The organism is Candidatus Skiveiella danica (genome assembly GCF_022705245.1).
Taxonomy (GTDB): domain Bacteria; phylum Pseudomonadota; class Gammaproteobacteria; order Burkholderiales; family Burkholderiaceae_C; genus Skiveiella; species Skiveiella danica.
In genome coordinates this window covers 1-51,991 of the sequence record NZ_JAKJEW010000028.1, presented here as the reverse complement: position 1 = coordinate 51,991, position 51,991 = coordinate 1, and the positions used below count along the sequence as shown (strand labels likewise).

General features: G+C 66.0%; 45 protein-coding genes. 25 read left to right on the top strand and 20 right to left on the bottom strand.

The features are described from left to right. The 3 genes from ACMUOY_RS15395 to queC form a co-directional block, all read left to right on the top strand. On the top strand, positions 1–211 hold a 211-nt coding region (locus ACMUOY_RS15395), incomplete at its 5' end, for an NnrS family protein (protein WP_413893619.1). Then, complete coding sequence (locus tag ACMUOY_RS15390; protein ID WP_413893618.1) at positions 165–821, top strand: nitroreductase; 657 nt, start codon at positions 165–167, stop codon at positions 819–821. The genes ACMUOY_RS15395 and ACMUOY_RS15390, both read left to right, overlap by 47 nt. A 57-nt stretch (positions 822–878) precedes the next feature. After that, positions 879–1,625 (top strand): 7-cyano-7-deazaguanine synthase QueC, encoded by a 747-nt coding sequence (gene queC, locus ACMUOY_RS15385; RefSeq protein ID WP_413893617.1) that lies wholly within the window; start codon positions 879–881, stop codon positions 1,623–1,625. A 145-nt stretch (positions 1,626–1,770) separates the two neighbouring features. Here the strand turns inward: queC and ccoG are convergent, their stop codons facing one another. The 14 genes from ccoG to gspG all read right to left on the bottom strand — a co-directional run bounded on the left by ccoG (position 1,771) and on the right by gspG (position 16,841). Further along, on the bottom strand, positions 1,771–3,237 hold the full coding sequence (gene ccoG, locus ACMUOY_RS15380; RefSeq protein WP_413893616.1) for a cytochrome c oxidase accessory protein CcoG: 1,467 nt from the start codon (positions 3,235–3,237) through the stop codon (positions 1,771–1,773). Between the two features lie 279 nt (positions 3,238–3,516). Beyond that, positions 3,517–5,322: an ABC transporter ATP-binding protein/permease gene (locus ACMUOY_RS15375; protein ID WP_413893615.1), complete on the bottom strand. Its 1,806-nt coding sequence runs from the start codon at positions 5,320–5,322 to the stop codon at positions 3,517–3,519. Between the two features lie 66 nt (positions 5,323–5,388). Continuing rightward, a complete protein-coding gene (locus tag ACMUOY_RS15370; protein ID WP_413893614.1) occupies positions 5,389–6,285 on the bottom strand; it encodes a 5'-nucleotidase in 897 nt (298 codons plus the stop codon). Between the two features lie 97 nt (positions 6,286–6,382). Continuing rightward, positions 6,383–7,612 carry a type II secretion system inner membrane protein GspF gene (gspF, locus tag ACMUOY_RS15365; RefSeq protein ID WP_413893613.1) on the bottom strand — a complete coding sequence of 410 codons (1,230 nt, stop codon included), beginning with the start codon at positions 7,610–7,612 and terminating at the stop codon, positions 6,383–6,385. A 16-nt stretch (positions 7,613–7,628) separates the two neighbouring features. Continuing rightward, entirely contained in the window at positions 7,629–9,029 is a 1,401-nt protein-coding gene (locus tag ACMUOY_RS15360; protein WP_413893612.1) for a GspE/PulE family protein, read from the bottom strand. A gap of 12 nt (positions 9,030–9,041) precedes the next feature. After that, on the bottom strand, positions 9,042–11,180 hold the full coding sequence (gspD, locus tag ACMUOY_RS15355) for a type II secretion system secretin GspD (RefSeq protein WP_413893611.1): 2,139 nt from the start codon (positions 11,178–11,180) through the stop codon (positions 9,042–9,044). A gap of 52 nt (positions 11,181–11,232) precedes the next feature. Beyond that, a complete protein-coding gene (gene gspN / locus ACMUOY_RS15350; RefSeq protein WP_413893610.1) occupies positions 11,233–11,967 on the bottom strand; it encodes a type II secretion system protein N in 735 nt (244 codons plus the stop codon). Positions 11,968–12,093: 126 nt separating this feature from the next. Next, positions 12,094–12,603, bottom strand: a complete 510-nt coding sequence (gene gspM, locus ACMUOY_RS15345) for a type II secretion system protein GspM (RefSeq protein WP_413893609.1) — start codon at positions 12,601–12,603, stop codon at positions 12,094–12,096. After that, the gene (gspL, locus tag ACMUOY_RS15340) at positions 12,600–13,829 is read right to left on the bottom strand and encodes a type II secretion system protein GspL (protein WP_413893608.1); all 1,230 of its coding nucleotides are present in this window, start codon (positions 13,827–13,829) and stop codon (positions 12,600–12,602) included. The genes gspM and gspL overlap by 4 nt, the downstream gene beginning before the upstream one ends. Before the next feature lie 68 nt (positions 13,830–13,897). After that, a complete protein-coding gene (gspK, locus tag ACMUOY_RS15335) occupies positions 13,898–14,845 on the bottom strand; it encodes a type II secretion system minor pseudopilin GspK (RefSeq protein WP_413893607.1) in 948 nt (315 codons plus the stop codon). Next, a complete protein-coding gene (locus tag ACMUOY_RS15330; protein WP_413893606.1) occupies positions 14,842–15,519 on the bottom strand; it encodes a type II secretion system protein J in 678 nt (225 codons plus the stop codon). The genes gspK and ACMUOY_RS15330 overlap by 4 nt, the downstream gene beginning before the upstream one ends. Positions 15,520–15,530: 11 nt before the next feature. Continuing rightward, the gene (gene gspI / locus ACMUOY_RS15325) at positions 15,531–15,896 is read right to left on the bottom strand and encodes a type II secretion system minor pseudopilin GspI (RefSeq protein WP_413893605.1); all 366 of its coding nucleotides are present in this window, start codon (positions 15,894–15,896) and stop codon (positions 15,531–15,533) included. Then, positions 15,893–16,411, bottom strand: coding sequence for a prepilin-type N-terminal cleavage/methylation domain-containing protein (locus ACMUOY_RS15320; RefSeq protein WP_413893604.1), 519 nt, complete (start codon positions 16,409–16,411; stop codon positions 15,893–15,895). Before ACMUOY_RS15320 ends, gspI begins: the two co-directional genes overlap by 4 nt. Next, on the bottom strand, positions 16,386–16,841 hold the full coding sequence (gene gspG / locus ACMUOY_RS15315; RefSeq protein ID WP_413893603.1) for a type II secretion system protein GspG: 456 nt from the start codon (positions 16,839–16,841) through the stop codon (positions 16,386–16,388). Before gspG ends, ACMUOY_RS15320 begins: the two co-directional genes overlap by 26 nt. 45 nt (positions 16,842–16,886) lie before the next feature. Between gspG and ACMUOY_RS15310 the strand changes: the two genes are divergently transcribed. Beyond that, a complete protein-coding gene (locus ACMUOY_RS15310; protein ID WP_413893602.1) occupies positions 16,887–17,336 on the top strand; it encodes a type II secretion system protein N in 450 nt (149 codons plus the stop codon). Between the two features lie 24 nt (positions 17,337–17,360). Here ACMUOY_RS15310 and ACMUOY_RS15305 read toward each other — a convergent pair whose 3' ends face one another. Together ACMUOY_RS15305 and ilvA are read right to left on the bottom strand one after the other, a co-directional pair. Next, entirely contained in the window at positions 17,361–18,152 is a 792-nt protein-coding gene (locus ACMUOY_RS15305) for a hypothetical protein (RefSeq protein ID WP_413893601.1), read from the bottom strand. A gap of 55 nt (positions 18,153–18,207) precedes the next feature. Further along, positions 18,208–19,794 (bottom strand): threonine ammonia-lyase, biosynthetic, encoded by a 1,587-nt coding sequence (ilvA, locus tag ACMUOY_RS15300; RefSeq protein WP_413893600.1) that lies wholly within the window; start codon positions 19,792–19,794, stop codon positions 18,208–18,210. Positions 19,795–20,057: 263 nt separating this feature from the next. Between ilvA and ACMUOY_RS15295 the strand changes: the two genes are divergently transcribed. Next, positions 20,058–20,507: an OsmC family protein gene (locus tag ACMUOY_RS15295; protein ID WP_413893599.1), complete on the top strand. Its 450-nt coding sequence runs from the start codon at positions 20,058–20,060 to the stop codon at positions 20,505–20,507. A 141-nt stretch (positions 20,508–20,648) separates the two neighbouring features. Here ACMUOY_RS15295 and coq7 read toward each other — a convergent pair whose 3' ends face one another. Continuing rightward, the gene (gene coq7 / locus ACMUOY_RS15290) at positions 20,649–21,269 is read right to left on the bottom strand and encodes a 2-polyprenyl-3-methyl-6-methoxy-1,4-benzoquinone monooxygenase (RefSeq protein WP_413893598.1); all 621 of its coding nucleotides are present in this window, start codon (positions 21,267–21,269) and stop codon (positions 20,649–20,651) included. A 309-nt stretch (positions 21,270–21,578) separates the two neighbouring features. Between coq7 and ACMUOY_RS15285 the strand changes: the two genes are divergently transcribed. The 12 genes from ACMUOY_RS15285 to pgi all read left to right on the top strand — a co-directional run bounded on the left by ACMUOY_RS15285 (position 21,579) and on the right by pgi (position 37,700). Next, positions 21,579–22,697, top strand: a complete 1,119-nt coding sequence (locus ACMUOY_RS15285; protein WP_413893597.1) for a porin — start codon at positions 21,579–21,581, stop codon at positions 22,695–22,697. A gap of 234 nt (positions 22,698–22,931) precedes the next feature. Then, positions 22,932–24,515, top strand: a complete 1,584-nt coding sequence (locus ACMUOY_RS15280; protein WP_413893596.1) for an ABC transporter substrate-binding protein — start codon at positions 22,932–22,934, stop codon at positions 24,513–24,515. Between the two features lie 150 nt (positions 24,516–24,665). Beyond that, entirely contained in the window at positions 24,666–25,640 is a 975-nt protein-coding gene (locus ACMUOY_RS15275) for an ABC transporter permease (protein ID WP_413893595.1), read from the top strand. Beyond that, positions 25,640–26,881: a M20 aminoacylase family protein gene (locus tag ACMUOY_RS15270; protein ID WP_413893594.1), complete on the top strand. Its 1,242-nt coding sequence runs from the start codon at positions 25,640–25,642 to the stop codon at positions 26,879–26,881. The genes ACMUOY_RS15275 and ACMUOY_RS15270 overlap by 1 nt, the downstream gene beginning before the upstream one ends. 29 nt (positions 26,882–26,910) lie before the next feature. Then, positions 26,911–28,494 (top strand): ABC transporter substrate-binding protein, encoded by a 1,584-nt coding sequence (locus ACMUOY_RS15265; protein ID WP_413893593.1) that lies wholly within the window; start codon positions 26,911–26,913, stop codon positions 28,492–28,494. A 9-nt stretch (positions 28,495–28,503) separates the two neighbouring features. Next, positions 28,504–29,439, top strand: coding sequence for an ABC transporter permease (locus ACMUOY_RS15260; RefSeq protein ID WP_413893592.1), 936 nt, complete (start codon positions 28,504–28,506; stop codon positions 29,437–29,439). A gap of 16 nt (positions 29,440–29,455) precedes the next feature. Continuing rightward, positions 29,456–30,436, top strand: coding sequence for an ABC transporter ATP-binding protein (locus tag ACMUOY_RS15255; protein ID WP_413893591.1), 981 nt, complete (start codon positions 29,456–29,458; stop codon positions 30,434–30,436). Beyond that, a complete protein-coding gene (locus ACMUOY_RS15250) occupies positions 30,433–31,443 on the top strand; it encodes an ABC transporter ATP-binding protein (RefSeq protein WP_413893590.1) in 1,011 nt (336 codons plus the stop codon). The genes ACMUOY_RS15255 and ACMUOY_RS15250 overlap by 4 nt, the downstream gene beginning before the upstream one ends. Positions 31,444–31,721: 278 nt before the next feature. Beyond that, positions 31,722–32,735, top strand: coding sequence for an ABC transporter substrate-binding protein (locus ACMUOY_RS15245; protein ID WP_413893589.1), 1,014 nt, complete (start codon positions 31,722–31,724; stop codon positions 32,733–32,735). Between the two features lie 56 nt (positions 32,736–32,791). Continuing rightward, the gene (locus ACMUOY_RS15240; RefSeq protein ID WP_413893588.1) at positions 32,792–35,002 is read left to right on the top strand and encodes an ABC transporter permease; all 2,211 of its coding nucleotides are present in this window, start codon (positions 32,792–32,794) and stop codon (positions 35,000–35,002) included. 21 nt (positions 35,003–35,023) lie between these two features. Beyond that, complete coding sequence (locus tag ACMUOY_RS15235; RefSeq protein WP_413893587.1) at positions 35,024–36,085, top strand: ABC transporter ATP-binding protein; 1,062 nt, start codon at positions 35,024–35,026, stop codon at positions 36,083–36,085. A gap of 34 nt (positions 36,086–36,119) precedes the next feature. After that, a complete protein-coding gene (gene pgi, locus ACMUOY_RS15230) occupies positions 36,120–37,700 on the top strand; it encodes a glucose-6-phosphate isomerase (protein ID WP_413893620.1) in 1,581 nt (526 codons plus the stop codon). A 55-nt stretch (positions 37,701–37,755) separates the two neighbouring features. On the opposite strand, the gene ACMUOY_RS15225 is transcribed toward pgi, so the two are convergent. Continuing rightward, on the bottom strand, positions 37,756–38,748 hold the full coding sequence (locus ACMUOY_RS15225; RefSeq protein WP_413893586.1) for an alpha/beta hydrolase: 993 nt from the start codon (positions 38,746–38,748) through the stop codon (positions 37,756–37,758). Between the two features lie 49 nt (positions 38,749–38,797). Here ACMUOY_RS15225 and ACMUOY_RS15220 point away from each other — a divergent pair, with 49 nt between their 5' ends. Next, on the top strand, positions 38,798–39,301 hold the full coding sequence (locus ACMUOY_RS15220) for an ABC transporter ATP-binding protein (protein WP_413893585.1): 504 nt from the start codon (positions 38,798–38,800) through the stop codon (positions 39,299–39,301). 200 nt (positions 39,302–39,501) lie between these two features. On the opposite strand, the gene groL is transcribed toward ACMUOY_RS15220, so the two are convergent. Then, complete coding sequence (gene groL, locus ACMUOY_RS15215) at positions 39,502–41,160, bottom strand: chaperonin GroEL (RefSeq protein ID WP_413893584.1); 1,659 nt, start codon at positions 41,158–41,160, stop codon at positions 39,502–39,504. Positions 41,161–41,209: 49 nt separating this feature from the next. Then, positions 41,210–41,500: a co-chaperone GroES gene (gene groES / locus ACMUOY_RS15210; protein WP_413893583.1), complete on the bottom strand. Its 291-nt coding sequence runs from the start codon at positions 41,498–41,500 to the stop codon at positions 41,210–41,212. Positions 41,501–41,814: 314 nt separating this feature from the next. Here groES and ACMUOY_RS15205 point away from each other — a divergent pair, with 314 nt between their 5' ends. The 7 genes from ACMUOY_RS15205 to ACMUOY_RS15175 all read left to right on the top strand — a co-directional run bounded on the left by ACMUOY_RS15205 (position 41,815) and on the right by ACMUOY_RS15175 (position 51,750). Then, a complete protein-coding gene (locus ACMUOY_RS15205) occupies positions 41,815–42,228 on the top strand; it encodes an MAPEG family protein (RefSeq protein WP_413893582.1) in 414 nt (137 codons plus the stop codon). Between the two features lie 76 nt (positions 42,229–42,304). Then, on the top strand, positions 42,305–44,470 hold the full coding sequence (gene dinG, locus ACMUOY_RS15200) for an ATP-dependent DNA helicase DinG (protein WP_413893581.1): 2,166 nt from the start codon (positions 42,305–42,307) through the stop codon (positions 44,468–44,470). A gap of 186 nt (positions 44,471–44,656) precedes the next feature. Further along, positions 44,657–45,412: a methyltransferase family protein gene (locus ACMUOY_RS15195; RefSeq protein WP_413893580.1), complete on the top strand. Its 756-nt coding sequence runs from the start codon at positions 44,657–44,659 to the stop codon at positions 45,410–45,412. A 273-nt stretch (positions 45,413–45,685) separates the two neighbouring features. Then, positions 45,686–46,582, top strand: coding sequence for a translesion DNA synthesis-associated protein ImuA (gene imuA, locus ACMUOY_RS15190; protein WP_413893579.1), 897 nt, complete (start codon positions 45,686–45,688; stop codon positions 46,580–46,582). After that, complete coding sequence (locus tag ACMUOY_RS15185) at positions 46,545–48,068, top strand: Y-family DNA polymerase (protein ID WP_413893578.1); 1,524 nt, start codon at positions 46,545–46,547, stop codon at positions 48,066–48,068. The genes imuA and ACMUOY_RS15185 overlap by 38 nt, the downstream gene beginning before the upstream one ends. Positions 48,069–48,087: 19 nt before the next feature. Continuing rightward, positions 48,088–51,435, top strand: a complete 3,348-nt coding sequence (locus ACMUOY_RS15180; RefSeq protein WP_413893577.1) for an error-prone DNA polymerase — start codon at positions 48,088–48,090, stop codon at positions 51,433–51,435. 36 nt (positions 51,436–51,471) lie between these two features. Then, positions 51,472–51,750, top strand: coding sequence for a BrnA antitoxin family protein (locus ACMUOY_RS15175; protein WP_413893576.1), 279 nt, complete (start codon positions 51,472–51,474; stop codon positions 51,748–51,750). Positions 51,751–51,991: the final 241 nt, after the last annotated feature.

Sequence of the window (51,991 nt, the reverse complement as noted above, 5' to 3'; positions counted from 1 at the left end):
TGGTCGTGCCTTGGTGGCCGACAACACCGTCTGGGGGCTGTTCTGGACCCTGCAACTGGCGACGGTGCTGCGCATAACGGGCGCCGTGCCGGGCGCGCCGGGCGGGTTGATTCTGGTGGCGGCTTTGGTATGGGCGATGGTGATGGCGGTGTGGGGAGTGCGCTATGGTTCCTGGTTCGGACGCCTGCGTGTCGATGGCAAGCCCGGCTGAAGTCCGGATGGCGGGGGCCACGCCCGGTGATGCCGCCGATTTGCTCGCCGCGGTCATTCATTCACGCCAGACCGTGCTGCCCAAGCGGCTGGACCATCCCGCGCCCGATGCCTCGCAGCTCGCGCTGATCCTCGGCTCGGCCGCTGCGGCCCCAGATCACGGGCAGCTCACCCCTTGGCGCTTCGTGATCGTGCCCGAGGACGCACGCAGCCTGCTGGCTGAGGCTTTCGCGGCTTCGCTGGTCGAGCGGGACTCCCAGGCGACGCCCGAACAGGTGGAGCAGGCGCGGGAAAAGGCCTATCGCGCGCCGCTGCTGATGCTGGCCATCGGTCAGCTGGAAAGCGGCGACCCGGACATCGACGCCAGCGAGCGGCTGATTTCAGCAGGCTGCGCCATCCAGAACATCCTGCTCACGGCCCATGCGATCGGCTTTGGCGCGGCGCTGACCAGCGGGAAAGCCTTGAAGTCACAGGCCTTGCGAACGCTGTTTGATCTCGCCCCGGGCGAAGATGCCTTGTGCTTCATCAACATAGGCACCCCGCACAAGCGCAAACCCGCGCGGCAGCGGCCCGCCGTCGACAGCTATGTGAGCGTGCTGGCGAACGGGTGATGCCGGTTTGCCGCAGCGGCGTTCGGGGCCCTCCATTTTCTTGATTACCATGGGCGGATGCACACCACCGCCCTCGTCCTCTTCTCCGGCGGCCAGGATTCCACCACCTGCCTGGCACAGGCGCTGTCGAAGTACCAGCGCGTCGAAACCATTGCCTTTGACTACCGGCAGCGCCACAGCGTCGAGTTGCAGGCTCGCCTGAAGGTGCTATCGGAGATTCGCACCCAGTTCCCGCCATGGGCCGGGCGCCTCGGTGACGACCATCTGCTGGATCTGGCCGTGCTCGGCCAAGTCAGCGAGACCTCGCTCACCCGCGACACGGCCTTCAAGATGGAGGCCAGCGGCCTGCCCAATACCTTCGTACCAGGGCGCAACCTGCTGTTTCTTACCTTGGCGGCCGCACTGGCCTACCGGCGCGACCTGCAGGTCATCGTTACCGGCGTGTGCGAGACCGACTTCTCGGGTTACCCGGACTGTCGCGACGACACCATGAAGGCCATGCAGCTGGCCTTGTCGTTGGGCATGGACCGGCGCTTTTTTATCGACACCCCGCTGATGTGGATCGACAAGGCCGCGACCTGGCAGAGGGCGCACGACATCGGTGAACGCTCCGATGTTGCGCAAGGAGGCGACGCGCTGGTGAACCTGATCATCGAGCACACCCACACCTGTTACCTGGGCGACCGGGTGCACCGCCATGCCTGGGGCTGGGGCTGCGGCGGCTGCCCAGCGTGCGATTTGCGGGCCCAGGGCTACCGGCGATGGATCGAGCACCGTATGGGCATGGCAGGCGTGCCGCGATGATATGAAATCGATAGCTGACAACTACCGTTTGATGCTGGGAAACGTTTGATTTGGTTGTTGAAAGGCAAAGACCAGCACTGAGGGATGGTGCCCCACAAGACGAGCGGGGGCGTTTCACGATCCTTGCGCAATGGGCGCTCCCGGCTTAACGCGGTATCACAAAGGTGGACTTTTCTTCGATCGCAACTTCGCGATCGATGTCCGCGCGCTGGACTTTGAACGTGATCGGTATGGCCTGGCCGCGGTACGCCTGTGCAGCCTGGGCCCCCAACGCCAAACGAACCGTCAGCGAGCCGATTCCTGTGGCGGGTACGTCAAGTGCCGCAGGGGTCACCAGCGTCATTCCGGGCAGGCCCTGAACGCTCACGCGGTAGGTGCGGGCGTGTTCGGCGGCATTCATGACTTTCAGAAGGTAGATGTTCTCGATGTCGCCATTGCCCTGCTCGCGCGCCAGTGCGCCGCGGTCCTTGATGACGTCCACGGCAACGCCTTTGCGGGCGGACAGACCGACAATCAGGAGCGAAGCCACGAGCAGCATCAGTGCGCCGTACATCCACACGCGGGGCCGCCAGACCTGCCTGATCATCTGCCGCGCGCTGAGCCTTTCCTGCATACCCGTTGCTGAGGAATAGCGGATCAGTCCCCTGGGGTAGTTCATCTTGACCATGACCTGGTCGCACGCGTCGATGCAGGCCGCGCAGGCGATGCACTCATTTTGCAACCCGTCACGGATGTCGATGCCCGTCGGGCACACCTGCACGCACAGAGTGCAGTCAATGCAGTCTCCGAGGCCCAGCGCCGTCGGGTCGACGCTGCGCGCCCGCGACCCCCTGGTCTCGCCGCGCTGTGTGTCATAGGCGATGACCATCGTGTTCATGTCGGTCAAGGCACTTTGAATGCGTGCGTACGGGCACATCTGCATGCAGATCTGCTCGCGCAGGTAGCCGGCGTTGCCATAGGTCGCAAGGCCGTAGAACAGCACCCAGAACCCCTCCCACGGGGACAACGACAGCGCCAGCAGTCCCGCGGCCAGGTCTCGAATCGGGGTGAAATAGCCAACGAACGTGAAACCGGTGAACAGGCTGGCGCTGATCCACAATAACTGCTTGGCGCCTTTGCGGGCGACTTTCTCCGTGCTCCAGCGCGCAGCGTCCAGGCGCATGCGGGCCAGCCGGTTGCCTTCGGTGATGCGCTCCAGCCACAGGAAGATCGCGGTGTACACCGTTTGGGGACAGGCGTAGCCACACCACAATCGGCCCGCCACCGCCGTAAAAAAGAAAAGGGCCAGGGCCGCCAGCACCAGCAAGAGGGCCAGAAAAATAAGATCCTGTGGATGCAGCACCAGGCCGAAGATGAAGAACCGGATATTCGCGAGGTCGAACAATACGGCCTGCCGGTCGTTCCACTGCAACCAGGGGATGCCGTAGAAGACCAGTTGTGTCACCCAGACCATGACCCAGCGCAAGCGCGCAAAAAGGCCCCCAACCGCGCGCGAATAGATCTTGTCCTGTTTCGGATGCAGCGAAAACGCGTCGTCCGCGGGCGTAGCTGTTCCTGTCTGCATCGCCACCGGCTGGATCGGAATGATTCTGGAGCGCGACGACTTCTTCATGAACGGTGCAGCGGGTCTTTGTAGTCGAGCCTAGAGTGACTTTCAGTTTACCCATATAACAGGCATATTGAATGCATCTTTTGATTTGCCCCGCCTGTGCGGCCGGTCATTTGCGCCGAAAGTTCCGTCAGTCACACGTCCTTGGCGCCGTTCCGGGAGTGCTTAAAGCTATTGAAAATATAGCTAATAAAGACCTTCCTACGCCGGGATGGTGCCAATTCGATGCCTTAATCTTCGTCGGGGTCCGGTCGGGATCCGGTTCGGCGTGCGCAGCGGCTTTCAGGCGGGCTTGTCGCCTGTGGCGGCCACCTGCACGCGGTAGCGCGCGGGCGAACCGGCCGGTTCCGGCACCAGCGTCCAGCTGTGCCCGTGAAAGCCCGCCACGGATGGGCGGTGGGCGATCGAGACCAGGCCGCCGCCGGTACGCTTCACCAGTTCAATGAGGCGCTGATACAGCGTTGCTTCGGCCAGAGGGTCCAGCGCGCTCGACGCCTCGTCCGCAAACACCCATTGCGGCTGCTTGAGCAGCACCCGCGCGATGGCCAGGCGCTGCTGCTCGCCGCCGCTGAGCTTCTGGCTCCAGGCATCGGCCTCGTCCAGGCGATTGACCAGGTCGGGCAGCAGGGCCTCGTGCAGGGCCTGATGCAGGGCCTCGTCGGTGTAGCGGCTGGCGGGTTCGGGGTAGGCCAGCGCGTCGCGCAGCGGGCCGTTGGGGAAATACGGCCGCTGGGGGATGAACATGCTGCTGGCCGGCAGGCGCACGCGGCCCTGCGCGAACGGCCAGATGCCGGCCAGGCTGCGAAACAAGGTGGACTTGCCGCTGCCGGAGGGGCCTTGCAGCAGGATCTGCTCGCCGGGGGCCACCGCCAGCGTCTGGCCGGCCAGCATGACCTCTCCGCCCGGCAGGCGCACGGTCAGGTCGGCGATGCTGGGTGCTCCTGATTCAGTAGCGTCTTGTGACCATTCCACGCTGGGATCATGGGCAATTTGTGCCGAAATGGCCTGCTCGAAGCTGGTCAGGCGGTCGGTCGTGGCCCGCCAGCTGGCCAGCCGGTCGTAGTTGTCGACGAACCAGGACAGCGAGTCCTGCACGCGCCCGAAGGCCGAGGCGATCTGCATCAGCTCGCCGAGCTGGATCGCCCCGCTGAAGAAGCGCGGCGCTGCCACGATGAACGGGAACACCACCGCGGCCTGGCCAAAGCCGTTGGTGAACCAGGTCAGGCGCTTCTGTGCGGTGAGCAGGCGCAGGTAGTTGCCGATCACTTGGCCGAAGCGCCCGTCGAGCTGGCTGCGCTCCACCGTTTCGCCCTTGTCCAGGGCGATGGACTCGCTGTACTCGCGCACCCGTACCATGTGGTGGCGAAAGTCCGCTTCCACGCGCTGCTGCTGGAAGTTCAGCGGAATCAGCGGGCGGCCGATGTAGTGGGTGAGCACGCTGCCGACCACGCAGTACAGCACCGCCATCCAGACCATGAAACCCGGGATCTCGTAACTGGCGCCGTTGAAGGTGAAGTCGAACGCGCCGCTCAGCCCCCACAGGATGCCGACGAAACTGGCCAGCGTCACCAGTGCGTTCAAAAGGCCCATGCTCAGCGACACCGAATACGAGGTGAACAGGTTCAGGTCTTCCTGGATGCGCTGGTCGGGGTTGTCGGGCGAGTGGCCCTTGCCGGTGGCCCCCTCGGGCTGGGTGAACCGGGCCAGCTCCATCCGGTAGAAGGCATGGTTGGCCAGCCAGCGCGTGGTGTAGTGGCCGGTCAGCCAGGCTCGCCATCGCAGTTCCAGCAATTGGGTCAGGTAGAACTTGTAGACGGCGATGATGATGTAGGCGAAGGCGATCCAGGTGAAGCGCCCGAGCTGCGTCCAGAAGACGTCCTGCTGCTTGTTCTGCAAGGCGTCGTAGAACAGGCGGTTCCAGTCGTTGATCAGCACCAGCATGTACACGGCGGCCAGGTTGAGCACGACGATGGCTGCGAGCAGGGCGCGGGCTTTCCACTTCTCCTCGGATCGGAAATACGGCATGGACAGCGCGCCGGCCTGACGGACGAAGGCCCTGAAGGTGGCGAACTTGTGGATGAGGCTCATGGGAGGGGCTCCAGGTCGGAATCTGAATCGTAGCGGGGGATTCGCCGCGCGAGCGGCCGTCCACGCTCAGTCGTTGCGCACGCCGCTGGCCACGTGGCCAGCCGGCACGTGGCGCGCGGCAGACTCGATGTGGCCGGTCTGGTCGTCGAAGAAGAAGTCGGGCTCGAACTCGCGCAGGAACTCGCCTTTGGGCAGGCCACCGAGGAACATGGCCTCGTCCACCTCGATGTTCCAGTCCATCAGGGTGCGGATGGCGCGCTCATGGGCCGGCGCGCTGCGGGCCGTGACCAGCGCCGTGCGCAGACGCATGGCGGGCGTGCCATCGCGTTGCAGCCGCTGCAGAGCGGCCAGCAGCGGCTTGAAGGGCCCGGCCGACAGCGGCAGGGCGGCCTTTTCCTTTTCGTGCTGCTGGAAGGCGCTCAGGCCTTCGGCCTGGAACACCCGCTCGGCCTCGTCGCTGAAGAGCACGGCGTCGCCGTCAAAGGCGATGCGCACCTCATTCGGGTGGGCCTCGCTGGCGCGCGCGGACAGCGGGTAGACCTGCGCCGCCGGTACGCCCGCATCCAGCGCCGCGCGCACGTCGCTCAGGTGGGCCGACAGGAACAGGTTGGCGTTGAGCGGCTTGAGGTAGCGCCAGGGCGGCGCGCCGCGTGTGAAGCTGCCGCGCTGAATGGGCAGCCCGTAGTGCTGGGCCGAGCGGAACACCCGCATGCCCGAAACCGGGTCGTTGCGTGACAGGATGACCACCTCGACGCGCTGGGCGCCAGCGTCGTTGAAGGCCAGCAGCTTGCGCACCAGCGAAAACGCCACGCCGGGACTGGCCGGCTGCTCCAGACGTTCGAGCTGCAGCTTCATGTAGGCCCGGTCGTCGCCCTGCTCGAACAGCTCGTTTTCCGCCTCGAAGTCGAACAGCGCCCGCGACGAAATCGCGACGACGAGCTGGCCTTCCAGCGTCACGCCCACATCAGTCCCCTGAACCGGCCGCCGCGCCGGGCCGCCCCAAGCAAGGCCAGCCCCCTCGGGGGGCAGCGCAGCACACGCAGTGGCAAGCGTGGGGGCCTCATTTCACCCATTGGTTGAGCTGAATGATCGGCAGCAACACGGCCAGCACGATCAGCATTACCATGCCGCCCATGGCCACGATCAGCAGCGGCTCCAGCAGCGTCGCCAGGGCCATTGCACGACGCTGCACCTCGGTGGAGAGCTGGGCCGCGGCGCGTTGCAGCATCAGCGGCAGCTGTCCGGTCTGCTCGCCCAGACGCGCGAACATGGCCAGCAGGCCGGGAAAGCGCTTCTTCTGCGCCAGTGCCGAAGCCAGTGGCGCGCCTTCGCGCACCAGCACCAGGGCGTCCAGCGCATCCGAGCGCATGGCCTGGTTGGACAGGGTCTGGGCGGCGGCCTGCAGCGCCTTCAGGATCGGCACTCCGGCGCCCGCCAGCATGGCCAGCGTACTGGCAAAGCGCGCCGCGTTGTAGCCGCGGGACAGGCGGCCCACCAGGGGCAGGTTCAGCCAGGCGGCGTCGAACTTCTCCCGAATTCCGGCATTTCCCAGCGCCATTCGGCCACCAGCCGCTATCAATACAAGACCAAGCAAGATCGCCCAACCGTACTGGCGAACCACCGCGCTCAAGGCCAGCATGGCCACGGTCAGGAAGGGCAGGGCGCGTTTGGTGCCCGCGAACACGCTGGCGACCTGGGGCACCACATAGCTCACCAGGAAAATCACGATGGCAATGGCAATGACGGTCACGATGGCCGGGTACAACGCGGCCCCGATGAGCTTGGCTTTCAGTGCCTGGCTTTCTTCCAGATCGTCGGCGAGGCGTTCCAGCACGCCACCAAGATGGCCACTTTGTTCGCCCGCACCGATCACCGCGATGTAGATCTCAGAGAACTCGCGGGGGTGCTGGCCCAGCGCCCGGGCAAAGCTGGAGCCACCGTTGACCTCGGCGCGCAGGGCGGCAATCAGGTTGCGCTGTTTCTCGTCTTCAGCCTCGTCGGTGAGCGCCGTCAGCGCGCGTTCCAGTGGCAAGCCCGATGAAATCAGTCCGGCAATCTGGCGGGTCCAGATGGCCAGTTTCGTGGCATTGAACACCCGTGGTGCAAAAAAACCACCCTTGGCGTTGGCGCCTGCACCATCGGCGGCTCCGGCAAGCACCGGCTCGACTTTCAGGGGAACCAGGGTTTGTGCACGCAACTGGCTGCGCGCCGCCTTGACGGTCTCGGCCTCCATGACGCCCTTGCGGGTCTGTCCCTGGGCGTCAAGCGCTTCAAACGTGTAGGCCGGCATGGAAGGTTCGACGTGTTCAGTCGCGCGTCACCCGAACCAGCTCTTCGCGGCTGGTGATGCCGGTCTGGACCAGCCGCTCGCCATCGTTTCGCATCAGGGTCATGCCGGCGGCCAGCGCGGTGGACCGTATCTCGGCTTCGGACGCGCGGTTGTGGATCTGCGCGCGGATGGCATCGTCGGTGACCAACAGCTCGAACACCCCGGTGCGCCCCGCATAGCCGGTGTGTGCGCATTCTGCGCAACCAGCACCCTTGCAATGGACGCAGAGTTTGCGCACCAGCCGCTGCGCCAGCACACCGAGCAGGGAAGAGCTCAGCAGGAAGGGCTCCACACCCATGTCGATCAGGCGGTTCACCGCGCTGGCCGCGTCGTTGGTGTGCAGCGTGGCCAGCACCAGGTGACCGGTCAGCGAGGCCTGGATGGCGATCTGTGCCGTCTCGAAATCGCGGATTTCGCCGATCATGATCACGTCCGGGTCCTGGCGCAGGATGGCGCGCAAGGCCTTGGCAAAGGTCAGATCGATCTTGGCATTGACCTGCGTCTGTCCGATACCGGGCAATTCGTACTCGATCGGGTCTTCCACGGTCATGATGTTGTTGCTGCCGGCGTCCAGCCGTTGCAGCCCCGCATACAAGGTGGTGGTCTTGCCGGAGCCGGTCGGGCCTGTCACCAGAATGATGCCGTGCGGCTGGGCGATCAGGTGCTCGAAGCGCCTGAGCACTTCGCCCTGCATGCCCACGGACTCCAGGCTCAGCTGGCTTTCGGACTTGTCCAGCAGGCGCAGTACCGCCCGCTCGCCGTGGGCGCTCGGCAGCGTCGAGACCCGCACATCCACCGCCCGGGTGCCGATGCGCAGCGAGATGCGGCCGTCCTGCGGCAGGCGTTTTTCGGCGATGTCCAGGTCGGCCATGATCTTCAGGCGCGAGATCAGCGCCGCGTGCAGGGCGCGGTTGGGCTGCACCACCTCGCGTAGCGTGCCGTCGACGCGGAAGCGCACGCTGGACGTGCGCTCGTAAGGCTCGATGTGGATGTCGCTGGCGCCGTCGCGCGCGGCCTGAGTCAGCAGCGCGTTGAGCATGCGGATGATGGGCGCGTCGTCGTTGTTCTCCAGCAGGTCTTCGACGGCAGGCAACTCCTGCATCATGCGCGTGAGATCCGCGTCGCTCTCCACTTCGCTGACCACGGCGGCGGCGCTCGACTCGCCCTTGGCATAGGCGCTGCTGATGCGTTGGGCCAGCGCGGCGGCATCCAGACGCTCAAGCGTCAGCGCAGGCTCGCTCAGGGCATATTTGCGCATCACCTCGCCGAGGGCACTGAGGTCCGGCTGGCCGTGGTGCCAAAGGGTCAAGGCGTGGCCGTCGTCCTCCAGCAGCAACTGGCTGGCGCGGGCAAAGGCATAAGGCAGCGGATGGCGCATCGTGGGGCGGGATCAGCGTTCCGCCGGGGCTGCAGTGCCCCAGCCGCTGGCGGCAGCGGGAGCGGCCGGTGCATTGGCGCGCATCGGTGGCAGAACCGGGGCCTGGTTGACGGGCACCGCCACCCGTTCCTCCGGTTGGGCCCCCTGCTGGACGCTGCGCATCAGTTCGTAGCGGTCCATGGCCAGGCTGTCGGTGGCCACCGCGTCGCGCAGCACCACAGGTCTCAGAAAGACCATCAGGTTGGTTTTCTTGCGGGTTCGGTTCTCGCTCTTGAACAGCGAGCCCAGCCCCGGCACATCGCCCAGGCCCGGGATCTTGTCGACGTTGCCCGAGTAGGTGTCTTCCAGCAGGCCCCCGAGCACGACGATGCCGCCGTCCTCCACCAACACGCTGGTTTCGATGGCGCGTTTGTTGGTGATAAGGCCTTCCTTGGACAACACCGATTCCGGTGCGATGCTGCTCACCTCCTGGTAGATCACCATCTTGATGGTGCCGTTCTCGCTGATCTGCGGCTTGACCCGCAGGGTCAGGCCGATGTCCTTGCGCTCAACGGTCTGGAACGGATTGACCGCGCCGCCGGCGCCACCGGTGTTGGAGTAGGAGCCGGTCAGGAAGGGCACGTTCTTGCCGATGATGATCTTGGCTTCCTCGTTGTCCAGTGTCAGCAGGTTGGGGGTGGACAGGATGTTCCCGTCTCCGTTGGTCTGCAGGAAGTTGGCCAGGAAGCCGAGCACGTAGACCCCGCCAAACTTCCGGGCGGCCGCGATATTCATGCCCTGGTTGGGGTTGGCGCCGGTGCCCGAGGCAATGGACTGGGCCGCATTGATGATGTTCTTGCCGCTTGCGCTGGAGAAGAAGTTGGTGCCGAGAAAACCGATGACCGAACTGCTGGCTGAGCCGATCGGACCCTGCCACTGCACGCTCAACTCCGCCGTTTTATCCGCGCTGACCTCGGCGATCAGGCTCTCGATGAACACCTGCGCCCGCCGGGCGTCAAGCTTGTCGATCACCGCGCGCAGCTGTCGGTACTGGGGCTCGGGTGCCGTAATGATGAGCGAATTGGTCGCCGCGTCGGCCTGGATCTGCCCACCGGTGGAAGACTGGCTGGCGCTCGTACTGGAGCTGGTGGCGCCAGGCGCTGCACCGGCGCCGGTCGGTGCAGCAGCGGACATTGGCGCGGAACGGGCCTCGCCGCTGAGAGCCGCGCGCAAGGTCGCCGCGAGCTTGACCGCGTCGGCGTTCTTCAGGTAGACGACGTGAATGTTGCCGCTGGCCGAGGCCGGGCCACCGGCGCCGCCGTCGGGCTGGTCGAGGCGCTCGATCAGCGATTTCACCAGGGCCATGCGTGCCGGGTTGGCCGCGCGCAGGATCAGCGCATTGCTGCGTGGCTCCGCCACCAGCGTGGTCTTGAAAGAGGTGTCGGCCTGTCCCTGGCCAGCGGCCGGCGCGGTGCTGCCCGATTCGATCAGTCGCAGCACCAGCGGCGCCAGGTCGGTGGCGATGGCATGCTTGAGCCGGATGATTTCCACGTCCGTGGCGTTGGCCACGTCCATCACGGCGATGATGCGCGCGATGCGCTGCAGGTTGTCTGCGTAGTCCGTGATCACCAGCGAGTTGTTGCCGGGGTTCACATTGATGGTGTTGTTCGGGCTGATCAAGGGGCGCAGCACGGGCACCAGGTTGTTGGCCGTTTCGTAGTTCAGCCGGAAGATCTGTGTGACGATCTGCCCACCCGCCACGCCGGGCGTGCTGGTGGACACCGAATCGGATTGCAGCTTGGCATCGGCTTCGGGAACCACTTTGTACAGACCGGCCGACTCGACCACGGTAAATCCCTGCAGCCGCAAGGTGGCCAGGAACTGGCTCCATGCGGCTGCGGGGGTGACCGGACGCTCGGTCACCAGGGTCATCGTCCCTTTGACACGTGGGTCCACCACGACATTGCGCCCCGACAGCGTGGCCAGGGTGCGCGCCACTGCTTCGATCTCGGCGCCGGTGAAGTTGAGCGTGACCGGTTCACCCGGCTTCACGGCACTGTTTTGTGCCTGGATTTGCGTGCTTCCCAGCGCCAGAAGGACGCACAGCGCTATGTTTGTTATAGCCATACCAAGGTGGGCCGGGTGCATGGCGGGCGAGATCGTGTGGGTCATGGAGCGGCCAGTTTGAGGTCGGTGCATATCGTGTGTGGGAAGGGCCTGCCAGTCAGCCCACGTTGATGAGGGAACGCGGGCCGCTGCGCCGCCCGATGATGTTCAGAAGATTGGCCAGGGCGGCTTCATGTTCCGGGGTCGCACTGGCCATGCCTTCGAAGCGCAGGCGCGAGCCAACCCAGCGGCCGGAGCCCGCCAGCTGCAGGCTGCCTTCGATCGTGCTGACTTCGAGTGTGGCCGTGTTGCCTCCGACAAGGGTGATGCGATAGCTGCCCATGGGCTTGATCGTGGACAGGCGCGACGACACGTCGGTGGCCAGCAATTCGGCGCGCCCCGCCACCGATACACGTCCCGCGTTCCATTCTACTGAAAGCCCCTGCATCAGCAGGCTCAGCTGTCCCTCGATCTGCAAGGTGTTCCAGGGGGTGCCCAGGCCCGCCAGCATGGCCGCCGGCCAGACCGATCGCTGCGGCGCCGCAGCGGCAGGGTCTTGCACCGCCAGTGCAACCCGGCCCCAGCCCGGAACGACCTTCAGGTCCAGTGGTTGCGGGGTGCAGCAATCGGCCCCGACGCGGATGCCCATGCCGCTAATCGCTGGGCGAATCGACCAGTTGATGCGATCCGGCAGGATGGACCGGTCGCTGCTGCCGGCCCCGCCGGAGAACTGAAGGCGGGCCGAGCCCGTCCATACCGTACCCCGGGCTTCCAAAAGGGTGACCTTGCCGGAACTGGCCTCGCCAATGGCTGCGGCAAGCCATGCCGCCGGTGCCTGCAGCACTAGGGTCATGACCAATCCGGCCAAGGCACCTGCGCCGGCCCAAGCCCAGGGCGAGCCTTGGGTCCGCGACGAGGCGGCTTGGAAAGGGCGGCGTGCCATGGAAGGGATCGCGACGGGCTCGGGGGAAGGTGGGCGTCAGCGCGGCGGGAGGATCACCACCAAGGTGCCGTCCCACAGCGTGCCGGTGGTCGGCGTGGTCGCGGCGCTTCGCACGAGGCGGGCCTCGGTGGGCACGGCCCTGGCGTTGACGCGCGCCTGCGCCAGCCAGCCACTGAGCGCACCGGCGGGCACATTTTTCAGCGTGATGGTTGCGCGTTCGCCCGAGACCACAAGCTGGGCGCCCCCACCCAAGCCCTGCTTGACCGACGCCTCCAGTGCACGCAAGGAGTCATCAAAGCGCGCCTTGGGCCGTGACTGCAGCGCCTGGGCCTCCGCGGCCAGCACCTGCATCTGCTGGAACTGGGCGTCCAGGCTGCGTTGTCGTGCCTCCGCCTGCGCCAGGGTCTTCAACGCCGGTGCCAGACCGATCCACCAGATAGCGGCCAGGGTCAGCACGAGCACCGCACCCGCAATCAGGGAACGTTCGCGGGGGTTCAGGGTGTTCCAGCGCCCTCGTAGCTGGGCAGAGAGTCCGGATGGCGTCATCGGTTGCCCTCCATGCGGATCTGCAGGCTGTCACCGTCCATCCGGCCGCCGTAGCCCATGGGGCGGAGTTTTGCTGTGATGGCAGCCAGTTCGTCGGGGCCGAGGTTGAGCCCCTTCAGCCGGACCTCTCCACCGGAATATTCGATGCCCGAGGGCGCCTTTCCCTGCGGCAACACGGCACCGGCGGCAGACAGGATCACCTCCAGGTCGCTTCCTGAAGGCGCTCCCGTGGCCTGGCGCAATGTGGCCACCTCCCGGGCCATCTGCACCGGCGCGTCCACCACGACTTTGACGGCCGGGAAGGTTCGGGTCAGCGTGCTGTCGATCGCGCTGCGCCGGCTTTTCCAGCTGGCCTGTTCCTTCCAGGCCCAGGCATTGAGCCCGATCAGGTTGGCCACCAGCAACAGGAGGGCGCCCCAGCGGGCCGCGCGCCACTGCGGTGCGCGCAACAGGGCCTGTCCAGCGCCAAGCAATCGCTTGAGAGTGCGCGTGCGGCTGGTGTTGGCCAAGTCGAACTGCGCCAGATCCCAGGGCGTCTGGGTGGCGATCAGCAGACGCTGCGTGCGTTGCTGAATCTCCACCGGACGCTGAAGGCGCTCCTCGGCCAGCGCAGCGACGGCGGGCTCGGCGAGAAGTTCCGATCGTTCAGGCAGGCCGTCAGGGCCCGCGATGGCCGCCAGCGTGCTGGTATTCAGAGGCAGGCGCACGACGCCACCCGCCACATCGCTTCCCGAAAGCAGCATCTGCGCCCGGTCGGCCTCGCCGAGGATCTGTAGCCGTAATGCGCCGCTGTGTGGGGCGAACTCCGGGACGATGCGTGTGACCGGCCGGCGGGCGGCCTCCAACCGCTGCAGGTGCTGGCTCAGCCAGGCTTTGTCGCAGGCGGCGATCCATATCGGTCGGTCGGCGGCTGGAGAAGGTTCGCAGGCCAGGTGCAGATCCTGGGGATCGTCGAGCAGGCGATCCTCCAGCAGACTCTGCAAGACCGGGCGCAGCCGCGGTGAACCGGCGCCGACGCCCTTGGGCAGCTCGACACGGTGCCAGGAAAGGGCTTCGGCCGGAACCACGGCGACCGTCTCGTCGGCGCCGCGGCTGGCGTCTGGCAACAGGTTGGCCGTGCTCGTGGCGTGCACGGCAATCGACTGACCCTCGGGCGTGAGCACATGCTCGTAGCGGGTGGTGGTGTCCCCGCTGGACAGGGGGAGGGCGATGATCAGCGTGCTCATGGGCGATTAGGCGTGCATTGTAGAGAGGTGCCCGCTGAGTTGGCGCTTCCGTCACAGGCCCGGTGGACTTACCCTGCCGGGGTGGGGGCGGGCGACGGCCCCCGCTCGCGTGAAAGCGTTCGCACATTGATGCCGTCGCGCTGCACGACGGACACCTCTTCCACCACCGCCTGATCCAGCCGCACCCGCCCGCGTATTTCGAAAAAACGCGAATTCACCGCCAGCTGGCCGGCGACCCCGGCGTCGCCCAGAGCGGGAACCAGGCGCGCGGCATCGGCCAGCGTGCTGAAGTGTGCCCGTTCACGCGCGTTGACGAGACGGGTGGCATCGGCCATTTCCAGTCCAGGCACAGAGGCCTGGATCACTTCAGCGCTGGCGGTGTTGATGTTCAGGGGTGTGCGCTCGGGCAGGAGCGTCACGTAGGGCCGCAATGCCGCGACCGTCTGCGGGCTCAGGCCCAGCCAGGCCAGCTGTTCGACGGTCTGGGGCAGCAGTGGTGTCTGGGGGGCGGCTTGCTCGCCTGGCTTCAAGACCTTGCGTGCGGCCACCAGTTGCTGGGTCAGCGGGTTCAGTTCCGAGGCGGGCAGACCCAGCTGATCGAAAAGGCGGGCGAGGGCTTGCGACGCGGGGACGGACAATTTGCCGTCCTCAACAAGGTTGGTCAGGTTCATCCGTCCCTGCAGATCCGTGATCTGTCCGGACAGGAAGGCATCACGATCGGCGTCCGCCGAACTGCTGTCCATCGACAGAAAGGTGGACAGGCGAGCCTCCTGCAGTGGAACGGCCCACGGCTCGGCCAGATGGTCGGCGCCGCCAGCGCTGGCGTCCTGGCGCAGGATCAGCCGAGCCCAGTCGAGCGCTCCGGTCAACAACCAGGTCGATTGCACCCGCGCGCGTTCCGCTGCCTCGACCTCGACGCTGCGCCACTGCTGCCACAGCGCGGTTGCGGCCAGCGTGGCCACCAGCGTCACTGTCAGCATGGCCGCCAGCAGGGCAGCGCCGCGATGGTTTCTCATGATTTGCCGCCTCCCACCGTGGGACGTGCCCAGTCCAGCGTCAAGCGACCGGTGATGGCCTGCCCCGGCGGGAGTGTCAACACCGCGCGAACCCCGTCGGGAAGCGCCGACTGGGTTTCCTTGGCGGGCCCGTCGCTGGACAGCGGATTGCTCCAGGCTCCACCTCGGAAGTAGAAGATTTGCCAGTCTTGCAGTGGAACGATGGAAACTTCCCGCTTCTTGTCCTCGTCGCCGGCGTTCTGTGCCCAGTTTTGCGCTTGTGCCCAATAGGTCTGCCAGTCGTCCAGGCTGTTCAAGGGTGGCGACTGCCAGCGCAGCCAGTTTCCCCCTGCGTCGTTGCGACGGGTCCAGGCGGCGACGCGCATGCCGTCGCTTGGGCCTGCGCTGCCGCGGCGGGTGATCCGCAGCACCCGGCCGTCCCAGTCCAAGCCAATGACCTGCGCGCTTGCCGTCATCGCATCGAGATCGGATTTCCACTGCGCCAGGCCGGCTTGCAACACCAGAACCTCATCGGACCGAGCCAGCGTCTGAGTCTGGGCACGACTCATGCCGTCCAGACCGCGCCAGCTCAGAATGGCCATAAGCGCCATCACGGCGATGGCTACCAGCAGTTCGACCAGGGTGAAACCCCGGTGTGATCGGCGAAATGCTGTCGTGGTGCGCGGCGCTGGCATCGGGAGGCGGGTCAGTAGCGACCGATGACGGTGGATAGCGTCAGGAGGGGTGTGCCGCCGTCACTCACCTTCGCGTCCATCCGGCGAAAAGAGGGGTTCTGTGTCGGGCGAACGGTCACGGTCACGTCGAAGCGGCGGTTGCCTTGTTCGCAACCCAGTTCGCTGTCGCCGACGCCAGGCATCTGTTGCGACAAGCGTGCCTTGACCAGTTCATTCTCGGCGCACAGGTGGGCCAGCAGGATGTCGGACTGCCGCATGGCGTTGTTCGTCAGTGCGGTGGTGGCCCGCAGACCGGCCGTGAGCGCGATGGCCACGATACCCAGCGCAACCAGGACTTCGATCAGGGTGAAACCACCCGCTGGACGGGCGCCTGTCATGGCCTGCTACCCGGCTGCACGGAGAAGGGGCGCAGCCCGTCCGTGGCGACGCGCAGCCGGCGTTCGGGCTGGCTTGTACTGACAAGCAGCACACCTTGCGGTTCGATCAGCGGTTCCGGGCCGAGTTGCAGAGTGGCCGTACCTTGGACGGCGGTGTCCGTCCCCAGCCAGTTCGTGGGCAACGCGTCGCCGTCCAATCCGGAAAATTCGAAGCCCTGCTCTTTGGCCCGCCAGACCACAACCCGGCCCGACGCCCGCGACTGCGCGCGTCCGGACTCCAGCAGTGCCGCCAGGCGTTGTGCCTCACGCTCAAGCGAACTTGCGCTGGCGTCGCGCAGCGCAAGGCTGACGCCGGCCGTTCCGATGGCAATGATGGCCACCACCACCAGCAACTCCAGCAGGGTGAATCCTGCGCTTCGCCTTTGGCACGCTCGAGGAGCCTCTGCGACGGACACTGCTGCACACGATGTCGCCAGCGTGGGGACTGGCCTACTGCCAGCTGCCAATATCCGCATCCTTGCCTTCGCCCCCGGGTTGACCGTCGGCTCCGAAAGACATCACATCGATCTCGGCCTTGACGCCCGGGTTGAGATACTGGTAGGCGCGGCCCCAGGGATCGTTAGGGAGTTTTTCGAGATAGGGCTTCCAGTTGGGTGGCACCGGATTGGCCGTCGGCTTGGTGACCAGCGCCTGCAGACCCTGCTCGGCCGTCGGGAAGCGCTGATTGTCGAGCTTGTAGAGCTTCAGTGCTTGCATCAGGTTGGCCACATCGGTTCGCGCAGCGGTCGAGCGCGCATCGTCCGCCCGGTCGAGCACGTTGGGGACGATCAGCGCGGCCAGCACGCCGATGATCACCAGCACCACCATGAGTTCGATGAGCGTGAAGCCACGGGCGATCAGCCGTAGGCCCGGCGAGCGTGAAAGGGTTCGGTTGCTGAGGTTCATGGCGTGATCTTGTTGGCTGCAGTTCGCTTCAATCATAATCATTCCATGGTGATCAATTCGCAAAGCAGGTGGGCCACCCGTCTCGTGACGCTGGTTCTGTGGGCCCTGGCGGCTGCCAGCCTGGCGTGGTGGGGGTTGCGCTTGTGGGGCGGTGCATCCAGCACTTCGGTGGGGACAACGCCCTCCGTCGCGGCGCCAGCGGCTGCGGCTGATCCGGCGGCTGTGGCGCGTCTGCTCGGCGCTGCTGCACCCACTGCAACCGCGGCGCCGGTTGCAGCCAGCCGGTTTGTCCTGCTCGGTGTGATGGCTAGCCCGTCCAGTCGCGGCGCGGCGCTGATTGCGGTCGACGGCAAGCCGGGTCGCGCCTTCCGGGTGGGCAGCAGGGTCGATGAAGGGCTTGTTCTGGAGGCCGTCGAGCCCCGCAAAGCCCGGCTGGCCCAGGCGACGGGCGCGGGTGAAACGATGGTTCTGGAAATGCCAGCGTCCCGCAAGTGACGATTCGCTCGCGCCGAGCCGCGTTCAGCGCAGTTCGCCGTATTGGGTGGGGCTCAGCGCCGGATAGGGCGGGTCGTCGTCGAGCATTTCGGTTTCGGCGATCTCGGTGTCCGGCAAGCGGGATTCAATGATCTCCGTGTTCTCGAAACCGGTGAGCTTGGGGGCATGAGGATCGCCCACCGGAGCCTGCGCACCAGCGGCCGCGGGCAATGCGCCGGCCGCCAGCGCCTGCTTGAGCGCATTGATCTCGGCAGCCAGGACCGGCTCGAACGCAGGACGATTGGCGGGCGGGGGCGTCGGGGACGCGCTTTCGGTCACTGCCGCTGACGCGGCAGGCAGGGTGGCCCGGTATTTCGGTCCGGCGAACGCATCGCCGGGCTGGCTTGCGGCGGTCACGTCCTCGGCGCGCCAGTAAACCGCCGACACCACGATGTTGTAGCGGGCCTTGGCTGCCTGGCAGATCAGGTTCTCGATCTCGGCCAGTTGCGAGATTTCGCTGCCGAAATCCCGCGACAGATCCATCATCACGATGAATTTGCGTCCGCGCGGATCGGTCGCCAGCACCTTGAACTTGAAGCTGCTCGACAGCACGCCTACGCGAACCATCGATTCCCGCACCACCTTGTACAGCAACTCGCGCAAGCGCGATCGCTCATTTTTCCGTCGTTCGGCGGTGTTGGTAGCGGCCTCTTTGGCTCGGACCGCCGCGTCTTTGGTTTCCGCCGGTGCGCGCACGCCAGTGGCGGCTTCACGGGGGAATGCCGCCTGCCCCCGCGCGGGCTGTGGTGTGCTCTTGAACCAGCCGAAAAATGACATGCGAAATATTCTAGTGGATGGGTCGGGTGATGGACCCGGGATGTGTAACCAGCCGTCAGCTCTGCAGGAACATGCGGTACACCGGATTTTGCGTCTCTTCCACACAGGGGTAACCCAGTGTCTCCAGGAAGCGCGCAAAGATCCTGTCGTCACTGCGCGGAACCTGTAGCCCGACCAGGATGCGGCCGTAGTCGGCACCCTGGTTGCGGTAGTGGAACAGGCTGATGTTCCATCCGGGAGGCATCAGGCTCAAGAACTTCAGAAGGGCGCCCGGGCGCTCGGGAAACACGAAACGCAGCAGGCGTTCGTCTTTCGCCAGCGAAGAGTGGCCGCCCACCATGTGCCGGATATGTTCCTGCGCGAGATCGTCGTGGGTCAGGTCCAGGGCCTCGAAGCCATGGCGCGTGAAATTCGCGGCGATCTTCGTGCTTTCGCCTTTGCCCTGCGTGGTCAGACCCACGAACACGTGGGCCTTGGCCGCATCGCTGATCCGGTAGTTGAACTCGGTGACGTTGCGGGGGCCGCCGGGCAGGGTGCCGATCAATTCGCAGAAGCGCCGGAAGCTGCCGCGCTCCTCGGGAATCGTCACGGCAAGCAAGGCCTCGCGCTCTTCGCCGACCTCGGCGCGCTCGGCGACGAAGCGCAAACGGTCGAAGTTCATGTTGGCGCCGCACAGGATGGCGGCGTAGGTTTCGCCTTTGGTCTTGTGCGTGGCCACGTACTGCTTGATCGCCGCCACCGCCAGCGCACCGGCCGGCTCGACGATGCTGCGCGTGTCGACGAAGATGTCCTTGATGGCCGCGCATACAGCGTCGGTGTCCACGGTCATGAATTCGTCCACCAGCCCGCGGGCCACGCGGAAGGTCTCTTCGCCCACCAGCTTGACGGCCGTACCGTCGGAGAACAGACCCACATCGGCGAGCGTCACGCGTTTCCTGGCCGCCACCGAGCGGATCATGGCGTCCGAATCGTTCATCTGCACGCCGATGACGCGGATGCGGGGATCCACCGCCTTGATGTAGTTGGCCACGCCTGACACCAACCCGCCGCCGCCAATCGCGACAAACACGGCGTCGAGCCGCGCGCCGGACTGCCCGCCCAGGGTCTGCACCTGGCGCAGCATCTCCATGGCCACGGTACCCTGGCCGGCGATCACGTCAGGGTCGTCGAAGGGGTGGACGAAGGTCAGTCCCTCTTTCTTTTCCAGCTCCAGCGAATGGGCGTAGGCGTCAGAGTAGCTGTCGCCGAACAGCACCACTTCGCCTCCGAGCGCGCGCACCGCGTCGACCTTGAGGTGCGGCGTGGTGGTTGGCATGACGATCACCGCCCTGCAGCCCAGCTTGTGGGCGCCCAGCGCCACGCCTTGGGCGTGGTTGCCGGCCGAAGCGCAGATCACGCCCTTTTTCAGCTGCTCGGGCGGCAGGTGCGCCATCTTGTTGTAGGCGCCGCGCAGCTTGAAGCTGAAAACCGGTTGCTGGTCCTCGCGCTTCAGGAGAATCCGGTTGTGCAGTCGCCGGCTCAAGTTTTTGGCCGGCTCCAGCGCCGACTCGACCGCCACGTCATAGACGCGGGCGGTCAGGATCTTCTTCAGGTAGTCCGCCGGCTTGAGAGGCCGCGCGGCTCGGGTCGATGCAGGCTTCATGGTTTTCCCTCGGCCGCCATCATAGAGGGCAGGCCGCGCGGCCCAGAAAAAAGCCCCGAACCTTTCGGTCCGGGGCCAATCCACCTTTTTCAGAGGGGTGGAGGAGACAAGCAGCGCATGAACCCTCATGCATGGGCTCCAGTGTAGCGATAATTTGTTGCGTCGCAGCAGCGGCGCCTGTCTCAAACTGCGACAAAGTGGGCGTCCCTGACGGAAGTCTTCGGGGTCGGGCCGGGTCGATCAACCTTGTGGGAATTCAAACGATGGAATGCACAGTCAGCTGGACGGGCCCAAGCGGCACGCGCACCGGGATGGGCTTCGTGGCCGAGACCGGCAGCGGCCATACCTTGACGATGGACGGCGCGCCCGATGCCGCCAAGCCTGGCAACGGGGGGCAGAATCTGGCGCCGCGCCCCATGGAAACCGTGCTGGCGGGCACCGGCGGATGCACGGCCTACGACGTCGTGCTGATCCTGAAGCGGGGGCGTCATGACGTGCGCGGCTGCACGGTCACCCTGACCAGCGAGCGTGCGGAATCGGATCCGAAGGTGTTTCTCAAGATCCACATGCAGTTCACCGTGACGGGCAAGGGCATCCCGGCAGCAGCCGTGGAGCGCGCCATTGCCATGAGCCACGAAAAATACTGCTCGGCCAGCATCATGCTGGGCAAGACCGCCGCCATCACCACCGGTCTTACGCTGATTGAAGCCTGAGAGGGCGAAATCCCAGCGTGAAATGGATGTTCTTAGCTACTGAAATAATAGTGCTTATTGGCTGCTGAGGCGGCGTGTGGCAGGGCACAGGGCCGAGGCCAGGCGCAGTGATCGCTGAGCTGGCCGGGTCTCTCGCGCCCTTCAGATCCGGTGTGCCGTGAGGGTCATCACCCTGGCTGCGCCGCGCATCAGCTGCCGGATGGGCTGGGGCATCGGCAGGGCGCCGGCTGCCAGGGCCTCGTCGGCATGGCGCCCCTCTTCGTCGCGCATCTGGGCCACGATGGCCCTTGAGGCCTGGTCGCCTGCGGGCAAGCGCTCCATGTGGCTCGCCAGGTGTGCCTCCACCTGCCGTTCGGTCTCCACGACAAAGCCCAGACTGAGCCGGTCGCCGCCGAGGCGCCCGGCCAGCAGACCGATGCCAAATGCGCCGGCGTACCAGAGGGGATTGAGCAGCGACGGGCGTGCCCCCAGTTCGTCCAGGCGCGCGCGGGTCCAGGCCAGATGGTCCGTTTCTTCGCGGGCCGCAGCCTTAAAATGGGCGCGCAGCACGGGGTTGTTCGTGGCCAGTGCCTGTGAGGCGTACAGGGCTTGCGCGCAGACTTCGCCGACGTGGTTGACCCGCATCAATGCGCCGGCCTCCCGGGCCTCGCCGGCATTGAGGTGGCTCGGCTCGGCGGGCAGTGTCGGGCAGGCGCGCGCGCTGCGGGGCAGTGCAAACAAGGTGCGAAGCGCGGTGTCGGCGGCGGTCAGCAAGGCGTCCATTGGGGCGAGGCTTGGTTGGGTTGGGTTGGGTTGCACGGATCAGAAGCGTTCATTTTGCCCCCGCAGCACCAAGGGCCTCTGCGCCGGGTGTGGCAGCATTTCCACGGTATGCCTCCGATTTGTTGCAAGCCTGCAACGAAATGCAAATATCCCGGTCAATTCCTTTGCGAAACCGTCCGTCCTCTGGTGCAATAACAACAACTTCCCAAAAGGAGGTTGGCCCGGGGAACCGGCGGGATCATTTGGATGCCTCGCATCGGAGCGAACCCCCGAACCGGAGCCCTCTGTTTAACCTTGGAGAACCTCGCAATGAAAAAATCACTGATCGCCTTGGCTGTGCTAGCCGCTTCCGGCGCCGCAATGGCCCAATCCTCCGTCACCCTGTTCGGCGTGGTCGATGCGACCATTCGCTACGTTGACGGTGGCACCAATGGCAACATCTGGAGTCTCACGAACTCTGGCTACAACAGCAGCCGTCTGGGCTTCCGTGGCACGGAAGACCTCGGTGGCGGCCTGAGCGCCAGCTTCTGGCTGGAAGCCGGTGTCAACAACGACAACGGTACCGGTAGCGCCTCCAGCACCAACAACACCGTTGCTGGCAGCGCCAGTGCGAACACCGGCACGCAAGGTCTGACCTTCAACCGCCGCTCCACCGTCAGCCTGGCTGGCAGCTGGGGTGAGTTGCGTCTGGGCCGTGACTATGTGCCGTATTTCTGGAACACCACGATCTTCGATCCGTTCGGCACCAACGGCGTGGGCGCGGTCAGCAACTTCACGCTGGTCGGTCTGGGTCTGCTCACCGGCAACAGCCTGAACAGCACCGCCGCTGGCGTGCGCGCTTCCAACAGCATCGGCTACTTCATGCCTAACATCTCTGGCTTCTATGGCCAGGCGATGTACGCCATGGGTGAGCAGAACAACAAGCTGGTCGGCGGTGCAAGCAACCCGGCGGGCTCCAACGGCAACGTCGGCAGCGTGCGCATCGGCTACGCCAATGGCCCGGTTGACATCGCTTACAGCTGGGGCGCCACCACCTGGGCTCCGAGCCTGCAGTACCAAGTGAACAACGTCGGCGCATCGTGGAACTTTGGCGTGGCCAAGGCCTTGTTCCTGTGGAACCAGGAAGCGTCTGACACGCCTGCCAGCGGTACCGTGCGTTCCAACACCTACATGATCGGTGCGACGATGCCTTTGGGCGCTGGCGAACTGAAGGGTTCCTACACCTGGGGTAACTCCACGAATGACGGTGTCGACGGTTCGCAGATCGCTCTGGGTTATGTCTACAACCTGTCCAAGCGCACCGCCCTGTACACGACCTACTCGTACATCAACAACGACGGCAAGACTGCTTCTTACAACATGGGTATCAACCCTGGTCTGAAGAACAGCACCTACGGTTTCGACTTCGGTGTGAAGCACTCCTTCTGATCCCCGGCTGGCCTTGTGCCAGCTGTGAATCAAATGGTCTGAAAACCGCCAATCTCCGGATTGGCGGTTTTTTTTTGCAGGCCTTGCGGCGGCACTGTGGAACTGCGGGGATGGCCGTGCCTGACCGCATGAGCCGGTAGAATTTGCCTGTATCGACCAGCGCCTTCGGGCTTTCCCTGTTTCAGTGGAAATGAACGCGCCCTAACATCAATGATCCCTTCTTTCGAGATTCTCATGAAAACCAAACTTGCCTTGTTGTCTGCTGCCCTGGCTGCCTCATTGGTGGCTGCCCCCGCCTTTGCAAAGACGTTCAAGTGGTCGAGCGCCAGCGATATCCCCACGCTGGATATTCATTCGCAGAACAACGCGCTCGGCAATGGTGTTCATGCCTCCATTTACGAGTCGCTGGTGTACTACAACAGCACCACCTTCAAGCCGGAGGGACAACTGGCCATCAGCTGGAGCCAGGTGTCGCCGACCCAGATGCGCTTTGTCCTGCGCCCCGGCGTCAAGTTCAGCGATGGTTCGCCGCTGACTGCAGATGACGTGGTGTACTCCATCATGCGGGCGATGGCCAAGACCTCCAATTACGCGGTCTACACCCAGGGTATCGACAAGGCGGTGAAGGTCAACGACACCACCGTGGACCTGATCATGAAAGGTCCGAATCCGGTGCTGCTCAATCAGTTGACCGAACTGCGCATCATGAGCAAGGCCTGGGCGGAAAAGAACAAGTCGGTCGAGCCCAAGGACATTCGGACCAAGGACGAAAGCTATGCCCACCGCAACGCGATGGGCACCGGCCCGTTCATGGTCAAGGAATGGCAGCCGGACCAGAAACTGGTGCTGGTGAAGAACCCGCTATGGTGGGGATGGGCCAATGCCAAGACCAATGTGACCGAGATCATCTACACGCCCATCAAGTCGGAGGCGACGCGTGTGGCGGCGCTGTTGTCCGGTGAGCTGGACTTCGTGCTTGACCCGAGCCTGCAGGACTTGGGCCGGATTCGATCCGGCGCCAATCTCAAGGTGATCGATGGCGTTGAGAACCGCACGATCTTCTTCGGCATGGACCAGCATCGCGACGAACTGCCGGGCTCCAACATCAAAGGCAAGAACCCGCTGAAGGACCAGCGTGTGCGCATGGCCTTGTACCAGGGCATTGACATCGCCAGCATCAATCGGGTCACCATGCGCGGTCTGAGCCAGCCGACGGGTGCGCTGGTGGCGCCGCAGGTCACTGGCTGGACCAAAGGTGTCGACAAGCGCTTTGCCTATGACCCCGAGGCCGCAAAGAAGCTGCTGGCCGATGCGGGCTACCCGCAGGGCTTCGAGGTGGACTTTGCCTGCCCGAACAACCGCTACATCAACGACGAGGAGATCTGCCAGGCCGTCACTGCGATGTGGGCAAAGATCGGCGTCAAGGCCAAGCTGCGCACCTTGCCGCTGGTGACCTATTTCCCGATGATCCAGCGCTACGAGGCCAGCATCTACATGCTGGGCTGGGGTGTGCCGACCTTTGACGCCCTTTACAGCCTGCAATCGCTGACCCGCAGTGTGGGCGCCGGTGGCGACGGCAACTACAACGTCGGCCGTTACAGCAACCCGCGAATGGATGCTTTGGTGGAGCGCACGAAGAAGGAAACCGACCTGAAGCTGCGCACCGAGCTGCTGACCCAAGCGCTGCAACTGAGCAACGACACGGTGTCGCACCTCCCTCTGCACAACCAGATCATTCCCTGGGCCATGAAGAAGAATGTCGATGTGGTTCACCGTGCGGACAACCGTCTCGACTGGCGCCTGATCGTGGTGAAGTAATCGGGCTTTCACTCGCATAAAGGCCCGCAAGGGCCTTTTTTCATGCGACAAGTGCTGTCCCAGGCGAATTGGCACCTCCAGCCTCAAGGAAACCCCGAGGCCGGCACGCTATTCGCTCTGCTAGCATGCTGACTCACTTATTCACAAGCCATGTTCGCCTTTATCCTGCGCCGCCTGTTTCAGGCCATGATCGTCATGACCACGGTGGCCTTCATCGCGTTCCTGCTGTTTCAGTACGTGGGTGACCCGGTCGTATTCCTTCTGGGGCAGGACGCCACGCCTGAGCAGATTCGTGCCCTGCGCGCCGACCTGGGGCTGGATCAGCCCTTTTTCGTGCAGTTCTGGCACTTTCTTTCCAATGCCGTGCAAGGGGAGTTCGGCCTGAGCCTGCGCCAGGGTGCCAAGGTGTCGCGCCTGATTGCCGAGCGTTTCCCCGCCACGATGGAACTGGCCACCATTGCTGCCGTGCTGGCGCTGGCACTGGGCATTCCGATGGGCGTGTATTCCGCCTTGCGCAGAGGCTCGTTCCTGAGCCAGGTCTTCATGACGCTGTCGCTGCTCGGGGTCTCGTTGCCCACGTTCCTGATCGGCATCTTGCTGATCCTGTTGTTTTCGGTGGGGCTGGGCTGGTTTCCCAGCTTCGGTCGCGGGGAGACGGTCCAGCTGGGCTGGTGGAGCAGCGGCTTGCTGACCCTGGATGGCTGGCACCATGTGATCCTGCCCGCGGTCACGCTGGCGATTTTCCAGCTCACCCTCATCATGCGACTGGTGCGCGCCGAGATGCTCGAAGTGCTGCGCACCGACTACATCAAGTTCGCACGGGCCCGCGGCCTGTCCGATCGCGCCATTCATTTCGGCCATGCGCTGAAGAACACGCTGGTTCCGGTGATGACGATCACCGGGCTGCAACTCGGCGGCCTGATTGCCTTTGCCATCATCACCGAGACGGTGTTCCAGTGGCCTGGCATGGGCCTGCTTTTCATCCAGGCGGTGACCTTTGCCGACGTGCCGGTGATGGCGGCCTACCTGTGCCTGATTGCCCTGATCTTCGTGGTCATCAACCTGGTGGTCGATCTGCTGTACTTCGTGGTGGACCCGCGCCTGCGCGTGAGCGGTGGTCATTGATGCTGGCACCGCGCTACCGTGTCAATGGCCGTGCGTTTGCGCGCATTGCTGAACTGCACCCCGAACTCACCGCGTTCCGGCGCGACTTGCACGCCCATCCGGAGCTGGGTTTTGAAGAGGTCTATACAGCCGCTCGCGTCGCGGGCGCGCTCAAGGCCTCGGGGGTGGACGAAGTTCACACGGGAATCGGCAAGACGGGTGTCGTGGGCGTCATCCATGGGCGGGACAACCGCGGCACATGGATTCGCGATGCCACCGGGCAGACCCAGGCCATCGGCCTGCGAGCCGACATGGACGCGCTGCCCATGACCGAACACAACGACTTTGCCTGGAAATCCGGCAAGGCCGGCCTGATGCACGGCTGCGGCCACGACGGGCACACGGCGATGCTGATCGGCGCGGCGCGCTACCTGGCCGAGACCCGCCACTTTGCCGGCACCGCCGTGTTGATCTTCCAGCCGGGCGAGGAAGGCTATGCCGGCGCCCGCGAGATGATCCGGGACGGCTTGTTCGAGCGCTTCCCGGTCGGGGCCGTCTATGGCATGCACAACTGGCCGGCCATGCGCCCCGGCGAGATCGGCGTGAACCCCGGTCCGATGATGGCGGCAGCCGACCGCGTCACGATCGAGATCACCGGCCGTGGCGGCCATGGCGCCCACGCCTACATGGCCGTGGACCCGGTGCTGGTGGCCGCACACATCATCACGGCGGTGCAAAGCATCGTCTCGCGCAATGTCAAGCCTCTCGACAGCGCCGTCATCAGCCTGTGCGCCGTGCAGGCCGGCGACCCGGGCGCGTTCAGCGTCATTCCGGGCTCGGCCACGCTGACGGGCACCGTGCGCACCTTCAACCCCGTGGTCCAGGATCTGGTCGAACAGCGCCTGCACGACCTGTGCAGCGCGGTGGCGCTGGGCTTCGGCGCCTCGGCCACCGTGCACTACGAGCGTATCTATCCCGCCACCGTCAACTCCGACGCCGAGGCCGTTTTCGCCGCCGATGTGGCGCAATCGCTGGTGGGCGAAGGCCATGTCGTGCGCGACATGGAGCCCAGCATGGGGTCGGAAGACTTTTCCTTCATGCTGCAGGTCAAGCCCGGCGCCTACCTGCGCATCGGCCAGGGCGGCGAGGGCAGCTGCTTCCTGCACAACAGCCGGTACGATTTCAACGACGAGATCCTGCCGCTCGGTGCGGCTCTGCACGCCAGCCTGGTCGAGCAGGCCCTGCCGACAACCTCAAACTGACCGATTTGTTTTTTACCAAGGAGCGCCTCATGAACTTCAAGAAGACCCTGCCCGCAATGGGTGCGACACTGATTTTGTCCGCAACAGGCCTGATGGCTTCTGCGCAGACGGCGCGGATCGCCAATCAGGGCGATGCGCTGTCGATGGATCCGCATTCGCTCAACGAATCCCTGCAACTGTCTGTCACCGGCAACATCTACGAACCGCTGGTGGGCCGCGGCAAGGACCTCGCGCTGGCGCCTGCCTTGGCCACGTCCTGGAAGCAGACCTCGCCCAACGTGTGGCGATTTGAACTGCGCAAAGGCGTCACTTTCCATGACGGCACGCCGTTTACCGCGGACGATGTGGTGTTCACGCTGGCGAGAGTCGCCGGCGAGGGCTCTGACATGAAGAGCAACGTCAACGACATCAAGGAAGTGCGCAAGATCAACGACCATGTGATCGAAATCGAGACCAAGGCGCCGTTTCCGATTCTTCCCGATGCGTTGTCCACGACGTTCATCATGAGCAAGAAGTGGAGCGAGACGAACCAAGCCACCCGCCCGGTGGACCGCCGCAAGGGCATTGAGAATGCCGCGTCGTTCCGCGCCAACGGCACGGGTCCGTACCGTCTGCGCGAGCGCCAGCCCAACGTGCGCACCACCTTCGTGCGCAATGGCAATTACTGGGGCAAGATCGAAGGCAACGTCAACGAAGTCATCTTCACGCCCATCGGCAACGATGCCACGCGGGTTGCGGCGCTGCTGTCCGGCGAGATCGACGTCATGGAGCCGGTGCCGCTGCAGGACGTCGATCGCATCAATGCATCGGCCAACGCGAAGGTGCTGGCAGGCCCGGAACTGCGCACCATCTTCCTGGGCATGGACCAGAAGCGTGACGAACTGCTGTTCTCGAACGTGAAGGGCAAGAACCCGTTCAAGGACAAGCGCGTGCGCCAGGCCTTCTACCAGGCGATCGACATCGATGGCATCCAGAAAACCGTGATGCGCGGAGCATCCAAACCCACCGCGCTGATGGTAGGCCCCGGCATCAACGGATTCAATGCGGATCAGAACAAGCGCCTGCCGTACGACCCTGAAGCCGCCAAGAAGCTGCTGGCGGATGCCGGCTATCCCAATGGATTCGAGGTGGCGCTCAACTGCCCGAATGACCGGTACGTCAACGATTCCCGCATCTGCCAGACGGTGGCGGCCAACCTGTCGCGCGTCAACATCAAGGTCAACCTGCAGGCGGAGACCAAGGGCACGTACTTCCCCAAGGTGCTGCGCCGCGACACCAGCTTCTACATGCTGGGCTGGACGCCGACCACGTATGACGCCCACAACGCCCTCAATGCCCTGATGGCCTGCCCGGACGACAAGGGTGCCGGTCAGTTCAACCTTGGCAGCTATTGCAATCCGAAGGTTGACCAGCTCACCAGGACGATCCAGTCCGAGACCGACAAGGCCAAACGCAGTGCCATGATCAAGGAGGCCTTTGATCTCCATTCCGCCGACATCGGCCATCTGCCGCTGCACCAGCAGGCTCTGGCCTGGGGCGTGAACAAGAAGATCGACCTGATCCAGTTGGCCGACAACTTCATGCCATTCCGCTACATCACTGTCAAGCCATAAGAAACACCGATGAGTACATCAACCACACCAGCGCCCATGGGGCGGGTGGCGCGCTTCCTGGACAGCGATATCGGCCACAGCTTTCGCTCCTCCCCGGTGGCGATGGCGGCGGCCCTCATCGCCTTCGTCTGCGTGTTTGCGTCGGTGTTTGCCGGCTGGGTCGCGCCGCACAATCCGTTCGACCTGACCACGCTGGAGCTCAGCGATGCGCGCCTGCCGCCGGCCTGGAGTGAAGCCGGTTCCCGCAAGTACCTGCTCGGCACCGACGACCAGGGGCGCGACATCCTGTCCGCGGTGATCTACGGCGCACGGATCTCGCTGGTGGTTGGTGTGGTGTCGGTCATCCTTTCGGTGCTGGTGGGGGTGTCGCTGGGGCTGCTTGCGGGCTTTCGTGGCGGCTGGATCGACGCCGCGCTGATGCGCCTGTGCGACGTGATGCTGTCCTTCCCGGCGATTCTGGTGGCCCTGCTCATCGCGGGTGTCGGGCGCGCCCTGTTCCCCAATGGGGGTGACGGGCTGGCGTTTGGCGTGCTGATCTTTTCCATCTCGCTCACCGGCTGGGTGCAGTACGCGCGCACGGTGCGGGGCTCGACGCTGGTGGAGCGCAACAAGGAATACGTCCAGGCGGCCCGTGTGACGGGCGTGCCTTCGCGGCGCATCATGCGCGGCCACGTGCTGCCCAACGTGATGGGCCCGGTGCTGGTGCTGGCCACCATCCAGGTCGCGACGGCCATCATCACCGAGGCGACGCTGTCATTCCTGGGCGTCGGTGCGCCGCCGACGTCGCCTTCGCTGGGCACGCTGATCCGCATCGGCAACGACTATTTGTTCTCGGGCGAATGGTGGATCACGGTGTTCCCCGGCGTGATGCTGGTGCTGATCGCGCTGTCGGTCAACCTGCTGGGTGACTGGCTGCGCGACGCGCTGAACCCGCGCCTGCGCTAAACACGGTCCAAATACGATGAGTCTCTTGCAAGTCAGGAATCTGGTGGTCGAATTCCCGGGCCGACGCGGCACGTTGCGCGCGCTCGACGACATTTCTATTGATATCGCGCCGGGAGAGATCCTCGGTGTCGTGGGTGAATCCGGCGCGGGCAAGTCGCTGACCGGCGCGGCCATCATCGGCCTGCTGGAGCCGCCCGGGCGGGTGGCCAGCGGGCAGATCCTGCTCGAAGGCCAGCGCATCGACAACCTCGATCATGCGGCGATGCGCCACATACGGGGGCGGAAGATCGGCGCCATCTTTCAGGATCCGCTGACCTCGCTGAACCCGCTCTACACCGTCGGGCAGCAATTGGTCGAAACCATTCTGGCGCACTTGCCCGTGAGTGCAGCCGAAGCGCGCGCGCGCGCGATCAACCTGCTGCAGGACACCGGCATCTCCGCGCCAGAGCAACGCATCGACCACTATCCCCATCAATTCTCCGGCGGCATGCGCCAGCGCGTGGTGATTGCCCTGGCGCTGGCGGCCGAGCCCAAGCTGATAGTGGCTGACGAACCCACCACGGCGCTGGACGTGTCGGTGCAGGCGCAGATCATCAGTTTGCTGAAGAACGTCTGCGCCCAGCACGGTGCCGCCGTCATGCTGATCACCCACGACATGGGCGTCATCGCCGAGACCTGTGACCGCGTGGCCGTGATGTACGCCGGGCGCATTGCCGAGATCGGCCCCGTGCACGAAGTCATCAACATGCCCGCCCATCCCTACACAGCGGGCCTGATGGCCGCCATCCCCGACATGACGCAGGACCGCGAACGCCTGAACCAGATCGACGGTGCCATGCCGCGTCTGAACGCCATCCCCCAGGGGTGCGCTTACAACCCGCGCTGTCCGCAGGTTTTCGAACGGTGCGGGCGCGAGCGACCCGACTTGCTGCTGGCCGGTGCCACACGGGCGGCATGCTGGCTGCATGCCAAGGACCAACAGGGGGTCACGGCATGAGCACGACCCCGTTGACGTCGCCGCTGGTGCAGGCGCGCGACTTGGCCATGTCGTTCGACGTCTCTCCGCCGTGGCTGAACCGCGTGCTGGAGCGCAAGCCGCGCCAGTATCTGGCCGCGGTCGATGGCGTGAGTTTCGAGATCGAAAAAGGCAAGACGCTGGCGCTGGTCGGCGAATCGGGCTGTGGCAAGAGCACCGTGGCGCGCCTGCTGGTGGGGCTGTACGCGCCCACGCGCGGCGACTTTCAGTTTGATGGCCTGGACGCGCACGGTATCTTCAAGACGGCCGGCGGGCTCAAGCTGCGCAGCCGGATCCAGATGATCTTCCAGGATCCCTATGCCAGCCTGAATCCGCGCTGGATCGTGGAAGACATCGTGGGCGAGCCTCTGATCGAGCACGGGCTGATCACCGACAAGGATCAGCTCAAGGCCAAGGTGGGCGATCTGCTCAAGTCCGTGGGCCTGTCGCCGCTGGACATGGTGAAGTACCCACACCAGTTCTCGGGCGGGCAGCGCCAGCGCATCTCGATCGCCCGCGCGCTGGCCACCGAGCCCGAGTTTCTGGTGTGCGACGAGCCGACATCGGCGCTTGACGTGTCGGTGCAGGCGCAGGTGCTCAACATCATGAAAGACCTGCAGCGCAGCCGGGGCCTGACCTACCTTTTCATTTCGCACAACCTGGCGGTGGTGCGCCATGTCAGTGACCAAGTGGGCGTGATGTACCTCGGGCGCCTGGTGGAGCTGGCCGACAAGCACACGCTGTTCGACAACCCGCGCCACCCTTACACGCGCATGCTGATCGATGCGATCCCCAAGATGCACGACACCGGCCGTGCCCGCACGCCGGTGCAGGGCGAGGTGCCCAACCCGTTGAACCCGCCGACCGGTTGCACCTTCCACCCGCGCTGTCCGCACGCCAACGACCGGTGCAGGTCGACGCGACCGCAATTCCTCGACTTTGCCGGCGTGAAGATCGCGTGCCACGCGGTCGAAGAAGGCCGCATCTGAGTCGTCGCACGCGAAACGCTCGACACGACAGGCGTTATTGCTCTTTTTTTGGCAGCATGCTGTGACCGGCTGGCGCTGGGAACGGCCTTGTTTTGCTTTAACAATGGACTGATGAACGGCCCTGGAGCGCCGCGAGAGGCCGGCCGAGGCCCGAGCGCGTGGCCCTGACGGACCTCGTTGGGCATTCCGAGAGCCGGTTGCTGTTTGCGTTTGCCCTATCATTTCAACGCTGCCAAACCACGAGACTGACGGGTCAGCGATCACATCGGGAACACATCATGAAGAAGACCATTCTGTTGGCGGCCACCCTGGCCGCATCCATGGGCGCCGCGGCGCAGGGGCAAGTCAACATCATCTGCTCGGTTCAGGCCGACTGGTGCAACATGATGGCCACCGTCTATTCGCGCACCACCGGCACCAAGGTCAACATGAGCATGAAAGGCTCCGGCGAAGCACTGGCGCAGCTCATTGCCGAGAAGGACAACCCCAAGACCGACATCTGGTTCGGCGGCACGGGCGACCCGCACTTGCAGGCGGCCGAGCAGGGCCTGACGCTGGAATACAAGTCGCCCCTGCTGCCGCAGCTCTACCCTTGGGCGCGTAAGCAGGCTGAGGACGCGAAATACCGCACGGTGGGCGTCTACCTGGGCCCCGTGGGCTTCGGCTTCAACACCGAGTTGCTGGCCCGCAAGAAGGCGCAGGCGCCCAAGTCCTGGGCCGACCTGCTCAAGCCCGAGTACAAGGGCGAGGTGCAGATGGCCAATCCGGCCTCCAGCGGCACGGCGTACACCGTGATTGCCACGCTGGTGCAGATCATGGGCGAGGACAAGGCCTTCGACTACCTCAAGTCGCTGCACAAGAACATCAGCACCTACACGCGCAGCGGCACCGCACCGATCAAGGCCGCAGCGCGGGGCGAAACCATGGTCTCGATCAGCTTCGTGCACGACGTCACCACCGAGGCCATCCAGGGCTTTCCTGTGGGTTCCGCCACGCCTTCCGAGGGCACCGGTGCCGAAATCGGTTCCATGAGCATCGTCAAGGGCGCGCGCAACATGGAGGTGGCAAAGAAGTTCTACGAATGGGCGTTGACACCCGGCGCGCAGCAGTTCGGCGTGGCCGCCAAGCAATTCCAGCTGCCCAGCAATTCGGCCACGGCGATCGACCCGCGCATGCCCGATCCGAAGAAAATCAAGCTCATCAACTACGACTACGCCAAGTACGGCGCCTCGGCCGAGCGGCGCCGCCTGATTGCGAAGTGGGAAAAGGAAATCAATTCCCTGCCGCGCTAGGCCCGGTGCCCTGAACCGAGGCTGATTTCCGTGCGTGACCCGATCGTCGAGCGTCCATGAACCGGCACCCTGACCGGCCCGTGCGGCTCTGGCTCCTCGCCGGCCTGATGGCCTACCTCGTCCTGCCCTGGTACGCGATCCAGGACACGGCCTGGTACACCATGCTGGGCCAGGTCCTGCGCGGGCCCGAGACGGCCAGCGGTTTGGTACAGATCCTGGCACACCACCGCGTCTGGCTGCTCCTGGGCGTGCTGGGGCTGGTTGTGGCGGCCATTGGCCTGGCCGTACCACCGGGCAAGGCGCAAGGTCGCTGGTTCCTCGCGGGCGGGGTATTGGGCTTCGGCGGACTGCTGGCCAGCGGCTTCATGATCGGCGCCAAAGGCTGGTCGTTCGAGATCCTCAACAGGGGGTTCGGTGAACTGGCGCTGAACCAGTTCGGTATCGGCATCGGCGCCTTCTTGGCTTTGCTGGCGCTGGTGATGATCGCGGCCTTCGGCGTGGCGCGGCTGGGCTTTTTCAAGGGTGATCTGTTCGTTGCCTCGGCCGTGGTGGGCTGCTCGGTGCTGCTGCTGCTGTTCATCGCGTTTCCGGTCGTCAAGGCGTTGCACGGCGCGTTCCTCAACGAGCAGGGGCAATGGTCCCTGCTGGCGCTGCAGGAGCGCATCGGCAACGAGCGGGTCTGGGGGCTGAACTGCCTGGCGGGCGGGCTGCGTTGTGGCGTGGCCTGGAACACGCTGTTCCTGGCCCTGTGCACCGCCACCGGCACCACCGTGCTGGGCACCATGATGGCACTGATGGCCGAGCGAAGCGCCAGCGCGCGGGTGCAGACGCCGCTGCGTGTGGTGGCCCTGCTGCCGATCATCACGCCGCCGTTCGTGGTGGGCCTGGGCCTCATCCTGTTGTTCGGCCGTGCCGGCGTGGTCAACCAGTTCCTCGAATACGCCTTCGGCATCCAGCCCACGCGCTGGTTCTACGGGGTGCTGGGCATCTGGATCGCCCAGATGTTCGCCTTCACGCCGATTGCCTTCATGATCATGCGCGGCGTGGTGCAAGGCGTGGCGCCCAGCCTGGAAGAGGCGGCGCAGACGCTGCGCGCCGACCGTCGCCGCACCTTCTTCACCATCACCTTGCCCCTGCTCAAGCCGGGCCTGGCCAATGCCTTCCTGGTGGGTTTCATCGAGAGCATGGCCGACTTCGGCAACCCGATCGTGGTGGGCGGACAGTTCTCCGTGCTGTCCACTGACATTTTCTTTGCCATCGTCGGCGCCCAGTACGACCAGGGACGCGCCGCCTCGCTGGCCTGGATCCTCACGCTGTTCGCATTGGGTATCTTTGCCCTGCAGCGCGGCTTGCTTGGCAAGCAGAACTACACGACGGTCAGCGGCAAGGGCGACGCCGGCATTCCCATGGCGCTGCCCGACAGCGTGCGCCGCGTGCTGAACGCAGTGGTCTACCCGTGGCTGGCCTTCACCGTGGTGGTCTACCTGTTCGCGTTTGCCGGTGGCTTCGTGCAGACCTGGGGGCGCGACTACACGCTCACGCTCAACCATTTCAAGACCGCCTTTGCGCTGGAGTGGGGTCAGTTCGGCCTCGTCTGGGCCGGCACGGCCTGGAACTCCCTCTTCACCACCGTCAAGCTGGCCGGGCTGTCGGCGCCGGTTACCGCCGCCACCGGCCTGCTGATCGCCTGGCTGCTGGCGCGCACCGAGTTTCACGGGCGCGGCCTGTTCGAGTTCGTGGCGCTGCTGGCCTTCGCGATCCCGGGCACCGTGCTGGGCGTGAGCTACATCCTGGCCTTCAACGTGCCGCCGGTGGAGCTCACCGGCACCGGGCTCCTCATCATGCTGTGCTTCATGTTCCGCAATCTGCCGGTCGGGGTGCGCGCGGGCACGGCAGCCTTCCGCCAGCTCGACAAGTCGCTCGACGAGGCCTCGTTGATGCTGCGCGCCTCCACCGCGCAAACATTGTTCAACGTGGTGCTGCCGCTGCTCAAGCCCGCGCTGGTGGCGGCGCTGGTGTACAGCTTCGTTCGCGCCATGACCACCGTCAGCGCCGTGATCTTCCTGGTGACGGCCGAGAACGAGCTGGCCACCACCTACATCATCGGGCGCGTCGGCAACGGCGACTACGGCGTGGCGTTGGCCTACTGCACGGTGCTGATCGTGCTGATGTCGCTGGCGATTGCGCTGATCCAGTTCCTGGTGGGCGAGCGCAAGCTCGGCCGGCGCAAGACCGGTGCCTCCGCGGTGGCCGTGCCAGCGATCTGAACCCTTCACACCGGAACCACCATGCATCACGGCGTCGAATTCAGGAACATCACCAAGCGTTACGGGCTGCAAGCCTCGGCGCCGCTGGTCGTCAAGGGCGTCAGTTTCGAAGTGCCCAAAGGCACGCTCACCACCATCCTCGGCCCCTCTGGCTGCGGCAAGACCACGGTGCTGCGCATGATTGCCGGACTGGAAATACCCACCGGTGGCCAGATCCTGATGGACGGCAAGGACGTCACCACGCTGGGGCCGGCCGATCGCAACGTCAGCATGATGTTCCAGAGTTACGCGCTGTTCCCGCACATGAACGTGCTGGAAAACGTGATGTACGGGTTGAAGATGTCCGGTGTGGCGCGCGAGGAGGCCCGCGTGCGCGGCAGCGAGGCCCTGAAGAACGTCGGCCTGGTCGGCTACGACGAGCGCCTGCCCAGCGAGCTCTCCGGCGGCCAGCAGCAGCGCGTGGCGCTGGCGCGCGCCCTGGTGCTGGAGCCCGCGGTGCTGCTGTTCGACGAGCCGTTGAGCAACCTCGACGCGCGCCTGCGTCGCGAGATGCGCGAGGAAATCCGCAGCCTGCAGCAACGCCTCAACCTGACCGTGGCCTATGTCACCCACGACCAGAGCGAGGCGCTGGCCGTGAGCGACCAAATCGTGGTGATGAGCGCGGACGGCCTGATTGCGCAACGCGGCTCGCCGCGCGAGATGTACGAGTTTCCGCAGAGCGAATTCGTCGCCGGCTTCATGGGAGAGGCCATGCTGTTCCCGGGCGTGGCGGGGGCCGACGGGCTGGTCCAGCTCGGGCCGCTGTCGATCACGCCGCGCCATGCGTTGGCGCCCGGCGCGGTGAAAGTGGCGGTGCGGCCCGAGGCCTGGCGCATCCATCGCGGCGAGCGGCTGCACGGTGCTGCGGTTGCGGGCAAGCTGCTCAAGGCGGCCTACCTGGGCAGTTTCTTCGAATACACCTTCGAGACGGTGTTGGGCAACATTTTCGTCGTATCACCGGATCTGACCCATGTGCTGGAGCCGGGGGTTGAGGTGGGTCTGGCGTTGGCCGACCATGGGGTGTCGGTGGTCCGGGCCGACTGATAATGGCGGGATGACCGCCCATCTCCCCGACTGGATGAATCGCCCCCGCTGCGACCAGACCCCTGCCTGGCGCGAACTGGGCCGCTGCTACGAGCAGACCGGCCGCGCCTTCGACCTGCGCCAGGCCTTTGCGGCCGAGCCGGATCGGTTTTACCGTTTCAGTGTGAACGCGCCCCAGGTGTTCGCCGACCTGTCGCGCAACCGCATCGATGCCGCGACCACCCAGGCCCTGCTGGCGCTGGCGCAGGAATGCCGGCTGGAACTGCACCGAGATGCGATGTTCGCGGGCGAAGCCATCAACACCACCGAAGGCCGGGCCGTGCTGCACACCCTGCTGCGCTGCCCCCGGTCGGCGCCGGGTGACGCGGTCACGCCGGCGCTGCAACCCCTGCTGAGCGAGGTGCACAACACGCTGGACGCGATGCTGGACTTTGCCGAGACCCTGCGCGCCGACCCGGCCATCACCGACGTGGTGAACATCGGCATCGGCGGCTCGGACCTGGGCCCGCAGATGGCGGTGCTGGCGCTCGACGCGTTCGCCGATTCAGGCAAGCGCCTGCATTTCGTGAGCAACGTCGACGGCCATGAACTGGCGGCCTGCCTGAAGCGCCTGCAGGCGCGCAGCACGGTGTTCCTGATTGCTTCCAAGACCTTCACCACGGTCGAGACCATGACCAACGCTCACTCGGCGCGGCGCTGGTTCGAGGCCAACGGCGGGGGCGCGCTGGATATCGGCCGCCATTTCATCGGGCTGACCACCAACGTGGACGCGGCTCGGGCCTTTGGCATCCGCACCACCTTTGGTTTCTGGGACTGGGTGGGCGGGCGCTACTCGGTCTGGTCGGCCATCGGCCTGCCGCTGGCCATCGCCATCGGCGCGGCTGGCTTTCGCGACTTTCTGGCCGGCGCCCATGCCATGGACCAGCATTTCCGCTGTGCGCCGCTGGCCGACAATCTGCCGGTGCGCCTGGGCCTGCTGGATGTCTGGTACCGCAACTTCCTTGGGTTCACCAGCCGCAGCATCGCGCCGTACCACAGCGCGCTCAAACGCTTTCCGGCCTATCTGCAGCAGCTGGAGATGGAGAGCAACGGCAAGCGGGTGGACCTGGCCGGCCAGCCGCTGCCGTACGGCACCTCGCCCGTGCTGTGGGGCGAGCCGGGCACCAACGGCCAGCATGCCTACTTCCAGATGCTGCACCAGGGCACGGACGTGGTGCCGGTCGAATTCATCGCTGTCGTCAAGGCCCGCCATGACCTCCAGGGGCACCAGCCCATGTTGCTGGCCAATGCGCTGGCGCAGGCGCAGGCGCTGATGCAGGGCAAAGCGGATTCCGGTGGCCAGAAGGACTTCCCCGGCAACCGCCCCAGCACCTTCCTGCTGCTGGGCGACCTGACGCCAGCCAGCCTGGGCGCGCTGATTGCGCTGCACGAACACCGCGTGTTCGTCAGCGGTTCCCTCTGGGGCATCAACAGTTTTGACCAGTGGGGTGTGGAGCTGGGCAAGGTGCTGGCCAAGGACATCGAGCCGCGCCTGACCAGCGGTGACACGGACGGTCTGGACGGTCTGGACGGGTCCAGCGCGGGCCTGTTGCGGCGCATCCGCGCGGTTTTCTAGTCGAAATGGCCGTTTCCCAGCGTGGAATGGTCGTTATTCGCTATGAATATGGAAGTTACCGGGAGGCGCCCTGCGATGGAAGAGCAGCGCTGACGGGTCCATTCGCAGCGGCCGGCGCGGCGGCGCGCTGAAGCAGCTGGGTCCTGAACTGCTGCACCGCCTGCTGGTACTGGGCGCGCCCGGCTTCGTCCAGATCGCTGTGCTTGCCGCCTTCGATCATGACCCATTGCTTGGGTGGATTGGCCGCGGCAAACAGCTTTTCGCCGAGGACCATCGGCACGGTCTTGTCCAGGTTGCCGTGGATCATGAGCAAGGGCTGCTCCACCCGCTTGATCTTGTCGATCGAGGCAAATCGCTCGTCGCTGGTCTTTGAAAGCAGCCAGGCCACGCTGCTGACTTCCAGTGCGATGTCGGGGAAGCTGGTGAACGCCGATTCCAGGATCAGACCCGCATAGTCCGACTGTGGGCGCTGGCGGCTGGCCAGGTCCACGGCCACGCCGCTGCCCATGGAGTGCCCGAAGATCACCCGTCGGTCCGCTCGCGGCTCCCTTCGCTGGAATTCGGCCCATGCCACGTCCGCGTCCTGCAGGATCGTCTGCTCCGACGGCGTGATCGGCGTGCTCAGCCCCCAGCCGCGATATTCCACCGCCAGCACCGAGAAGCCCGCGGTGCGCAGCGCCTCGATCTTGCGCACGTTGGCCACCAGGGTGCGGAAGGTGCCGTGCAGGTACAGCACAGTGGGCGCGCTGCGATCGGCATTCGGCAGCCACCACATTTCGATGCGCTGGGGCGCCGCCGAAGTCGCGGTCGCTTCACTGATCGGCCCGCCGCCATTGGGCGCGCCAGTTCCGGCGGCCGGAACCTCCAGGAAAAACTGCTCGTCGCCGTTGCGAAGCCCGGTGAAATGCGCCGGCACCCCCGGCGTGGGCCGGTAGATCAGCTGGCGCTGCTTGGTGTCCAGCCAGGCACAGCCGCTCAGCGACACCAGGCACAACGCCAGCATCAGGGAAGCGAACCCGCCCGCGTGCAAGCCTGGGTATTTGAGCATCGTCAATAATCGACGGTTTCGTTTCTGTGAATTTTCCGTTTCCATTTCCATGGCAAGACTCATCCGAACCCTTCTGGCCCTGATTGTGGCCTTCCTTGCCTGCAACGCGCTGGCGCAAGACAAACCCATGGTGCCCGAGTTCGACCAAGGCGACAAATTCACCCTGACGGTCAGTCCTTATTCCTACCACTTCAGCACCGACAAGACCTACACCCATGTGTACCTGGTCGGCCTGGAGCGCGAGCATCCGGACAACTCGCTGGACGGCATCGCCTTTTTCAACAATTCGTTCGATCAGCCCACCGTGTACGTCTTCCCGTTCGGGCAGGCCTATCACGGCATCTGGGGGGTTCCCAAACTATCGTTCAAGTGGACGGCCGGTTTGCTGTATGGCTATCTCGGTGAATACAAGAAGCGGGTGCCGCTGAACTACAACGGGTTTTCCCCCGCGGTGAACATCGCGTTGGCCTACCAGTTCACGCCGACCTGGGCTGGACAGGTGATGCTGGGCGGGTCGTTCCTGATGTTCATGATCAACATGCGCATTCCCTAGCGACCTTTGCTTTTCCTGAACAAAGAAAAACCCCGCAAGGCTCGCGCCTTGCGGGGTTTTTTAATTGGATGGTGGCTACTCCTGGCGGAGGTAGCGGGTCGCGTTGCGCAACGGCCCGATGGCTAGGCGCAGACCCGAAGACAGTGCTTTCGGCACGGCAAGGGGATGCAACGACGCCAACGGGTCGTTTCGCAGCGCGATTACATGCCCATGCCGCCCATGCCGCCCATACCACCCATGTCGCCGCCGCCCATGCCGCCCATGCCGCCGGCCGCTTCATCCTTCGGCGCCTCGGCGATCATGCACTCGGTCGTCAGCATCAGGGACGCGACGGAGGCTGCGTTCTGCAGCGCGGTGCGGGTCACCTTGGTCGGGTCCAGGATACCCATTTCGATCATGTCGCCATAGGTGTCGTTGGCGGCGTTGAAGCCGTAGTTGCCCTTGCCGGCCAGCACCGCGTTGACCACCACCGAGGCTTCGCCGCCGGCGTTGTACACGATCTCGCGCAGGGGCGACTCGATGGCCTTCAGCACCAGGGCAATGCCGTGGTCCTGGTCGGAGTTGTCACCCTTGATGGTGCCAGCCGATTGCTTGGCGCGCAGCAGGGCCACGCCACCACCGGCCACGATGCCTTCTTCCACCGCAGCACGCGTGGCGTGCAGGGCGTCTTCGACGCGGGCCTTCTTTTCCTTCATCTCGACTTCGGTGGCAGCGCCGACCTTGATCACGGCCACGCCGCCGGCCAGCTTGGCCACGCGCTCTTGCAGCTTCTCGCGGTCATAGTCGGACGTGGCTTCCTCGATCTGCACACGAACCTGCTTGACGCGGGCTTCGATATCAGCGGCAGCGCCGGCGCCGTCGATGATGATGGTGTTTTCCTTGCCCACTTCGATGCGCTTGGCCGAGCCGAGGTCGGCCAGCGTCACTTTTTCGAGCGTCAGGCCGACTTCTTCAGCGATGACCTTGCCGCCCGTCAGGATGGCGATGTCTTCCAGCATGGCCTTGCGGCGGTCGCCAAAGCCCGGGGCCTTGACAGCCACGACCTTCAGGATGCCGCGGATGGTGTTGACCACCAGCGTCGCCAGGGCTTCGCCTTCGACGTCTTCGGCAATGATCAGCAGCGGACGGCCGGACTTGGCCACCTGCTCCAGCGTGGGCAGCAGGTCGCGGATGTTGCTGATCTTCTTGTCGTACAGCAGCACGAAGGGGTTGTCCAGCAGCGCGGCTTGCTTCTCGGGGTTGTTGATGAAGTAGGGCGACAGGTAGCCGCGGTCGAACTGCATGCCTTCGACGACTTCAAGTTCGCTGTCCAGCGACTTGCCGTCTTCCACGGTGATCACGCCTTCCTTGCCCACTTTGTCCATGGCGTCGGCAATGATCTTGCCGATGGTCTCGTCGCTGTTGGCGGAGATGGAGCCGACCTGGGCGATTTCCTTGGAGGTGGTGGTGGCCTTGGAGGCCTTCTTCAGTTCGGCGACCAGGGCCGTCACGGCCTTGTCGATGCCGCGCTTCAGGTCCATCGGGTTCATGCCGGCGGCCACGTACTTCATGCCTTCGCGAACGATGGCCTGGGCCAGCACGGTGGCGGTGGTGGTGCCGTCACCGGCGATGTCGGAGGTCTTGGAAGCGACTTCCTTGACCATCTGGGCGCCCATGTTCTGGAGCTTGTCCTTCAGTTCGATTTCCTTGGCCACGGACACACCGTCCTTGGTCACGGTGGGGGCGCCGAAGGAGCGCTCCAGCACCACATTGCGGCCCTTGGGGCCCAGGGTAACCTTGACGGCGTTGGCCAGGATGTTCACACCCTCGACCATGCGTGCGCGGGCTTCGCCGCCGAAAATGACGTCTTTTGCTGCCATGTTGAAATTCTCCGGATTCAGTTAATAGGGATTGGGATGCGGTGAGAAATTACTTCTCGACGACTGCGAACAGGTCGTCTTCCTTCATCACGAGCAACTCGTCGCCGTCGACCTTGACGGTCTGGCCGCTGTACTTGCCGAACAGGACGCGGTCGCCGACCTTGACGGTCAGGGCGGTCAGTTCGCCCTTGTCGTTGCGCTTGCCCGGGCCCACGGCCAGCACTTCACCCTGGTCCGGCTTTTCAGCGGCGCTGTCGGGGATCACGATGCCGGAAGCGGTCTTGGTTTCATTTTCGACGCGCTTGACGATGACGCGGTCTGCGAGGGGACGAAGTTTCATGGGATCTCCTTGAATGTGAAACAAGAGGTTGTCATCAAAAAGCGCCGACTCCAGCGATGAAGTTAGCGCTTGTTAACTTGTGGGGAGCGAATGCTAGCACTCAACCCCAACGAGTGCTAATGATACGGCCTTTTGACCCGATTTCAAGGGCGGTGCCATGAAAACCCGGGCATTTGCCGGATAAAAAACCGCGCCGCCAGCCAAGACCCTGCCGAGCGACGGGTTGCCGCCGGGCCGGCCGGACGCTACATTGCAGGCGTTGCATCCGGCCAGCAGCTGCCACCCCGCCACCCGGCCGGACCAAGGAGATCTACATGACCGTCACGCCCACCGCCTTTGCCCTGACCGGTTTCATCGCCTGGACGCTGGCCCTGCTGGTGCTCATGGAAGGCATCCGCAGTGCGCTGGTGGCCCGCAAGGTGGTGCCGGCCAACGGTTTCAATCCTGAGAACAGCAACCTGTCTCCCTTCATGCAGCGGCTGGCCCGGGCGCATGCCAATTGCCTGGAGGGGCTGCCCCTGTTCGGTGGCCTGATGCTGGTGGCGCTGGTCACCGGCCGCAGCGCGGTGACCGATCCGCTGGCGATGGTGCTGCTCGGCGCGCGCATCGTCCAGTCCTGCATCCACCTCGCCTCGCTCAGCCCCACGGCCGTGACCCTGCGTTTCAGTGCCTTTGCGGTGCAGATGGGCATCGGCGTCTGGTGGGCCTGGCGCCTGCTCACGGCCTGAGCGCGCAGGCCCGGGGCGCCAGTGGCCGGGTTGGGCATGACCCGGCTGCACCACTGCGCCATGCCACACTCGGGCCATGTCCCTGTCCCCGCTCGCCGCCTACGCCTTGCAGGCTTTCGATGCCGTCGTCGCGGCCGATGTCGGCTTTCGCGACCGCCCCGGCCAGCGCCAGATGGCCGAACAGGTGGCTCGCACCTTCGCCGAGGCCGCGCTGGGCAAGGCGGACGACGACGCGGCCGAGCCGGTGCGCTCGATCGCCGTGATCCAGGCCGGCACCGGCGTGGGCAAGTCGCTGGCCTATTGCGCGCCGGCCATCGCGCTGGCCCTGGCGCGCCACACGCGGGTGCTGATCTCCACCGCCACCGTGGCGCTTCAGGAGCAACTGGTCAACAAGGACCTGCCCGCCCTGGCGGCGCAGATGCCGCAGCCGTTCCGCTTTGCGCTGGCCAAGGGGCGTGGTCGCTACGTCTGCAAGCTCAAGCTCAACCGCGTGGCGGGCGGCCCGGCCGACGGTGACGACGACCTGTTCGAGGACGAGGAGCCCGGCGAAGGCTTCGCGCGGCGCAACACCACCGAGGCGCGGGTGCACCTGTATGCCGACATGGCGCACGCGCTGGCCCACGCCAGCTGGGACGGCGACCGCGACACGCTGGCCGATCCGCCCGAGCCCGATCTCTGGAACCCGGTGGCTGCCGATGCGCGTTCGTGCACCGGCCGGCATTGCCCGCTGTTCAGCAACTGCACCTATTACGACAAGCGCAAGGATCTGGTGGGCGCACAGGTGATCGTGGCCAACCACGACCTGCTGCTGTCCTCGCTGGGCTCGCGCCTGCTGCCCGAGCTGGACCACTGCCTGCTGGTGCTGGACGAAGGCCACCACCTGCCGGCCACCGCGCTGGACCAGTTTGCCTGCTCGATGGACCTCTCGCGCACCAACTGGCTCGACCGGTTGGCCGCGCGCGTGGTGCGCATCGGCGGGCTGGTGAACGTGTCCGAGGTGGCCGACGTCTACCGGCTGTCCAGCCAGCTCAAGCAGACCCTGTCGGACCTCTCCAGGCTCGTGATGGACCTGTATGGCGCCCAGCTCAAGGAGGTCAAGGGCGCCTGGGGGCCGGCGCGCGCGCGGCTGCCGCAGGGCGTGCTGCCCGCCGCGCTGGAGGAGCCGCTGCGTCTGCTCAGCGTGACCGCCGAGAGCTACCTGGCCTGCGTGGCCACCGTGGGCAAGGCCCTGCGCGCGGAAATCCGCGACAAGCCCGACGAGGCGCGCCGCCTGTCCACCCTGTACGCCCAGATCGGCATGCTCGCGCCCCGGCTGGAGGATGTCTACAACACCGCGCACCTGCTGCTGCAAGCGCCCGGCCCCGACGAAGCGCCCGCGGCCAAGTGGTTCACCTGCGACGTGGTGGGCGAGTTCATCGTCGTCAAGGCGCACGCCAGCCCGATCCTGCCCGGCGCCACGCTGCGCACGCATCTGTGGTCGGCGGTGCGCGGCGCGGTCATCACCTCGGCCACGCTGACCAGTTGCGGCCAGTTCGACTTTTTCCTGCGCGAGTCCGGCCTGCAGGGCGACCCGGCCGCCGTCACGCTGGAGGTCGACAGCCCGTTCGACTTTGCCGCCCAGGGCCGCTTCATCACCTCGGAGACGGCCGCCGACCCCAAGGATGCCGCCGCCTTCAACGCCGACGTGGCGCGCGCGCTGATCCGCGACCTGCGCGAGGTGCGCCACGGCGCGCTGGCGCTGTTCACCTCGCGCGAGCAGTTGCGCGTGACGGTCGAGGCGTTGCCGGGTGACCTGCGCGACGTGGTGCTGGTGCAGACCGAGCTGCCGCGCGCGGTGCTGCTCAAGCGCCACCGCGAGCGCGTGGAGGCCGGCGGCGTGTCGGTCATCTTCGGCATGCAGTCCTTCGGCGAGGGGCTGGACTTGCCGGGGCAGCTCTGCGAGAGCGTGTTCATCGCCAAGCTGCCTTTCGCTCCGCCGGACGACCCGGTGGGCGAGGCGCGCGCCGAATGGTTGCGCGCCGTGGGCCGCGACCCGTTCACCGAACTGGTGGTTCCGGCCACCGCCATGCGCCTGGCCCAGTGGGCCGGCCGCGCCATCCGCACCGAGACCGACCAGGCCTTCGTCTACTGCTACGACCGTCGCCTCACGCGCACCGGCTACGGTAAACGCCTGATGCAAGGCCTGCCGCCGTTCACCGTGGTGCGCCACGACGCCCAAGGGCGCGAGGTGGTGGCCGGCTGACGGCGGTCCATGCGGGCGGGATCAGGCCGGCGGGGCACTCGGCTCCGCGAATGTCCCCCGGCCGTTGGCCTCCTCCTTGATTTCGCTGCGCCGAGCACCCCGCCAACCTGATTCCGGGTTGTCCGCCTTGCGGCCCGTGGCGGGGCTGTTTATCCTGCTCATCCTGCCCGCACCAAGGAACCCCCGATGAAAGGCGCCAACCCGGTTTCCGCCGCCGCTGCTTCAGCCAGCCCTGGGCCTGCCTGGGCGCTGGCCCTGCGCCGGTTCAACAACTGGCTGTCGCAGGATTTTCTGGGCGGGCCGCGGCCGTGGAAGTTCGCCTGGGTCATCAATTTTCAAAAGGGCGGCACCTTCTTCTTCCTCGGTTTCCTGATCTGGTGGTACGGCAACACCTCCACCGCGGCTTGGGTCTACCTGGCGCTGCACGGTACCTACGGGCTGGTCTGGCTGGTCAAGGACCTGGCTTTCCCCGACCCGAACTGGCAGATCAAGATCACCATCGGCGGCGGCATCAACGCCTTCCTGGGCGTGCTGGGCTGGTACTGGGTGTTCGGCTGGCTGCTGATCTCGGGCACGGTGCGGCCGGTGTACCCGCTGCCGGATCCCATCTGGTTCGCGCTGTGCATCAGCCTGTGCATGCTGGGCTCGGTCATCATGATCGCGGCCGACGCGCAGAAGTACTTCACCCTGCGCGTGAAGCGCGGGCTCATCACCGACGGCATGCACCGCTACATCCGCCACCCCAATTACCTGGGCGAGATGATGATCTACGGCAGCTTTGCGCTGATGGTCTGGCACTGGCTGCCGGTGCTGGTGTTGGCCTGGGTGTGGCTGGGGCTGTTCTCGGTCAACATGGTGCTGAAGGAAGCCAGCATGTCACGCTACCCCGAGTGGGCGGCGTACAAGAAGCGCACCTGGTGGCTGGTGCCCGGGCTGCTCTGAGCGGGGTGCGCTGACCCCCGGCGGGCCGGAATCAGGCCGGCGGGGCACTCCGCTCCGCGAATGTCCCCCGGCCGTTGGCCTCCTCCTTGATTTCGCTGCGCCGAGCGCCCCGCCGGCCTGATTCCGTGTTCTCCGCCTTGCAGCATGCCCCGGCGCATTGCCGAGTCAGGCCCCGGATTGGCAAGCCCGCGAAAGCCCTCTATACTGTTTATCCGTACAGTATTCAGGACCGCTTTCACCCCTCGTTGCCGAGGCCAGTTGCCGGCTTGCGCCATGCCATCCCCCGCGTTGTCTCCTGCTTCTTCCCTGGCCCTGTCCCGCGCCCGGCCCGCTTCGGCGGCGCCTGAGGCCCTGGGGGGCGGCGCCGTCTGGCGCGCCGACGAGCTCGCGCGCAACACCGGCGCCACGCGGCCCACGGGCCATGCGGCGCTGGATGCCGTGCTGCCCGGGGGCGGCTGGCCGGTGGGGGCACTGGTGGAGGTGCTGCAGCCGCAGGCCGGGCAGGGCGAATGGCGGCTGCTGCTGCCGGCGCTGGGGGCGTCTTCGGCGGGCGCGCTGGTGCTGGTCAACCCGCCGCACCGGCCCTTCGTGCCGGCTCTGGCGGCGCAGGGGCTGGACGCCTCGCGCCTGCTGATGCTGCAAGGCCCCACGCTGGCGCGTGACGCAGCCGCCCGTGTCTGGGCCTGCGAGCAGGCGCTGCGCTGCGCGGGCGTGAGCGCCGTGCTGGCCTGGCTGCCGCAGGTGCGGCCCGAGCAGTTGCGCCGGCTGCAGATGGCGGCGCAGAACTTTCAGCAGGCGCTGTTCGTGATGCGCCCGCTGGCCGCGCAGCAGGAGGCCTCGCCCGCCGTGCTGCGGCTGCTGCTGGAGTCCGGCGAGGGCGCCGACGCGCTGACGCTGCGCCTGCTCAAGCGCCGCGGCCCGCCGCTGACCACACCGCTGGTGCTGCCGGCGCGGCCCGAGCGGCTGCAGGCCTTGCTCACCGCCAGCCGCCAGCAGTCCGCGCGCCGCCGCCAGGGCCAGGGCGTGGCCCTGCCTGCCGTCGCCCCGTCTGCCCCGCCGCCGGCCAGCGCGGTGTTGGCGGCGCTGGTGCGCACCCGCGTCCCTGCTGGCGTGGCCCCATCCGGAGGTCCCGGTGCACTGGATCGCCTTGTTGCCCCTGCCGCACGCTGAAGCGCCGGCCGCCACGGAGCAGGACGAAGCCCTGCGCCTGTGGAGCTGGCGCGCCCTGCAGTTCACGCCGCGCGTGGCGCGGGCCGATGGGGCGGTGGTGCTGGAAATTTCCGCCAGCGAGCGGCTGTTCGGCGGCCGCCGGACGCTGCTCAGGCAGCTTTTTGAACAAAATGAGCCTCATCCCAGCGTGGAATGGTCACAAGGCGCTACTTCTTTGGTAGCGATCGGGCGCTTGCTCGAACGCCTTCAGGCCCGCCAGCACGGCGCCCCCGGGCCCGCCGCCACGCCGCCCGCCCAGCTGCCGCTGGCCGCGCTGGCTGCCGCCCGGGCGCACCTGCCCACACTGCAGCGCCTGGGCTGCCGCACCTGGGGCGACCTGCGCGCGCTGCCGCGTGGCGGTCTGGTGCGGCGTTTTGGCGATGGCCTGCTCGATGCGCTTGACCAGGCCTTTGGCGAGAAGCCCGAGCTCTACCCCTGGCTCACGCTGCCCGAGGCCTTCGACGAGCCGCTGGAGCTGCCCGCGCATGTGGAAAACGCCAGCGCCCTGCTGTTCGGCGCGCGCCGCCTGCTGGCGCTGTTGCACGCCTGGCTGCAGGCGCGCCAGCGGGGCGCGCTGGTGCTGCGCCTGGGCTGGCAGATGGACCGCCGCCGCAACGGCCCCACCGACGACCACCTGCTGGTGCGCACCGCCGAGCCCACGCTGGACATGGCCCATTTCGAGCGCCTGCTGGCCGAGCACCTGGCGCACGTCACGCTGGCGGCGCCCGCCATCGCGCTGCGCCTGGCCACGGTGGAGACCGCGCCGCTGCCCGGGGCCAGCGCCAGCCTGCTGCTGGAAGACCGGCGCCAGGGCGACAGCCTGCACCAGCTCGTCGAGCGCCTGAGCGCGCGCCTGGGCGCGGCCCAGGTGCAGCGTGTCGAGCCCCGCGCCGACCACCGGCCCGAGCGCATGCAGGCCTGGTCGGCGGCGGTGGAGGCTTCAAACTTAATAGCAAACAATGACCAGAAGACGCTGGGAGGAGGCCCAAAAAGCTTGAAAACTGCCAGAAAGAAGACCACCAAGCTACCGGCAGCCGCTGGATCGGGCGCCGGGGCGCAAGGCGCCCGGTCTGTTGCGTCCGAGCCTGCCGAAGCCCTTCACCCAAGCCAACCGGCCAGGCCTCGTGCGGCGGGTTCAAAGGCCGCTTCCAGCACCCTGCAGCCCGACGCCCTCTACCCCACCTGGCTGCTCGCCACGCCACAGCGGCTGACGGTGCAGCGCCACCGCCCGCTCTACCAGGGCCCGCTCACCCTGCTGGCCGGGCCGCAGCGCATAGAGGCCGCCTGGTGGGAGCCCGACGCCACCGGCACCGCCGCCGCCCCGGCCGCGCTGCGTGACTACTTCGTCGCCCGCAGCGCGCAGGCCGGCCTGCTCTGGATCTACCGCGAGCGGCTGGCGCAGGCCGGAGCCCAGCCGGGGTGGTTTCTGCATGGCCTGTTCGCCTGAAATCTCTTGAATCCCAGCCATGTCCTCCCCGTCACCGGCTCCCGCCGTCTTCCCCGGCCTTCCCGCCTACGCCGAGCTGCATTGCCGCACCAACTTCAGCTTCCAGGTGGGCGCCTCGCACGCCGAGGAGCTGGTGGCGCGCGCCCATGCGCTGGGCTACACCGCGCTGGCCATCACCGACGAATGCTCGGTGGCCGGGCTGGTGCGCGCGCATGCCGAGGCCAAGAAGCTCGGTCTCAAGCTGCTGGCTGGCAGCGAGTTCGTGCTCGATGGCGGTGACGGGCGCTTTCGCCTGATCGCGCTGGCGCACAACCTCAACGGCTGGGGCGCGCTGTGCGAGTTCATCACCGCCGGCCGCCGCGCCGCGCCCAAGGGCGAGTACCGCCTGGGCTGGCAGGACGTCACCGCCGATCGCCTGCCCGATTGCGAACTCATCCTGGCGCCGGACCGGCTCACCCGAAGCGCTATCACCTTGGAAGCACTCTGTGACCGTGCGACGCTGGGAAGGCAGCAATTTGGTCCCCATTTCTGGCTCGCCGCCGAGTTGCTGCACGGCCTGGACGACGACCTGTGGCTCACGCAGCTTGAACAGGCCTCGGCGGCCACCGGTGTGCCACTGGTGGCCGCGGGCGACGTGGTCATGCACGTGCGCTCGCGCAAGGTGCTGCACGACGTGCTGACCGCCGTGCGCCTGGGCACGCCGGTGGCCCAGTGCGGCTTCGGCCTGCAGCCCAACGCCGAGGCACACCTGCGCCCGCGCCTGCGCCTGGCCGCGCTTTACCCGCCCGGGCTGCTGGCCAACACCACGGTGGTGGCCGCGCGCTGCCGCTTCAGCCTGGACGAGCTGCGCTACCAGTACCCCATGGAGACCGTGCTGCCCGGCACCACGCCCGCGATGACCCTGCGCCACCACACCGAGGAGGGCGCCCGCGTGCGTTACCCCCAAGGCGTGCCCGCCCCCGTGCAGAAACAGATCGAGCACGAGCTGGCGCTGATCGCCGAGCTGCAGTACGAGATGTACTTCCTCACCGTGCACGACCTGGTGCGCTTTGCGCGCAGCCGCGGCATCCTGTGCCAGGGGCGCGGCTCGGCGGCCAATTCTGCCGTGTGCTACTGCCTGGGCGTGACCGAGGTGGACCCCGCGCGCATGAGCGTGCTGTTCGAGCGCTTCATCTCCCGCGAGCGCAACGAGCCACCCGACATCGACGTCGACTTCGAGCACCAGCGCCGCGAAGAGGTCATCCAGTACATCTACGCCAAGTACGGCCGCGAACGCGCCGCGCTGACCGCCGTGGTCATCTGCTGGCGGACCCGCAGCGCGCTGCGTGATGCGGGCCGGGCACTGGGCATGGACCTGGCGCAGATCGACGCGCTGGCCAAGGAGCATTACTGGTTCGACGGCAGCGAAGGCGCGGCCCAGCGCGTGCGCGACGCCGGCCTGGACCCCGAGGACCTGCGCGTGCGCCAGTGGCTGGAGACCGCCGCACAGCTCCTCACCTTTCCGCGTCACCTGAGCCAGCACGTGGGCGGCTTCGTGCTCACGCAAGGCCTGCTCACCCGCCTGGTGCCGGTGGAGAACGCCGCCATGCCGGAGCGCTCCATCATCCAGTGGGACAAGGACGACCTCGACGCCGTGGGCCTGCTGAAGGTGGACGTGCTGGCCCTGGGCATGCTCAGCGTCATCCGCCGCTGCCTGGCGCTGGTGAGCGCGCGCCGGGGCGTGGACTTCCGCATGCAGGACATCCCCGGCGACGACCCCGCCACCTGGGACATGATCTGCGCCGCCGACACTGTGGGCGTGTTCCAGATCGAAAGCCGCGCGCAGATGAGCATGCTGCCGCGCCTCAAACCCCGCTGCTTCTACGACCTGGTGATCGAGGTGGCCATCGTGCGCCCCGGCCCCATCCAGGGCGGCATGGTGCACCCCTACCTGCGCCGCCGCCAGGGGCTGGAGCCGGTGGAGTTTCCGCAAGAGGCGCTGCGCGAGGCGCTGGGCCGCACGCTGGGCGTGCCCATCTTCCAGGAGCAGGTGATGCAGATCGCCATGCTGGCCGCGGGCTTCAGTGCTGGCGAGGCCGACAGCCTGCGCCGCTCCATGGCCGCGTGGAAGCGCAAGGGCGGTGTGCACAAGTTCCACGAGCGCATCGTCGGCGGCATGGTCGAGCGCGGCTACACCGAAGCATTCGCGCAAGGCATCTTCCGCCAGATCGAAGGCTTCGGCGAATACGGCTTCCCCGAGAGCCACGCCGCCAGCTTTGCGCTGCTGGTGTGGGTGAGCTGCTGGCTCAAGCGCCACGAGCCTGCCGCCTTCCTCGCCGCCATGCTCAACAGCCAGCCCCTGGGCTTCTACACCCCCAGCCAGCTCGTGCAAGACGCCCGCCGCCACCACATCGAAGTCCGCCCCATCGACGTCACCACCAGCGACTGGGATTGCACGCTAGAAGAAGATGCGGCGTCACCGAAATGGGGGGAAATGGGGTCGGATCCCGATTCGGCCCCCCTCGCCGGAAATCACATCCGCCCTTCATCCGAATCGGGCTCTGACCCCATTTCCCCACCCCCCGAAGCATCCAGGATCCTCCCGACGAAATCGGGCTCTGACCCCCATTTCCCCAACCCGGGCCAAGAGCCTGCATCAAAAGCTCCCCACCCACCCGTCCGCCTAGGCCTCCGCCTCGTCGCCACCCTCTCCGAACCCGCCGCCCGCCGCATCCTCGCCGCCCGCCAGCACCACCCCTTCACCACCACCGAAGACCTCGCCCTGCGCGCCGCCCTCGACGCCGGCGACCTCAAGGCTCTGGCCGCCGCCGACGCGCTGACCGCCCTCTCAGGCCACCGCCGCCAGCAGGTCTGGGACGCCTCGGCCCTGCACCGCGCGCCCGAGCTGCTGCGCGAAGCGCCCACCCACGAGCTGCCCCTGGCGCTGATCGAAGCCGGCGAGGGCGAAGCCATCACCCACGACTACGCCGCCACCGGCCTCACCCTGCGACGCCACCCGCTGGCGCTGCTGCGCCCCGAACTGGCCCGCTGGAAGCTGCTGACCGCCGCCCAGCTGCGCGTCCTGCCCGACGGCACCCCCACGCGCGCCTGCGGCATCGTCACCGTGCGCCAGCAACCCGGCACTGCCAAGGGCGTGACCTTCGTAACGCTGGAGGACGAGACCGGCACCGTCAACGTCATCGTCTGGAAAGCCCTGCGCGAGCGCCAGCGCCGCGAGCTGGTGCGCTCCCGCCTGCTGGCGGTGCAAGGCACCTGGCAGCGCGACGTGGAAAGCGGCGGCGAAGTGCGCCACCTGATCGCCACGCGCCTGCGTGACCTCACGCCGCTGCTGGGCGATCTGATGACGGGGAGCCGGGATTTTCATTAGTTTTTTGTGCATACGATAAATGGATACCATGCGCAAATGCCAAGAACCAGAACCCTGACTGACGCCAGCGGCGAAGTGCCCCCGCTCACCGATGCGGCGCTGCGGGCGCTGCAGCCGGCCGGAAAACTGCCTGCCGCCCTGCAACGCAAACTGGGCGTGCGCGGACCGCAGCGAACCCCCACCAAGGAACGCATCACCATCCGCCTTTCGCACGATGTGGTGGAGCAATTTCGCGCCACCGGCGACGGCTGGCAGACCCGCATCGACAAGGCACTGCAAGAGTGGCTGAGTGCCCGCGGGCATTCCGCTACCTAATGGCAGCGCGCCTGACGCCGCTGCTGGGCAATTTGATGACGGGGAGCCGGGACTTCCGGTGAGGGGAGGGTGGTGCGTGGTCTGGATTCGCCAAAGGGCCGTCGGAAAAAGCATTTCACGCGAAGAATCCAACAAAAATGGCCTGTTCCCAGCGTCGAATGGTCATTATTGAGACTTACATAATTCATGACATCACCAGAGCGTAGCCTGCATCCAGCAAGCGGCAATGATGGACGGACGC

Excerpts from the sequence above, each read along its gene's own strand:
- ACMUOY_RS15195 (WP_413893580.1), top strand. The coding sequence starts at position 44,657 with ATGAAAGGCGCCAACCCGGTTTCCGCCGCCGCTGCTTCAGCCAGCCCT.
- gspI (WP_413893605.1), bottom strand. The coding sequence starts at position 15,896 with ATGACAGGCGCCCGTCCAGCGGGTGGTTTCACCCTGATCGAAGTCCTG.
- gspD (WP_413893611.1), bottom strand. The coding sequence starts at position 11,180 with ATGACCCACACGATCTCGCCCGCCATGCACCCGGCCCACCTTGGTATG.
- ccoG (WP_413893616.1), bottom strand. The coding sequence starts at position 3,237 with ATGAAGAAGTCGTCGCGCTCCAGAATCATTCCGATCCAGCCGGTGGCG.
- groES (WP_413893583.1), bottom strand. The coding sequence starts at position 41,500 with ATGAAACTTCGTCCCCTCGCAGACCGCGTCATCGTCAAGCGCGTCGAA.
- ACMUOY_RS15255 (WP_413893591.1), top strand. The coding sequence starts at position 29,456 with ATGAGTCTCTTGCAAGTCAGGAATCTGGTGGTCGAATTCCCGGGCCGA.
- ACMUOY_RS15225 (WP_413893586.1), bottom strand. The coding sequence starts at position 38,748 with ATGCTCAAATACCCAGGCTTGCACGCGGGCGGGTTCGCTTCCCTGATG.
- ACMUOY_RS15235 (WP_413893587.1), top strand. The coding sequence starts at position 35,024 with ATGCATCACGGCGTCGAATTCAGGAACATCACCAAGCGTTACGGGCTG.
- dinG (WP_413893581.1), top strand. The coding sequence starts at position 42,305 with ATGTCCCTGTCCCCGCTCGCCGCCTACGCCTTGCAGGCTTTCGATGCC.
- ACMUOY_RS15270 (WP_413893594.1), top strand. The coding sequence starts at position 25,640 with ATGCTGGCACCGCGCTACCGTGTCAATGGCCGTGCGTTTGCGCGCATT.
- ACMUOY_RS15305 (WP_413893601.1), bottom strand. The coding sequence starts at position 18,152 with ATGTCATTTTTCGGCTGGTTCAAGAGCACACCACAGCCCGCGCGGGGG.
- ACMUOY_RS15280 (WP_413893596.1), top strand. The coding sequence starts at position 22,932 with ATGAAAACCAAACTTGCCTTGTTGTCTGCTGCCCTGGCTGCCTCATTG.
- ACMUOY_RS15175 (WP_413893576.1), top strand. The coding sequence starts at position 51,472 with ATGCCAAGAACCAGAACCCTGACTGACGCCAGCGGCGAAGTGCCCCCG.
- ACMUOY_RS15375 (WP_413893615.1), bottom strand. The coding sequence starts at position 5,322 with ATGAGCCTCATCCACAAGTTCGCCACCTTCAGGGCCTTCGTCCGTCAG.
- gspK (WP_413893607.1), bottom strand. The coding sequence starts at position 14,845 with ATGAGAAACCATCGCGGCGCTGCCCTGCTGGCGGCCATGCTGACAGTG.
- ACMUOY_RS15205 (WP_413893582.1), top strand. The coding sequence starts at position 41,815 with ATGACCGTCACGCCCACCGCCTTTGCCCTGACCGGTTTCATCGCCTGG.
- ACMUOY_RS15180 (WP_413893577.1), top strand. The coding sequence starts at position 48,088 with ATGTCCTCCCCGTCACCGGCTCCCGCCGTCTTCCCCGGCCTTCCCGCC.
- ACMUOY_RS15240 (WP_413893588.1), top strand. The coding sequence starts at position 32,792 with ATGAACCGGCACCCTGACCGGCCCGTGCGGCTCTGGCTCCTCGCCGGC.
- gspM (WP_413893609.1), bottom strand. The coding sequence starts at position 12,603 with ATGACGCCATCCGGACTCTCTGCCCAGCTACGAGGGCGCTGGAACACC.
- pgi (WP_413893620.1), top strand. The coding sequence starts at position 36,120 with ATGAATCGCCCCCGCTGCGACCAGACCCCTGCCTGGCGCGAACTGGGC.
- groL (WP_413893584.1), bottom strand. The coding sequence starts at position 41,160 with ATGGCAGCAAAAGACGTCATTTTCGGCGGCGAAGCCCGCGCACGCATG.
- imuA (WP_413893579.1), top strand. The coding sequence starts at position 45,686 with ATGCCATCCCCCGCGTTGTCTCCTGCTTCTTCCCTGGCCCTGTCCCGC.
- ACMUOY_RS15320 (WP_413893604.1), bottom strand. The coding sequence starts at position 16,411 with ATGCGGATATTGGCAGCTGGCAGTAGGCCAGTCCCCACGCTGGCGACA.
- ACMUOY_RS15245 (WP_413893589.1), top strand. The coding sequence starts at position 31,722 with ATGAAGAAGACCATTCTGTTGGCGGCCACCCTGGCCGCATCCATGGGC.
- gspG (WP_413893603.1), bottom strand. The coding sequence starts at position 16,841 with ATGAACCTCAGCAACCGAACCCTTTCACGCTCGCCGGGCCTACGGCTG.
- queC (WP_413893617.1), top strand. The coding sequence starts at position 879 with ATGCACACCACCGCCCTCGTCCTCTTCTCCGGCGGCCAGGATTCCACC.
- ACMUOY_RS15390 (WP_413893618.1), top strand. The coding sequence starts at position 165 with ATGGTTCCTGGTTCGGACGCCTGCGTGTCGATGGCAAGCCCGGCTGAA.
- ilvA (WP_413893600.1), bottom strand. The coding sequence starts at position 19,794 with ATGAAGCCTGCATCGACCCGAGCCGCGCGGCCTCTCAAGCCGGCGGAC.
- ACMUOY_RS15360 (WP_413893612.1), bottom strand. The coding sequence starts at position 9,029 with ATGCGCCATCCGCTGCCTTATGCCTTTGCCCGCGCCAGCCAGTTGCTG.
- ACMUOY_RS15220 (WP_413893585.1), top strand. The coding sequence starts at position 38,798 with ATGGCAAGACTCATCCGAACCCTTCTGGCCCTGATTGTGGCCTTCCTT.
- ACMUOY_RS15295 (WP_413893599.1), top strand. The coding sequence starts at position 20,058 with ATGGAATGCACAGTCAGCTGGACGGGCCCAAGCGGCACGCGCACCGGG.
- ACMUOY_RS15330 (WP_413893606.1), bottom strand. The coding sequence starts at position 15,519 with ATGCCAGCGCCGCGCACCACGACAGCATTTCGCCGATCACACCGGGGT.
- ACMUOY_RS15260 (WP_413893592.1), top strand. The coding sequence starts at position 28,504 with ATGAGTACATCAACCACACCAGCGCCCATGGGGCGGGTGGCGCGCTTC.
- ACMUOY_RS15265 (WP_413893593.1), top strand. The coding sequence starts at position 26,911 with ATGAACTTCAAGAAGACCCTGCCCGCAATGGGTGCGACACTGATTTTG.
- coq7 (WP_413893598.1), bottom strand. The coding sequence starts at position 21,269 with ATGGACGCCTTGCTGACCGCCGCCGACACCGCGCTTCGCACCTTGTTT.
- ACMUOY_RS15250 (WP_413893590.1), top strand. The coding sequence starts at position 30,433 with ATGAGCACGACCCCGTTGACGTCGCCGCTGGTGCAGGCGCGCGACTTG.
- ACMUOY_RS15310 (WP_413893602.1), top strand. The coding sequence starts at position 16,887 with ATGGTGATCAATTCGCAAAGCAGGTGGGCCACCCGTCTCGTGACGCTG.
- gspF (WP_413893613.1), bottom strand. The coding sequence starts at position 7,612 with ATGCCGGCCTACACGTTTGAAGCGCTTGACGCCCAGGGACAGACCCGC.
- gspL (WP_413893608.1), bottom strand. The coding sequence starts at position 13,829 with ATGAGCACGCTGATCATCGCCCTCCCCCTGTCCAGCGGGGACACCACC.
- ACMUOY_RS15275 (WP_413893595.1), top strand. The coding sequence starts at position 24,666 with ATGTTCGCCTTTATCCTGCGCCGCCTGTTTCAGGCCATGATCGTCATG.
- ACMUOY_RS15285 (WP_413893597.1), top strand. The coding sequence starts at position 21,579 with ATGAAAAAATCACTGATCGCCTTGGCTGTGCTAGCCGCTTCCGGCGCC.
- gspN (WP_413893610.1), bottom strand. The coding sequence starts at position 11,967 with ATGACCCTAGTGCTGCAGGCACCGGCGGCATGGCTTGCCGCAGCCATT.